The organism is Pseudomonas sp. GB2N2, from assembly GCF_054897705.1.
In genome coordinates this window covers 1,949,753-2,005,861 of the sequence record NZ_CM142701.1, presented here as the reverse complement: position 1 = coordinate 2,005,861, position 56,109 = coordinate 1,949,753, and the positions used below count along the sequence as shown (strand labels likewise).

Annotated in this window: 52 protein-coding genes and 2 pseudogenes (2 of these 54 only partly in view); 26 read left to right on the top strand and 28 right to left on the bottom strand. The window is 60.5% G+C overall.

The genetic code is table 11. The annotated features are described in order from the left end of the window. Positions 1-349, top strand: partial view of a GNAT family N-acetyltransferase gene (locus ACYZT4_RS09075; protein ID WP_461987088.1) — the 3' portion only. Its footprint begins 332 nt before the window's first position; only the last 349 of its 681 coding nucleotides appear in the window; the start codon falls outside the window, past its left edge; the stop codon is at positions 347-349. 34 nt (positions 350-383) lie between these two features. On the opposite strand, the gene ACYZT4_RS09070 is transcribed toward ACYZT4_RS09075, so the two are convergent. Both ACYZT4_RS09070 and ACYZT4_RS09065 read right to left on the bottom strand, forming a co-directional pair. After that, positions 384-1,505, bottom strand: coding sequence for a DmpA family aminopeptidase (locus ACYZT4_RS09070; protein WP_461987086.1), 1,122 nt, complete (start codon positions 1,503-1,505; stop codon positions 384-386). A 163-nt stretch (positions 1,506-1,668) separates the two neighbouring features. Then, complete coding sequence (locus ACYZT4_RS09065; protein ID WP_461987085.1) at positions 1,669-2,772, bottom strand: polyamine ABC transporter substrate-binding protein; 1,104 nt, start codon at positions 2,770-2,772, stop codon at positions 1,669-1,671. Between the two features lie 111 nt (positions 2,773-2,883). Between ACYZT4_RS09065 and ACYZT4_RS09060 the strand changes: the two genes are divergently transcribed. Further along, positions 2,884-3,657 carry a helix-turn-helix transcriptional regulator gene (locus ACYZT4_RS09060; protein WP_461987083.1) on the top strand — a complete coding sequence of 258 codons (774 nt, stop codon included), beginning with the start codon at positions 2,884-2,886 and terminating at the stop codon, positions 3,655-3,657. A 25-nt stretch (positions 3,658-3,682) separates the two neighbouring features. On the opposite strand, the gene ACYZT4_RS09055 is transcribed toward ACYZT4_RS09060, so the two are convergent. Next, positions 3,683-4,618, bottom strand: a complete 936-nt coding sequence (locus tag ACYZT4_RS09055) for a class I SAM-dependent methyltransferase (protein WP_461988613.1) — start codon at positions 4,616-4,618, stop codon at positions 3,683-3,685. Positions 4,619-5,642: 1,024 nt separating this feature from the next. Between ACYZT4_RS09055 and ACYZT4_RS09050 the strand changes: the two genes are divergently transcribed. The 7 genes and pseudogenes from ACYZT4_RS09050 to ACYZT4_RS09020 all read left to right on the top strand — a co-directional run. Next, positions 5,643-6,263 carry a cytochrome b/b6 domain-containing protein gene (locus ACYZT4_RS09050; RefSeq protein ID WP_461987081.1) on the top strand — a complete coding sequence of 207 codons (621 nt, stop codon included), beginning with the start codon at positions 5,643-5,645 and terminating at the stop codon, positions 6,261-6,263. Further along, positions 6,260-7,039 carry a molybdopterin-dependent oxidoreductase gene (locus tag ACYZT4_RS09045; RefSeq protein ID WP_461987080.1) on the top strand — a complete coding sequence of 260 codons (780 nt, stop codon included), beginning with the start codon at positions 6,260-6,262 and terminating at the stop codon, positions 7,037-7,039. The genes ACYZT4_RS09050 and ACYZT4_RS09045 overlap by 4 nt, the downstream gene beginning before the upstream one ends. 71 nt (positions 7,040-7,110) lie before the next feature. Beyond that, on the top strand, positions 7,111-7,392 hold the full coding sequence (locus ACYZT4_RS09040) for a pentapeptide MXKDX repeat protein (RefSeq protein ID WP_461987078.1): 282 nt from the start codon (positions 7,111-7,113) through the stop codon (positions 7,390-7,392). Between the two features lie 252 nt (positions 7,393-7,644). Beyond that, positions 7,645-8,157 (top strand): formaldehyde-activating enzyme, encoded by a 513-nt coding sequence (gene fae / locus ACYZT4_RS09035; protein ID WP_008043405.1) that lies wholly within the window; start codon positions 7,645-7,647, stop codon positions 8,155-8,157. Positions 8,158-8,167: 10 nt separating this feature from the next. Next, positions 8,168-9,202, top strand: coding sequence for an aldo/keto reductase (locus ACYZT4_RS09030; RefSeq protein ID WP_461987076.1), 1,035 nt, complete (start codon positions 8,168-8,170; stop codon positions 9,200-9,202). Then, positions 9,199-10,632 (top strand): NAD-dependent succinate-semialdehyde dehydrogenase, encoded by a 1,434-nt coding sequence (locus tag ACYZT4_RS09025; RefSeq protein WP_461987074.1) that lies wholly within the window; start codon positions 9,199-9,201, stop codon positions 10,630-10,632. The genes ACYZT4_RS09030 and ACYZT4_RS09025 overlap by 4 nt, the downstream gene beginning before the upstream one ends. A gap of 92 nt (positions 10,633-10,724) precedes the next feature. Beyond that, positions 10,725-11,514, top strand: a pseudogene (locus tag ACYZT4_RS09020) (MFS transporter); the annotation flags it as partial. Positions 11,515-11,630: 116 nt separating this feature from the next. Here ACYZT4_RS09020 and ACYZT4_RS09015 read toward each other — a convergent pair. From ACYZT4_RS09015 to ACYZT4_RS08980, 8 genes are all read right to left on the bottom strand, one after another. Next, the gene (locus tag ACYZT4_RS09015) at positions 11,631-12,506 is read right to left on the bottom strand and encodes a LysR substrate-binding domain-containing protein (protein WP_461987073.1); all 876 of its coding nucleotides are present in this window, start codon (positions 12,504-12,506) and stop codon (positions 11,631-11,633) included. Positions 12,507-12,678: 172 nt separating this feature from the next. Further along, the gene (locus ACYZT4_RS09010) at positions 12,679-13,785 is read right to left on the bottom strand and encodes a hypothetical protein (RefSeq protein ID WP_461988611.1); all 1,107 of its coding nucleotides are present in this window, start codon (positions 13,783-13,785) and stop codon (positions 12,679-12,681) included. A gap of 163 nt (positions 13,786-13,948) precedes the next feature. Further along, positions 13,949-15,595, bottom strand: a complete 1,647-nt coding sequence (locus tag ACYZT4_RS09005) for a dipeptide ABC transporter ATP-binding protein (protein ID WP_461987071.1) — start codon at positions 15,593-15,595, stop codon at positions 13,949-13,951. A 2-nt stretch (positions 15,596-15,597) separates the two neighbouring features. Further along, positions 15,598-16,434: an ABC transporter permease gene (locus ACYZT4_RS09000; protein ID WP_461987069.1), complete on the bottom strand. Its 837-nt coding sequence runs from the start codon at positions 16,432-16,434 to the stop codon at positions 15,598-15,600. Continuing rightward, complete coding sequence (locus tag ACYZT4_RS08995; protein WP_461987067.1) at positions 16,431-17,384, bottom strand: ABC transporter permease; 954 nt, start codon at positions 17,382-17,384, stop codon at positions 16,431-16,433. The genes ACYZT4_RS09000 and ACYZT4_RS08995 overlap by 4 nt, the downstream gene beginning before the upstream one ends. A 75-nt stretch (positions 17,385-17,459) precedes the next feature. Then, positions 17,460-19,094 (bottom strand): ABC transporter substrate-binding protein, encoded by a 1,635-nt coding sequence (locus ACYZT4_RS08990; protein ID WP_461987066.1) that lies wholly within the window; start codon positions 19,092-19,094, stop codon positions 17,460-17,462. A gap of 464 nt (positions 19,095-19,558) precedes the next feature. After that, a complete protein-coding gene (locus ACYZT4_RS08985; RefSeq protein ID WP_461987064.1) occupies positions 19,559-20,788 on the bottom strand; it encodes a M24 family metallopeptidase in 1,230 nt (409 codons plus the stop codon). Between the two features lie 56 nt (positions 20,789-20,844). After that, positions 20,845-21,726: a HalD/BesD family halogenase gene (locus tag ACYZT4_RS08980; protein ID WP_461987062.1), complete on the bottom strand. Its 882-nt coding sequence runs from the start codon at positions 21,724-21,726 to the stop codon at positions 20,845-20,847. A gap of 116 nt (positions 21,727-21,842) precedes the next feature. Here ACYZT4_RS08980 and ACYZT4_RS08975 point away from each other — a divergent pair, with 116 nt between their 5' ends. Next, entirely contained in the window at positions 21,843-22,745 is a 903-nt protein-coding gene (locus tag ACYZT4_RS08975; RefSeq protein WP_461987061.1) for a LysR family transcriptional regulator, read from the top strand. Here ACYZT4_RS08975 and ACYZT4_RS08970 read toward each other — a convergent pair. Beyond that, complete coding sequence (locus ACYZT4_RS08970; protein ID WP_461987059.1) at positions 22,695-23,930, bottom strand: MFS transporter; 1,236 nt, start codon at positions 23,928-23,930, stop codon at positions 22,695-22,697. The two genes, ACYZT4_RS08975 and ACYZT4_RS08970, sit on opposite strands and share 51 nt — an antisense overlap. A 1,201-nt stretch (positions 23,931-25,131) precedes the next feature. Between ACYZT4_RS08970 and ACYZT4_RS08965 the strand changes: the two genes are divergently transcribed. The 7 genes from ACYZT4_RS08965 to ACYZT4_RS08935 all read left to right on the top strand — a co-directional run bounded on the left by ACYZT4_RS08965 (position 25,132) and on the right by ACYZT4_RS08935 (position 33,413). Further along, positions 25,132-26,064: a LysR substrate-binding domain-containing protein gene (locus tag ACYZT4_RS08965; RefSeq protein ID WP_461987057.1), complete on the top strand. Its 933-nt coding sequence runs from the start codon at positions 25,132-25,134 to the stop codon at positions 26,062-26,064. 232 nt (positions 26,065-26,296) lie between these two features. Then, the gene (aldA, locus tag ACYZT4_RS08960; RefSeq protein WP_461987055.1) at positions 26,297-27,721 is read left to right on the top strand and encodes an aldehyde dehydrogenase; all 1,425 of its coding nucleotides are present in this window, start codon (positions 26,297-26,299) and stop codon (positions 27,719-27,721) included. A gap of 249 nt (positions 27,722-27,970) precedes the next feature. Next, positions 27,971-29,299, top strand: a complete 1,329-nt coding sequence (locus ACYZT4_RS08955) for an MFS transporter (protein WP_461987053.1) — start codon at positions 27,971-27,973, stop codon at positions 29,297-29,299. Position 29,300: 1 nt separating this feature from the next. Continuing rightward, positions 29,301-30,518: a mandelate racemase/muconate lactonizing enzyme family protein gene (locus ACYZT4_RS08950; RefSeq protein WP_461987051.1), complete on the top strand. Its 1,218-nt coding sequence runs from the start codon at positions 29,301-29,303 to the stop codon at positions 30,516-30,518. Positions 30,519-30,558: 40 nt separating this feature from the next. Next, positions 30,559-32,166: a GMC family oxidoreductase gene (locus tag ACYZT4_RS08945; RefSeq protein WP_461987050.1), complete on the top strand. Its 1,608-nt coding sequence runs from the start codon at positions 30,559-30,561 to the stop codon at positions 32,164-32,166. Positions 32,167-32,278: 112 nt separating this feature from the next. Then, positions 32,279-32,686 carry a response regulator gene (locus ACYZT4_RS08940; protein ID WP_461987048.1) on the top strand — a complete coding sequence of 136 codons (408 nt, stop codon included), beginning with the start codon at positions 32,279-32,281 and terminating at the stop codon, positions 32,684-32,686. A gap of 58 nt (positions 32,687-32,744) precedes the next feature. Beyond that, on the top strand, positions 32,745-33,413 hold the full coding sequence (locus ACYZT4_RS08935; RefSeq protein ID WP_461987046.1) for an HAD-IA family hydrolase: 669 nt from the start codon (positions 32,745-32,747) through the stop codon (positions 33,411-33,413). Between the two features lie 66 nt (positions 33,414-33,479). On the opposite strand, the pseudogene ACYZT4_RS08930 reads toward ACYZT4_RS08935, so the two are convergent. Next, positions 33,480-33,740, bottom strand: a pseudogene (locus tag ACYZT4_RS08930) (methyltransferase family protein); the annotation flags it as partial. A 173-nt stretch (positions 33,741-33,913) separates the two neighbouring features. Between ACYZT4_RS08930 and ACYZT4_RS08925 the strand changes: the two are divergent. Continuing rightward, positions 33,914-34,828, top strand: coding sequence for a pyridoxal-phosphate dependent enzyme (locus ACYZT4_RS08925; RefSeq protein WP_461987044.1), 915 nt, complete (start codon positions 33,914-33,916; stop codon positions 34,826-34,828). Between the two features lie 85 nt (positions 34,829-34,913). Here the strand turns inward: ACYZT4_RS08925 and ACYZT4_RS08920 are convergent, their stop codons facing one another. Continuing rightward, entirely contained in the window at positions 34,914-35,231 is a 318-nt protein-coding gene (locus ACYZT4_RS08920; protein WP_461987042.1) for a DUF2388 domain-containing protein, read from the bottom strand. A gap of 228 nt (positions 35,232-35,459) precedes the next feature. Between ACYZT4_RS08920 and ACYZT4_RS08915 the strand changes: the two genes are divergently transcribed. Continuing rightward, entirely contained in the window at positions 35,460-36,053 is a 594-nt protein-coding gene (locus ACYZT4_RS08915) for a DinB family protein (RefSeq protein WP_461987040.1), read from the top strand. Positions 36,054-36,087: 34 nt separating this feature from the next. On the opposite strand, the gene ACYZT4_RS08910 is transcribed toward ACYZT4_RS08915, so the two are convergent. After that, positions 36,088-36,981, bottom strand: a complete 894-nt coding sequence (locus tag ACYZT4_RS08910; protein ID WP_461987038.1) for a LysR substrate-binding domain-containing protein — start codon at positions 36,979-36,981, stop codon at positions 36,088-36,090. A gap of 210 nt (positions 36,982-37,191) precedes the next feature. On the opposite strand from ACYZT4_RS08910, the gene ACYZT4_RS08905 reads away from it, so the two are divergent. The 3 genes from ACYZT4_RS08905 to ACYZT4_RS08895 are packed head-to-tail and all read left to right on the top strand — an operon-like array spanning position 37,192 to position 39,445. Next, entirely contained in the window at positions 37,192-38,208 is a 1,017-nt protein-coding gene (locus ACYZT4_RS08905; RefSeq protein ID WP_461987036.1) for an aldo/keto reductase, read from the top strand. 2 nt (positions 38,209-38,210) lie between these two features. Beyond that, on the top strand, positions 38,211-39,008 hold the full coding sequence (locus ACYZT4_RS08900; protein WP_461987034.1) for an SDR family NAD(P)-dependent oxidoreductase: 798 nt from the start codon (positions 38,211-38,213) through the stop codon (positions 39,006-39,008). A 26-nt stretch (positions 39,009-39,034) separates the two neighbouring features. Beyond that, positions 39,035-39,445, top strand: coding sequence for an SRPBCC family protein (locus tag ACYZT4_RS08895; RefSeq protein ID WP_461987032.1), 411 nt, complete (start codon positions 39,035-39,037; stop codon positions 39,443-39,445). 66 nt (positions 39,446-39,511) lie between these two features. On the opposite strand, the gene ACYZT4_RS08890 is transcribed toward ACYZT4_RS08895, so the two are convergent. Both ACYZT4_RS08890 and ACYZT4_RS08885 read right to left on the bottom strand, forming a co-directional pair. After that, positions 39,512-40,906 carry a sensor histidine kinase gene (locus ACYZT4_RS08890; protein ID WP_461987030.1) on the bottom strand — a complete coding sequence of 465 codons (1,395 nt, stop codon included), beginning with the start codon at positions 40,904-40,906 and terminating at the stop codon, positions 39,512-39,514. Continuing rightward, a complete protein-coding gene (locus ACYZT4_RS08885; protein WP_020796732.1) occupies positions 40,884-41,567 on the bottom strand; it encodes a response regulator transcription factor in 684 nt (227 codons plus the stop codon). Before ACYZT4_RS08885 ends, ACYZT4_RS08890 begins: the two co-directional genes overlap by 23 nt. Before the next feature lie 436 nt (positions 41,568-42,003). On the opposite strand from ACYZT4_RS08885, the gene ACYZT4_RS08880 reads away from it, so the two are divergent. Further along, the gene (locus ACYZT4_RS08880; protein WP_461987027.1) at positions 42,004-42,333 is read left to right on the top strand and encodes a hypothetical protein; all 330 of its coding nucleotides are present in this window, start codon (positions 42,004-42,006) and stop codon (positions 42,331-42,333) included. A 3-nt stretch (positions 42,334-42,336) separates the two neighbouring features. On the opposite strand, the gene ACYZT4_RS08875 is transcribed toward ACYZT4_RS08880, so the two are convergent. After that, the gene (locus ACYZT4_RS08875; protein WP_461987025.1) at positions 42,337-43,125 is read right to left on the bottom strand and encodes an alpha/beta hydrolase; all 789 of its coding nucleotides are present in this window, start codon (positions 43,123-43,125) and stop codon (positions 42,337-42,339) included. 100 nt (positions 43,126-43,225) lie between these two features. On the opposite strand from ACYZT4_RS08875, the gene ACYZT4_RS08870 reads away from it, so the two are divergent. Then, the gene (locus ACYZT4_RS08870) at positions 43,226-44,170 is read left to right on the top strand and encodes an aldo/keto reductase (protein ID WP_461987023.1); all 945 of its coding nucleotides are present in this window, start codon (positions 43,226-43,228) and stop codon (positions 44,168-44,170) included. A 214-nt stretch (positions 44,171-44,384) separates the two neighbouring features. On the opposite strand, the gene ACYZT4_RS08865 is transcribed toward ACYZT4_RS08870, so the two are convergent. The 7 genes from ACYZT4_RS08865 to ACYZT4_RS08835 all read right to left on the bottom strand — a co-directional run bounded on the left by ACYZT4_RS08865 (position 44,385) and on the right by ACYZT4_RS08835 (position 52,256). Next, entirely contained in the window at positions 44,385-45,188 is an 804-nt protein-coding gene (locus ACYZT4_RS08865) for a 2OG-Fe(II) oxygenase (protein WP_461987022.1), read from the bottom strand. Between the two features lie 47 nt (positions 45,189-45,235). Continuing rightward, entirely contained in the window at positions 45,236-46,063 is an 828-nt protein-coding gene (locus ACYZT4_RS08860) for a glycosyltransferase (protein WP_461987021.1), read from the bottom strand. A gap of 155 nt (positions 46,064-46,218) precedes the next feature. Next, positions 46,219-46,620: a heme-binding protein gene (locus ACYZT4_RS08855; protein ID WP_461987019.1), complete on the bottom strand. Its 402-nt coding sequence runs from the start codon at positions 46,618-46,620 to the stop codon at positions 46,219-46,221. Then, a complete protein-coding gene (gene glcF, locus ACYZT4_RS08850; RefSeq protein ID WP_461987017.1) occupies positions 46,617-47,858 on the bottom strand; it encodes a glycolate oxidase subunit GlcF in 1,242 nt (413 codons plus the stop codon). Before glcF ends, ACYZT4_RS08855 begins: the two co-directional genes overlap by 4 nt. A 4-nt stretch (positions 47,859-47,862) precedes the next feature. Next, entirely contained in the window at positions 47,863-48,927 is a 1,065-nt protein-coding gene (gene glcE / locus ACYZT4_RS08845; protein ID WP_461987015.1) for a glycolate oxidase subunit GlcE, read from the bottom strand. Then, entirely contained in the window at positions 48,927-50,426 is a 1,500-nt protein-coding gene (glcD, locus tag ACYZT4_RS08840; protein WP_461987013.1) for a glycolate oxidase subunit GlcD, read from the bottom strand. Before glcD ends, glcE begins: the two co-directional genes overlap by 1 nt. Before the next feature lie 66 nt (positions 50,427-50,492). After that, positions 50,493-52,256, bottom strand: a complete 1,764-nt coding sequence (locus ACYZT4_RS08835; protein ID WP_461987012.1) for an L-lactate permease — start codon at positions 52,254-52,256, stop codon at positions 50,493-50,495. A gap of 176 nt (positions 52,257-52,432) precedes the next feature. Between ACYZT4_RS08835 and ACYZT4_RS08830 the strand changes: the two genes are divergently transcribed. Next, complete coding sequence (locus ACYZT4_RS08830; RefSeq protein WP_461987011.1) at positions 52,433-52,669, top strand: hypothetical protein; 237 nt, start codon at positions 52,433-52,435, stop codon at positions 52,667-52,669. A 154-nt stretch (positions 52,670-52,823) separates the two neighbouring features. Here the strand turns inward: ACYZT4_RS08830 and ACYZT4_RS08825 are convergent, their stop codons facing one another. After that, a complete protein-coding gene (locus ACYZT4_RS08825) occupies positions 52,824-53,255 on the bottom strand; it encodes a nuclear transport factor 2 family protein (protein ID WP_461987009.1) in 432 nt (143 codons plus the stop codon). Positions 53,256-53,325: 70 nt separating this feature from the next. Then, positions 53,326-53,757, bottom strand: coding sequence for a mismatch-specific DNA-glycosylase (locus ACYZT4_RS08820; RefSeq protein ID WP_461987007.1), 432 nt, complete (start codon positions 53,755-53,757; stop codon positions 53,326-53,328). 811 nt (positions 53,758-54,568) lie between these two features. On the opposite strand from ACYZT4_RS08820, the gene ACYZT4_RS08815 reads away from it, so the two are divergent. Next, positions 54,569-55,669 (top strand): polyamine ABC transporter substrate-binding protein, encoded by a 1,101-nt coding sequence (locus tag ACYZT4_RS08815; RefSeq protein WP_461987005.1) that lies wholly within the window; start codon positions 54,569-54,571, stop codon positions 55,667-55,669. Between the two features lie 154 nt (positions 55,670-55,823). Here ACYZT4_RS08815 and ACYZT4_RS08810 read toward each other — a convergent pair whose 3' ends face one another. Next, positions 55,824-56,109, bottom strand: partial view of a cystathionine gamma-synthase gene (locus ACYZT4_RS08810; protein ID WP_461987003.1) — the final stretch only. It continues 893 nt past the right edge of the window; the window shows 286 of its 1,179 coding nt (coding positions 894-1,179); its start codon lies beyond the right edge, outside the window — the gene reads right to left on this strand; its stop codon occupies positions 55,824-55,826.

The window sequence follows — 56,109 nt, the reverse complement described above, 5'->3', positions numbered from 1 at the left end:
TCAGGGCGTGGCGCGCAAAATGCTGCGGGAAATGACCGCACGCTACCCCCACGCCGAGCTGACCTGCGGCGTTGGCAAGGTCTCATGGTTCGAGTCGATGGGCTTTCAGGTAGTGGGCGCGCGCGGTACGCAAGTGTTGATGAACACCCGCGATCACCGCTCCGAAGGCTTGATGGGGCTCCTGGACGTGTCCGCGATCTACAGCTCGCTGGAGGTGCGACAGATTCATACGTACCTGCTGCAAAAACACGGCAAGCGCGCGATGCTCGATGCGGAGAAACAGCGGGACCGGCACCTGGATCAGCTGACGTACAAGGTCAATGAATTCGTCCGCGAGCGCTTGGGCTAAGGTCTGCAACCCGATCAATTGTGGGAGCGTCAACTCAGTAAACCTGTTCCCCCGGCCAACCCGCCCGACGCAACGCTTTGAGCAGCGTTTCAGCGTCCAGCCCAGGCACCGCATGACCATTACCCTCGGCGCTGTCGGAGGCCAGCAAGGCGTTGATGATCGCTTCTTCCACCGCTTCGGTGGCAGCGAGGAACAACTCGCTGATGTGATCGTTGTTGACCATGCTCAGGTTGTCGGTGGTCGGCGCTTTCTTGCTTTCGTAAGCGGCCGGAGGCACCTCGTTGCCGGTTGCGAATGCAATGAAAATGTCGCCGCTGTGATCTTCGTTGCCGCCGCCAGTGCGCGCTAGGCCGAGGCTGGCGCGCTGGGCGAGGCGGGTGCATTGATGCGGCAGCAGCGGCGCATCGGTGGCCAGGCAAACCACAATCGAACCCATGCCCGGATACGGCAACGACGCCTTGAGAAACGGCGAGTCGGCCTTTTCCATGTAGCGCCCGACCGGGTAGCCATCGACGCGTAGTTCGTTGCGGATGCCATGGTTAGCCTGGACGATGGCGCCTACTGTCCAGCCACCCTGAGCGGCGTTCAAACGTCGCGACGCGGTGCCGATGCCGCCCTTGAATTCATGACAGATCATCCCGCTGCCGCCACCGACCGCCCCTTCGGTCACCGGCCCACCGGATGCCGTGCGCAATGCATCGGCCACGTGCTCGACATTGACGTGGAAGCCGTTGATGTCGTTTAGCAGGCCGTCGAAGGTTTCCAGCACCACCGGCATGTTCCAGTAAAGTCGGCCGTCGTCGGGTTGCTGTTCGCGGTCAAGCACAATCAAGGCATCGCGCACCACGCCCAGGCTGTGGGTGTTGGTGAAGGCGATCGGGCTGGTTAACAGGCCGGCCTCGCGGACCCATTCGAGGCCGGTGGCATCGCCGTTACCGTTGAGCACATGCACACCGGCGAAGCACGGGTGCTGACTGGTGGAACCGAGGCGCGGTTCGATCACGGTGACGCCGGTCAGGATGTCGCGACCGGTTGCGGAGCGGCCTCGCACATTGCTGTGGCCGACCCGGACGCCGGGCACGTCGGTGATGGCATTGAGCGGGCCGGGTTGCAGTTGGCCGAACTGCAGGTTCAAGTCGCGGGCACGTGGTTTCATCGTTTATCTCGTCTTCAATTCGTGGCAGAAAAAAGTGGGCAGGCTGAACACAAATCCATGTGGGAGTGAGCCTGCTCGCGATGACCGAGTGTCAGTCACATCAAAAGTTGGATGTAACGGCCTCATCGCGAGCAGGCTCGCTCCCACAGGGTTTTGCGTAGGTTTACTGCCCGTTCTTGACCTTGCTCCAGATCCGCGTCCGTACACGTTCGGTAGCCGGCGGCAGTGGCTGGAGGGTGAACAGCGTCGCCAGGGCCTCGGCCGACGGATATACCGCCGGGTTGTTGCGGGTCGCTTCCGCCACCAGCGGCGTGGCGCTGCGATTGCCGTTGGGATACGACAGGTGATCGCTGACCGGGGCGATGACTTCGGGTCGCATCAGGTAATCGATGAACGCCAGCCCTTGCTCCGGATGCGGCGCGTTCCTGAGCAACACGAGGGTGTCGAACCACACCGGCGCGCCTTCTTTCGGCAGGCTGTAGGCGATTTTCACGCCGTTGTTGGCTTGCTCGGCATTGGTCTTGGCTTCCAGCATCGCCCCGGACCAGCCCACTGCAACGCAAATATTGCCGTTGGCCAGGTCGCTGATGAATTTCGACGAGTTGAAGTAGGCGATGTGCGGACGCAGTTTGAGCAACAGCGCTTCGGCCTTCTTGTAATCCTCGGGATCGGTGCTGTTGGGCGGCAGACCGAGGTAGTGCAGGGCGACCGGCAGCATCTCGGACGGCGAGTCGAGCATTGCCACCCCGCACTGGCCGAGTTTGGCCAGGTTGGCTTCGTTGAACACCAGCTCCCAGGAACCCACCGGCGCCTTGTCACCCAGCGCGGCACGCACCTTGTCGACGTTGTAACCGATGCCGTTGGTGCCCCACAGGTAAGGCACGGCGTACTGGTTGCCCGGATCGTTATTGGCCAGTTTCGCCAGCAGATCCGCGTCCATGTTTTTGAAATCGGGCATCTTCGCGTGGGGCAGCGGCGCCAGTGCACCAGCCTTGATCAGGGTCGGCAGGCTGAAGTTGCTCGCCACCACCACGTCATAGCCGCTGCGGCTGGTCAGCAGTTTGCCTTCCAGCACTTCGGCGCTGTCGAAGGTGTCGTAAACCGGCTCGATCCCGGTGTCGCGCTTGAAGTCGTGCAGGGTAGTGGGACCGATATAGTCGTACCAGTTGTAGACGTGCACGGTCGGCCCCTCGGCGGCCATCGCCGACAGCGAAACGCACAAACACGCGCTGAGCCCGAGATTGATCTGTTGGCGACGACGACTCATGATGCGGCACTCCTGGCCTGCTGCAGGCCGTTGATGAACAGGTGCTTGCAGCGTATCGGCAGGCCGGTAACTCACCCATTCCCATCATGGGTTACTCGAAAGGGGTAGTGCGTGGACGCGTTGCTGAAAGAACTGCCGGTGCATCAGGGGCTGGCGCGGGTGTTTGGCGCGCTGGGCCGCGACGTTTTCTGGCGCGCGCTGGTCGATACGCTGCGGTTGCTGGTGCCGCTGGACAACGCGCTGGTTGCGGTGATGCGCCCAGGGCGGGTGCCGCGCCTGCTGATCGATTTCGACGGCAAGGGCAGTGGCGACGAGCCTGAGGAACTGGCCGACTACAGCGCTGGCATGTACCTGCTCGATCCGTTTTATCAGGCAGCCTGCGCCGGCATCGCCGACGGTCTGCACAGCCTCGATTCGCTGGCGCCCGACCAGTTCCAGCAGAGCGAGTACTACCTGAGCTACTTTCGCTCGGTGGTGGGTGCTGACGAGTTGCAGTTCATGATCAACCTCGACGGTGCTGTACTCGGTTTGTCACTCGGCCGTTCGACGCGCTTTACCCTCGAAGAGCAGGGCCGGCTGCTCTGCGTGCGTGACTGGGTGCTGGCCGCGATGCGTCACCACCTGCAACTGACCCTGCCCGAAGGCCCGGTCGCCGAAGCCGTGGCCGGGGATCTCGCGACGCTGCTGGATCGTTTCGACGCACGCCTGACAGTGCGAGAGATCGAAACGGCGCGGCTGATTCTTCAGGGGTTTTCGAGCAAGGCGATTGCCCAGCAATTGGGGATTTCACCGGAAACGGTGAAAGTGCATCGGCGCAACGTCTATCACAAGCTCAATGTGAACGGGCATGGGGAGTTGTTTGCGCTGGTGTTGCAGCCGCGATAGTTGCGTTGAATGTTTCATCGCGGTGTTACCGACGAAACACCAACGCCTTCAACCCACACTCGGCATCCGCATCCGGAAACTCCGGCGGGTTCTCTAGCCGCTGCTCAAACCGCAGGCCCGGCGCCTCACGCATGACGCCTTCGATCAAGAAGTCCGCACCCAGCGCCGGATCGTTCATGCAGGCCAATACCGTGCCTTGCGGGGTCAGCAATTCCGGCAAGCGGCGCAGCACGCGCTGGTAGTCCTTGGTCAGCAGGAAACTGCCTTTCTGAAACGACGGCGGGTCGATGATCACCAGATCGTACGGTCCTTTGCCAATCACCTTGCCCCAGGATTTGAACAGGTCGTGGCCGAGGAAGGTCACCTTGCTCATGTCGTGGCCGTTGAGCCGGTGGTTATCGCGGCCCCGGTTCAAGGCCGCGCTGGACATGTCCAGGTTGACCACGTGTTCGGCGCCGCCCTCGATGGCCGCCACGGAAAAACCGCAGGTGTAGGCGAACAGGTTCAACACGCGTTTGCCCTCGGCGCTGGCGCGGACCCAGTCGCGGCCGTAACGCATGTCGAGGAACAGCCCGGTGTTCTGTTTGCGACCGAGGTCCACGCGGTAGCGCAGGCCGGCTTCGGTAATGGTCATGTCCTCGATCACTTCCCCGACCAGCCATTCGGTGGTGCTTTGGAGCAGGTACCGATGTTGCAGCGCCAGGGTGTGCGAGCCGGATTGCGTCCACTCGGCTGATTGGGTGATTTCCATCAGCCGCTGTTTCAGCTCGTCGAGCTGCGCCGCTTCGGGTTCCTTGAACAGTGACACGAGCACTACACCCTGCAGCCAGTCGACGGTCAATTGCTCCAGCCCCGGCCAGCAGCGCCCGCGACCGTGAAACAGCCGGCGGGTTTCGGCGGGGGCCGTTGCCAGCGCGGTCAGCAGGTGGGCGTGGAGGGTGGTGAGCGCTTCGGAATTCATCGGGTCGGGTCGGGCCATTTGAGGGGGCGGCATTTTAACCCTATTTGCGTGTATTGGGCTGACAACTCCGACCACTGTGGGAGTGAGCCTGCTTGCGAGGGGCATATCCGTTTTATGTGTGATGGCGGGGATTGGTTTCGCCCTTACGGCGAGTCACTTTTGATAGAGCGCAAAAGTAACCCAAACGCTCTTGCCCCACCACTTGGCACCTCGCTAAGGCTCGGTGTGCCCTCACTCCGGCATTGCTCCGCGGGTCGCCGCGATGGGCCATCCATGGCCCAGCGCGGCTAAACCGGCATCCTTGCCGGTTTACCCGCTACGCAATGCCTGCGTTCGGCCGGCGTGGTTAACGGGGCGCCTGCGATCAAAATCAAAATCAAAAACGCGGCGGCCTCTGGGCCGACCGGGGCGTCAAGCGGGCGCGCTGCGCTTGTTTGGTCGTGCACAACCTCCGGGCTGACGCCGATCCCCTGTGGGAGTGAGCCTGCTCGCGATGGACGTCAACGATAACGCGTACTGCCTGAATGAACGTGTCGTCTGGGCATTTTTCGCGAGCAGGCTCGCTCCCACTGGGGGAATGCGCACGACAAAGAGCCAGGTCGGCTATCAGGCCGCCTCGGCGTAGATTTTGATTGCAGGCGCCCCATTAACCACGCTGGCCGAACGCAGGCATTGCGTAGCGGGTAAACCGGCAAGGATGCCGGTTTAGCCGCGCTGGGCCACGGATGGCCCATCGCGGCGACCCGCGGAGCAATGCCGGAGTGAGGGCACACCGAGCCTAAGCGAGGTGCCAAGTGGTGGGGCAAAGAGCGCTTGGTTACTTGCCGCTTTTGCAAGTGACTCGCCGTAAAGGCGAAACCAATATCAGTCGTTACCCCAGAAACGGATATGTACTCAACCCAAAACCCACAACCTGGGGCCGTCGCGAGTTATCACATTTAATTTAACTTTACGTGAGGATTTGGCGACCTGTCGGCTTCCATACTCGGCTCCAACGAATAACAACAATCGCCGGGAGCCCATCATGTCGCAGTTACCTGCTTCGCCCACGGTCAGCACCCACCCACGCTGGCTACGGCTGACCCATTGGCTCAATGCCCTCGCGGTGCTGGTCATGGTCACCAGCGGTTGGCGCATCTACAACGCCTCGCCGCTCTACGATTTCAGTTTCCCCAAAGGCATCACCCTCGGCGGCTGGCTCGGTGGCGCGTTGCAATGGCACTTCGCGGCGATGTGGTTCCTCGCCGTCAACGGCCTCATCTACCTGATCATCAACCTCGCCAGCGGCCGTCTCTATCGCCGCTTTTTCCCGGTCTCCCCGAAAGGCGTGCTCCACGATCTGTGGGCCGCGTTGCGCGGTCGGCTGGGACATGCCGATTTGAGTCATTACAACCAAGTGCAACGGGTCGCGTACCTGTTCGTGATGGTCGACATCACGCTGCTGGTGATCTCCGGCCTGGTGATCTGGAAGTCCGTGCAGTTCCCGCTGCTGCGTGAATTGCTCGGCGGTTACGACACCGCGCGGCATGTGCATTTCATTGCGATGGCGCTGTTGATGGCCTTCGTCGCAGTGCACCTGGTGATGGTTGCGCTGGTGCCTAAAACGCTATTGGCCATGATTGCTGGTCGCAAGGAGCCCGTATGAAAAAGCGCATCGAAGGCCTGGACGAGTCCTCGATACTGAGCGACGCCCGCAAGATCATTGCCCCGCAGATCGAAGACCGCTCGCGCCGCTCGTTCCTGATGCGCAGCCTGACCCTCGGCGGCGTGGCCATGTTGTCCGGCTGCAACATCACCGACAACGACAGCGTCGACACCGCGTTGTCCTCGATGTCGCGGTTCAACGATCGGGTGCAGGGTTGGCTGTTCAATCCCAATGCACTCGCACCGACGTACCCGGCGTCGATGATCACCCGGCCATTTCCGTTCAATGCCTTTTACGGCATCGATGACGCGCCGACCGTCGAGGAAGAAAGCTATCGGCTGGAAGTCACCGGTCTGGTCGCCGACAAGCGCAGCTGGCGCCTCGAAGAGTTGCGCGCCATGGCGCAGAACGAGCAGATCACCCGACACATTTGCGTCGAAGGCTGGAGCGCGATCGGGCGTTGGGGCGGCGTACGTTTCAGCGACTTTTTGAAACGGGTCGGCGCCGACACCAATGCCAAATACGTCGGTTTCAAATGCGCCGACGATTACTTCACCAGCATCGATATGGCCACCGCGCTGCACTCGCAAACCCTGCTGGCGCTGACTTACGACGGTGCGGTGCTACCACGTGAATACGGCTTCCCGATGAAGCTGCGCATGCCGACCAAGCTCGGCTACAAGAATCCCAAACACATCCAGGCGATTTTCGTCAGCAACACCTACACCGGCGGCTACTGGGAAGACCAGGGCTACAACTGGTTCGGTGGCAGCTGACGGCGCCCGACACCTTCACCGCGCAGCTCACGCTGCGTTCATTCGCAACCTGCGCTTCAAGGAGTTTCATCATGAAAACATTAACCACCGTCGTATTGTCCATGTGCCTCGCTGTAGGCGCCGCCAGTGTGTTTGCCGCTGAGGCGACCACCACCAACGGCATGAGCCAGGACAGCATGAGCAAGGACTCGATGTCCAAGGACGCCATGAAAAAAGACACGATGAAAAAAGATGGCATGAGCAAGGACACAATGAAAAAAGACACGATGTCCAAGGATTCGATGAAGAAAGATGAAATGAAAAAAGACACCATGTCCAAGGACACCATGAAGAAGGACGACATGTCGCAATAATCCAGTTGACGCAGGGGGATTGAGGGTATGACTTCAGGTCATACCCTCATGACTTTTAATGGTTACAGCCCCGCCAACCCCCAGTGTTAAAAAATCGCAAACACAGCTCATCAACAACAAAAAAGAGCGTTTGCACCCATGACTAATCCTGTCCGCCACATCCCGCGCTCTTCAACCCCCGACATTTGCCACGCGATCTCCACGGTCCGCGTGCACATCTGATCACCCAAAATCCCTGAAGAGTAACGACTCATGAAAGAACTCGACCTGTACATCGGTGAAGGCTTCGAAGGCCCAGGCGTGAACGCCGCGCACATCAACATTTTGATCGGCCCACGCAACGGCCCGGCCGGGCAGGCGTTTGCCAACAGCCTGGCATCGCCGAGCCAGGGCCATTGCCCGTTCATGGTGATCGCCCAGCCGAACATCCCGGTCAAACCGATGACCCTCTACGTCAACAAAGCCGCGATCAGCAGCGACCTGCACGGCAACGCCACCTGGGGCGCATCCCAGGCCGGCATTGCAAAAGCGGTGCTCGAAGCCTTGCTCGACGGCACCCTGCCGCCAGAAGCCGAAGACGAGTGGGCGATCGTCACCGCCAACTGGGTCAACCCGGCGTGCGACGACCTCGACGCGGTGTACCTGAACAACTACAACGCCTGCCGCACGGCGATCCGTGCCGCGCTGACCGGCAAGCCGGAAACTGCGCAACTGGCGGATGTGGTCAACCACATCAGCAACCCTTTCTACACGCCGAAAGCCTGAGGTCCGCGCCATGCAATACATTCGTTTGGGCAACTCCGGCCTTGAAGTGTCGCGCCTGTGCCTCGGCACCATGAACATGGGCACCCCGGACTGGAAACCGTGGATTTTCGATGAGAAGAAAAGCGAACCGATCGTCGCGCACGCGCTCGACAACGGCGTCAACTTCATCGACCTCGCGGACTTCTATTCCGCCGGTGTCGGCGAGGAAGTGGTGGGGCGCATCGTCAAGCGCCTGGCCCGTCGCGAAGACCTGGTGATCACCACAAAAGTCGGCTACGGCACCCGCACAGGGATCAACGCCAGCGGCCATTCGCGCAAGCACATCATGGACAGCATCGACGCCTCGCTGAAGCGTCTGAACATGGATTACGTCGATGTGTTCATGCTGCATTACTTCGACGTGAACACCCCGGTCGAAGAAACCATGAGCGCGATGAACGACATCGTGCGTTCCGGCAAGGCGCGGTACATCGGCGTGTCGACCATGCTCACCGGGCAACTGGCGAAAATCCTCATGGTTTGCGAGCGCAACGGCTGGGTAAAACCGATCAACATGCAACTGCAACTGAACTGCGCCTACCGCGAAGAAGAACGCGAGATGATTCCGTTCTGCCGCGACCAGGGTCTCGGCGTGTCGGTGTTCAGCCCGCTGGCCCGTGGCTTGCTGACCGGTGACGTGCAGTCGACCCGCAACCAGACTGACTTCTTCACCCAGCAGATGTACAGCGACGAAGCCTCGTTCGAGATCGCCCATTCGGTACAACGTGTGGCCCGGGCGCGCGGCGTGTCCAATGCGCAGATCGCCCAGGCGTGGGTCGCCAACCATCCAGGCGTGGACTGCATGCTCGTCGGTGCTGACACTACCCAGCAATTCGACAGTGCCCTGGCGGCACTGGAAACCAGACTCGATGCCGATGAACTGCATGAGCTGGAACGCAATTACACCCCGTGCGACGTGATTAACGATTATACCGCTGGCAAACGTATCTTGCGTTCGGCCCGTCCGGGGCTTGAGCGCTTTAATCTGACCGAGGCTGTGGCATGAGCGCGCTGATCCGTAACGGCAATTTCATCGACGGCCAATGGTCCAGCGGTGGCTCGACTTATCCGGTATTCAACCCGGCCAACGGTGAGCTGATCGCCGATGTGCAAAAGGCCGGCGCCGAACACACCAACCGGGCCATCGACGCCGCCAACCGCGCGTTGCCGGCCTGGCGCAAATTGACCGCCAAGGAACGCAGCCAGAAGCTCAAGCGCTGGAGCGAGCTGATGCTGAGCAACCAGAAGGATCTGGCGACGCTGCTCAGCCGCGAACAAGGCAAACCGCTGGCCGAAGCCATGGGCGAAGTGGTGTACGCCGCAAGCTTTCTGGAGTGGTTCGCCGAAGAGGCCAAGCGCGCTTACGGCGACGTGATTCCGAGCCACAAGGCGGATGCGCGGATCATCGTGGTCAAGGAAGCCATCGGCGTGGTCGCCGCGATCACACCGTGGAATTTCCCGCTGGCGATGGTCACCCGCAAGGTCGGCCCGGCACTGGCGGCCGGTTGCACGATGATTCTCAAACCCTCGGAAGAGACGCCGTTGTCGGCGTTCGCACTGGCGGTGCTGGCTGAACAGGCCGGCATTCCGGCCGGTGTGTTCAACATCGTTTCCGGCGATGCCGTGGCGATTGGCGGCGCGCTGCAAGCCTCCAGCGTCGTGCGCAAACTGTCATTCACCGGTTCCACCCGCACGGGCAAATTGCTGATGCGCCAGGCCGCCGAGACCCTGAAAAAAGTCTCGCTGGAACTGGGCGGCAACGCGCCGTTCATTGTCTTCGACGATGCCGATCTGGACGCTGCGGTGAAAGGCGCGATGGCCTCGAAATTCCGCAACACCGGGCAAACCTGCGTCTGCGTGAACCGCTTCTTCATTCAGGACGGCGTTTACGAGGCCTTTACCGGCAAGCTCGCCGAAGCCGTGGCGGCAATGCGCGTGGGCAGTGCACTGGACGGCGAAACCGAACAGGGTCCGCTGATCAACGCGGCGGCGCTGGCCAAGGTTGAACTGCACGTCGGCGATGCGCTGGAGAAGGGCGCCAAACTGATGTGCGGAGGCCGGCGCCATGCGCTCGGCGGTACATTCTACGAGCCGACCATCCTCGCCGAAGCCAACAGCGAGATGCTGATTGCCCAGGACGAGACCTTCGGCCCGGTCGCCGCGTGCTTCCGTTTCAAGGACGAGGCCGAAGTGCTGCAAAAAGCCAACGACACACCGTACGGTTTGTCCGCTTATTTCTACAGCCGCGACATCGGCCGCGTCTGGCGCATGGCCGAAGGCCTGGAAGCGGGCATGGTCGGAATCAACGAAGGGATCATTTCCACGGAAGTGGCGCCGTTCGGCGGCATCAAGGAATCGGGCCTGGGCCGCGAAGGCTCGAAGTACGGGCTGGATGACTACCTGGAAATCAAATACCTGTTGATGGGCGGCCTCTAAAAGCATCAGCCAACCCCTGTGGGAGCGGGCTTGCCCGCGATAAGGGCCATACATTCAGCAATGATGTTGGCTGACACTTTGCTATCGCGGGCAAGAAACATCGTGGTGTGCTGCTCGGTTCGTTCAGCGTGATTTGGACCTTCGGCTACGTCGCCGCCACCTTCGCCGGCACCGCCATGCTCAGCCTCGGTGACGATGCCTGGCGCTGGATGCTGGCGTCGTCGGCCATTCCGGCGGCAATCATCCTGATTGCCCGCATCGGCACCCCGGAATCGCCACGCTGGTTGGTCAATCAGGGCCGCATCGCCGAGGCACGTGCGATCGTCAAGAAACACTTGGGTGACAACGTCGAACTCGACGAAACCCAATCCACCGAAACCCGCTCCGGCTACGCGGTCTTGTTCAGCCGCGAATACCGCACACGCACCGCGTTCAATTGCCTGTTCTTCGTCTGCATCGTGATGCCGTACTTCGCGATCTACACCTTCCTGCCGTCGATTTTGCAGAAGATGGGCCTGGCCGAGGGGTTTGGCACTGAGTTGATGCTGAACATGCTGCTGATTCTCGGCGTTGAGCAACCTGGTCGGCGTATTCCCGGCCGAGAGCTTCCCGACCGAAGTGCGCGCCAGCGGGATTGGCCTGGCGACGGCGGTGAGTCGTTTGGGCTCGGCAGTGAGTACGTTCCTGATGCCGGTGAGTGTGGCGGGGATCGGCTTGAGTCCGACCATGGGCATACTGGCGGCGATTCTGGCGTTGGGCGCGTTGTTGTCCTGGGCCTGGGCGCCGGAGACCAAATCGCTGACACTGAGCCAGGCGTGCAAGGCGCAGAGTCCAGTGGAAGGCAGTGCGCCGGTGGCCGCAAAAGTCGTAGCCCCGATCTAAGTAACTACATCAATCAACTGTAGGAGCGAACCTGCTCGCAATGGTGTGTCAGTCGACATCAAGGTGGCTGACACACCATCGCGAGCAGGCTCACTCCTACAAGGGGCATCGTTGATTCAGGGATTGCTGACCAGCCCGAGCCAATCGGTGAACAACCGCACTTTCGACAAACCCTGCTTGTCGTTCGCCACATCCAGCCAATAGCCATACGGCCCGATCACTTCCACGGGTGTGATCGGCAACAGGCTGCCATTCTCCAGTTCCTTTTCGATCATCTGCCGGTCAATCACGGCCAGGCCGCCGCCCGCCAGCGCGGTGTGGATCACTTGATCCAGGGTGCTGAATTCCAGCCCTTGCCCCGCATCGACATCGGTGCGACCCATTGCCTCCAGCCAGTTCTCCCAGACCTTCAAGCGCTTGCCGTCGTGCAGGATGTGCAGCAACGGAAATTGCCGCAGGTCCGGCGGCTGGCCGTTGACGAACAATTCCGGGCTGGCCACTGCCATGTGCCGTTCCATCACCAGCAACTGGCTGTTGCAATGGGGCGCGGCGTCGAGGCCGAAGCGGATGTGGCAGTCGATTTCCGCAAGACTGTCGTGGCCGCTGTGGTGGGTCACGCTGAGGCTGATGTCCGGGTAGCGCTGGCAAAACGCGCGCAGGTGCGCCGACAACCAGCGCGTGGCCCAGGTCGGTGGCGCGACGATGCGCAGACGCTGGCGCAAGTTGGGTACGCGCACCGCTTGCAAGGCGCGTTCGACGTGGTCGAAGGCGTCACTCAGTTGCGGGGAGAGGGCAATCCCGGTTTCAGTCAGCGACAGGCCTTGCGGCGTGCGGATGAACAGGGCGACACCGAGGTAGTCTTCGAGGTGCTTGATCTGGCGGCTGACCGCGCCCTGGGTGACATTTAGCCCCAGGGCCGCCTGACTGAAACTGCGATGCCGCGCGACCTCTTCGAAGACACGCAGCATGTTGAGCGAGGGCAGTTGACGCATGAAAAGGTGGCTCCGGACCTGACGCCGAGGTGGGGCAGGTTTATTGTTTTTGATGAATATTCTGTAGGGCGTATCTGACTCCTCCGTGATGGGCTGATGCAAGTGTTGTTTGGGCGGACGTCATCGCTGGCTTGCCAGCGAAGGCGTCCTCATGGACGCCAAAAAGCCTGGGTCAGAAGTAATACCCAATGTTCATGTACAACTGACTCTCCCAATGATCGGTCCCGCCGGCCCCCAAGCTCTGGGTGTAGCTGCTGCCGCCGATATACGGATCATTCTTGCCATACAACCATTCGGTCGCGATCCACAATTTACTGAAGGAAAACGACGTACCGAGGATCAACCGCTCCGAGGTCTTGAACTCGCTGGCGGATTTATCGAAGGCGCTGTAGTTGGCGTACAGCTTCACGCCGCTGATCTGGTCGAACAGGTATTTGCCGCTGACGTCATAACTCAGGTCCGCGACGTACAAATTGCCGCGACTGGCGACGTTGTAGGTGCCGTCGTAACCGCCCAGCGTCACCACTTCATCGGTGCCGGCGTTGCGCGGTGACATTTGTTGCCGCGCCGCTTGCAGTTGCACGCCCCACGGACCGTTCTTGCCCAGGTAATGCACGGCCACGGCGTTGCGGCGGCCGTCGTTGTCGGTGTCTTTGTTTTCCAGGGTCGAGGTCAGGCCGGAGAGCCCCACTTCGGATTTCCACGGTCCCAGGTCCATGGCCTTCGCTACCCGCAGGACCACGGTGTTGCGTTCCTGGTTGTCGCTGCCATCGCCCACGTAACTGTCGGCCCCGGAGACCACGCTGGAGTAGGTCACGCCTTTGCTGGTGCCTTTGCCTTGCCACGCAGGGCGCAGGTAGTAACCGGCCTGGACGTTCCAGTCGCCGCTTTGCTGGATGTACTTGGCGCCGACCTGTTGCACGTCTTCAAGGCCGATGACGTTGCCCAGGGTTTCGTAGAAGGTGCTGCCGAAGTACGGCTGCAAACCGAACGGCACGGTGTTCAAACCCACCTGCACCTGCTGATCGGGGTTGAACTTGTAGCCGGCCCACGCGAACTTGGCGAACTGTATGTCACCGTAGTTTTTGGTGTACTGGTAAGGGTACGAGCGACCGTAGAAACGGTACTGAGCCTCGCCGATCCAGGTGTCGGAATGGTACTTGGCGCTGAGGAACACCGTGTCCAGGCCGAACTTCTGAATGTCGCGGTCCGGGTCGTAATCCCAGCGTGCGCGAACGGCGCCGCCGAGGTCGAGGTTGTCGGTCACCTGCACCGCCATGGCCGGGGCCGCGAAGGCGCCGAGCAGCGGAATCAGGGCGATGGAACGGACCGCGAGAGGGGTGGTTGTGCGCACAGTAATACTCCTGACTTTTTTAGTTATGGTTGGCAACAGCAACCCATGCCGCAGCGAACGCTGCGACCTGGGGAAAGGGTTGAAAGGGTTAGCTGGCTTGAGGTCGAATCAGCCTCAGCGTGGGTGCAATGACAGGCAATACCGGTATCGCCGAAGCACCGGGGGCCGCCGCGAGCAAGGTCTGGGTGTAGGTGTTTTGCGGCCGCAACAGCACCTGTTCGGCCGTGCCGTATTCCACCACTTCGCCCTGGCGCATCACCGCGATGTAATCGCTGATCTGCGCCGCCACGCGCAGGTCATGGGTGATGAACAAAATGCTCAGGTTGAGGCGCTGCTGCAGTTCGGCGAGCAGCTCTAGCACTTGCTTTTGCACCGAGACATCCAGCGCCGAGACGCTCTCATCGGCGATCAATACTTCCGGGCGCATCGCCAGGGCGCGGGCGATGCCGATGCGCTGGCGCTGGCCGCCGGAGAATTGCCGAGGCTTGCGTTTGAGGGCGTCGCGCTTGAGCCCGACCTGTTCGAGCAAATCACCGGCCTCGGTCCACGCATCCTTGGCCGACAAACCCCGCAGTTGCGCGGCGCGAGCGATGATGTCGCCGACGCGATGGCGCGGATTCAGCGAGCCGTAAGGGTCCTGGAAAATCATCTGGATCCGCCGCCGATTGGCCGCCAATGCCGAACCGCGCAAGGCGAGGAAATCCGTATCGCCGACCCAGACATGGCCGCTGTCGCTGTCCACCAGCCGGATCGCGGCTTTCACCAGCGTGCTTTTGCCGGAGCCGGACTCGCCGACAATCGCCAGCGTCTTGCCCCGTGGCAGTTGCAGCGAGACATCCTTGAGCGCCGGCACCCGACGGCCACCGACGTTGTAGGTTTTGGTCAGGTGCTCAATGCGCAAGGCCAATTCGCCGTCGGCGCAGGGGGCGTGCAATTCGGGGTGCAGCGCCGGCACGGCGGCGATCAATTTGCGGGTGTACGGGTGGTTCGGCGCGTTGAGCACTTGATCGCGCTCACCGATTTCCACCAACACGCCACCCTCCATGACGGCGATGCGGTCGGCGATTTCCGCGACCACGCCGAAGTCGTGGGTGATGAACAGAATGCCGTGTTGGCCACGACCGCGCAGGTCTCGCACCAGTTTCAGCACCTGGGCTTGCGTGGTCACGTCCAGCGCCGTGGTCGGTTCGTCGGCGATCAGCAAGTCCGGGTTCATCGCCAGCGCCATGGCAATCACCACCCGTTGGCATTGGCCGCCGGAGAGCTGATGGGGAAAGCTGTTGGCGATGCGTGGCGGGTCGGGCAGCTGGGTGGAATCGAGCAGGGCGAGCATGCGTTCGCGGCGTTCGGTGGCGGGCATGTTGGGTGCGTGAATGTCGAAGATTTCTTCGACCTGCTGACCAATGCGAATCGCCGGGTTCAGCGCCGCCATTGGCTCCTGGAAAATCATCGCGATACGGTTGCCGCGCAACCGGCGTAATGCCTGTTCGTCCATGCGGCAGATGTCGTCGCCGAGGAAGTCGATCACCCCTTCGCTGTGCCGCAGGCCTTTGGCGTAGTCGCCCATGATTGCCGCCGACAGCACCGATTTGCCGGAGCCGGATTCGCCGATCACGCAAAGGATTTCACCCTTGCGTACATCGAGGCTGATGCCTTTGACGGCGTGGCTACGGTCCGCGCCGGCGGGCAGTTCGATGGAGAGGTTTTCGACTCGAAGCACTTGTTGTGGGTTCATGCTCAACTCCTTGCGCCTTGCTGGGCGTGTTCGTCCAGGCCGTCCGCCAACAGGCTGAGGCCGAGCATCAGGGTGGAGATGGCAATGCACGGGAAAATCACCAGGTGCGGGAAGGCAATGGCCATGCTCCGGCCTTCGTTGATCATGCCGCCCCAGTCCGGGGTCGGCGGTGGCAGGCCGAGGCCGAGGAAACCGAGGGCGCCGATCATGATCGCGGTGTAGCCGATGCGCAGGCAGAAATCGACGATCAGTGGGCCGCCGCAGTTCGGCAGGATTTCCACCAGCATGATCCGCAGCGAACCTTCGCCTTGAGTGATGGCGCTGAGCACGTAGTCCCGCGAGCGAATGTCGATGGTCAGCGCGCGCATGATCCGGAAGATCGCCGGGGCGCTGGTGAAGGTCACCGCAATCAGGATATTCAGCGCAGAAGCGCCGAGGGCGATGATGATCACGATGTACAGCACCAGCACCGGGAACGACAGCACGGTGTCCGCGACATAGGACAGCAATGCATCGACCCAGCCATTGAAGTAACCGGCGCACAGGCCCATGGCGATGCCGACGGCGAACGCTGTCAGCGTCGCCAGGATTGACCAGAACAACACGGTGCGCGTGCCCCAGATCAGCCGCGATAGAATGTCTCGGCCGATCATGTCCGTGCCCAGCAGGAAGCTCATCCCGCTGTCATCCGCGGTCATCGGGGTCAGGAGCGGCGTAAAGCTTTCCAGTGGATCGTGGGGCGCCAGCCACGGCGCGAACAGCGCCATGACCACCCAGCCGCCGACCAGCAGCAAACCGAGCAACGCCAAGGGATGTTTGAACGAATTGAGGAAGTTCATTGGCCGCCTCCGCCAAGACTGCGCAGGGTAATGCGCGGGTTGAGCCAGGTGTAGGCCAGGTCCGAGAAGATTTTGGTCGCACCGACCACGATGCCGCTGATCATCGCGCAGGCTTCGATCAGGTAAACGTCATGGTTCAGCGACGCGGTGTAGAGCAGCGACCCGAAGCCTTTGTAGGCGAAGAACACCTCGACCACGATCACGTTCGACAGCAGCCACGGGATGTACAACATGATCACGGTGATCGGTGCGATCAGCACGTTGCGCAGCGCGTGGCGCAGCACGATCCTTGAGGTCGACGCGCCTTTGAGGCGGGCGGTGCGGATATACGGCGCCTGCATCACCTCGACCATTGAGGCGCGGGTGATCCGTGCCAGATAACCGATGCCGAACAGGCACAACACCATCAGCGGCAGCGCCAGCTCCACGGGATTGAAGCCGTCGCTCATGCTACTCACGCCCGGCAACCAGTTGAGCCAGAACACGAAGATCGCCGAGACGAACACCGCACTGGCGAAGTCCGGAATCGAAGTGGTGACGATCGACAGAAACGACACCAGCCGATCCACCGCCGAGCCTTGGCGAATGCCCGCCAGAATGCCCAGCGTCAGTGCCACCGGCACCATCACCGCCAAGGCCAGGCCCGCGAGAATCAGGGTTTGCCCGAGGTTGGGCAGCAGCAGGTCGATCACCGGTTCACGAAAATGCACCGAGGTGCCCCAGTCGCCCTGGACAAAATCCTTCAGCCACACCAGGTAGCGCCAGACGAAGGGTTGGTTGTAGCCATGTTCCACCAGCCACGCGGCGCGTTGGTCGGCGGCGGAGTAGGGGCCGAGGACGTTGATGGCAACGTCTTCGATGTTCAGTTCCAGGGCCAGGAACACGATTACCGACACTGACAGCAGGGTTGCCGCCAGCGCCAGTAACTTGCGCAATAGAAATTCAGCCATGCTCGCACGCTCCGGCTAATCAAGGGATGGCGGCCCGCCGCACCGAAGTGGGCGAGCGCATTCGAGGCGCTTGAATCAGGCGCTCAACCAGACTTCATCCATTGGGTAGAAGTCCGAGGGGTGAACCTTGAAGCCCTGGACCTTCTTGCTGGCGGCGGTGAATTTGTCGCCCCAGAACGGCTGCACCATGACGCAGGCGTCTTGCAGGATTTGCTCGACGCTTTGCATGGCCAGCGCCCGTTGTTTCGGGTCGATGATGCCCATGGCCGTGTCCAGCGCAGCGTCGAAGGCCGGGTCGCTGTAGTGGCTTTCGTTCCACGCCGCGCCGCTGCGGTAGGCCAGTTCCAGCGACATCACGCCCAACGGGCGATGCGCCCAGTAAGTAAGGCTGAACGCGGCTTTGTCCCAGATCGGCCAGTACTGAGTCGCCGGGATGACTTTGAGGTTGATGCGAATGCCGGCCTCGGCGCAGTTCTGCTGCAGGATCTGCGCGCAGTCCTGTTCGTAGCGGCCCTGGGTGTTGCCGACAATCAGGTCAATGTCGATGCCGTTCGGATGCCCGGCGTCGGCGAGGAGTTTTTTCGCCCCGGCGACGTCTCGGGCACGCTTGGGTAGCGGGAAGTATTCCGGGTGGGACGGGGCGACGTGGTGGTCTTCGCCTAAAGTGCCCATGCCGCGGTAGGCGATTTTGAGCATTTGCGCGTTGTCGGCGCAGAGCACCACGGCTTTACGAATCCGCAGGTCATCGAACGGTTTCTGGTCGCAGGCCATGCGCATGACGATGGTCTGCGCCGATTTGCAGGTCAGCAACTGCGCGCCCGGCAAGCGTTTGGCCAGGTCGAGTTCGGCGACCGTCACGCGGTACAACACGTCTACCTGCCCGGCCTGCAACGCGGCGAGGTGGGTGGAGATGTCGGTGCCCATGTCGACGTAGCGCAACTCGTCGAGGTTGGCCGGTTTGCGCCAGTAATCGGCGCGCTTGGCGAAAGTCGCCTGTTTGTTGACCGCGAACGACACCAGCTTGAACGGCCCGGTGCCGAGCGGGTTTTTCGCCCAGTCGTCACCGGCCTTGAAGCTGCGGTGGACGATGGCGCAGGTGAAGGCGTTGAGCATTTCCGGAATCGCCAGTATCGGCCGCTTGAGCACCAGGCGGAACTGAAAGTCACCGACTTTTTCGAAGGCCGTGATGTCCTGGAACGCGGTGCGGTTGACCGACTTCGAATCAGCTGCGATCCAGCGCTCGATGTTGTGCTGCACGTCCTCGACGTTGAAGGTGTCGCCGTTGCTCCACTTCACGTCCTGGCGCAGGTTGAAGGTCCAGATCTTCAGGTCGTCCGACGGGCTCCAGCTTTCGGCCAGGTACGGGTGAGTGATGTTGTCGGCGTCGACCCAGGTCAGAAACTCCAGGGAGTTGCGCAGCAGGTTCGAGGCTTCGATCCAGGTGATCAGCATCGGGTCCTGGATTTCCTGGATGGCGCAGGCAAAGCGCAGGCTGCCGCCCTGACGTGGCGTGACAGCATCGGCAGCCCGAGCGGCATTACCCAGCAGCGCGGAGCCGAGGAAGGTGCTGGCGCTGGCCGCAGTAATGCCCAGCAACGCCGCAGTGCGCAGGAATTGCCGGCGATTGATCTCGCCACTTTTGACGTGGGTGCACAGGTCGTTTACCGCTGGATGCGGCAGGGCGCCGTCCAGTGTCATTAACTCTTTCATATGCCTCTCCGATAACGTGCAAAAAATGCGTTTTTCGACTGGCCGCGAGATGAGAGCGTGCGGCAGACGCGGTCGGTTTTCGATGAACCGAAACTGTCAGTGGCAGGCACCGCGAAGGCGCAGGCAAGACAGGCGTGAAGCCGGCAGCAGAACAGGGCGCAACGAGATCAGGAGGACGGAGGCGGGACAGGACATAGGGCAGCTCTCATGTTGTTTTTATTTGAGATGCCCGCAGTTTTGTCATCTGGGCAAAGATCGACAAACGATAAATTCAACGCTGAAACGTTCGATAAATGCATGTTACTGACCGTGAGGAAGGCTGCCGCTTGCGCTAGACAGGCCGGACGGAAGAAAACGCGGGCACGAAACAGTGCGCGGTGGCCGCAAACGCCCCTCGTTCCATGGCGGAACAAGGGTCAAAACGGACAGCGTCGAAGGAGGTGACGGCGCTGTCCAGGGACAACTCAACGCGGCATCAGGCGCGGATCGAACGGGTAGTCGGAGAGCAATTCGATACCGTTTTCGTGGATGTAGATCTGCTCTTCGAGCTTGACCCCTTCGCCGCCTTCGTCGTGGCCGATGTAGCTTTCCACGCAGATGGTCATGCCCGCTTCGAACACGCCGTCGTACCCCAGTGCATCGATGTCTTCGCGGTGCACCACGTACGGGTATTCACCGGTCATGCCGACGCCATGCGCAAGGGCGAAGTAGCGGTTGGCCTTGTAGTTGTCGGGGATCTTCCACGCCAATTCGGCGTATTCCTTGAAGCTGCGGCCGGCCTTGAGCATTTCCATGTTGGTCTGCACTTGCTCGTAGGCCAGTTTGTACAGCTCCTGTTGCTTGGCGGTCGCGGCTTGGTCGCCGCAGAGGAAGGTGCGCGAGAAATCCGCGTAATAGCCGAAACGCCCGACCACGTCGGTGTCCAGCGCCACCAGGTCACCGGCCTCGATAGGCCGGGTGCTGCACTCCTGGAACCAGGGATTGGTGCGCGGGCCTGAGGACAGCAGGCGGGTTTCGACGTAGTCGCCATCGGTGGCAATAACGTGTTGGTGAAGGTGCGACCAGAGTTCGTTTTCAGTGATGCCCGGCACCAGTTTGCTTTCCATCAAGTGCACGCCGGCCTCGGTGGCGCGCAGGCTGGCGCGGATCATCTTCAGCTCGTTCGGCACCTTGATGCAGCGCGCCCGTTCCAGCGGTTCCTGGGCGTCGAAAATCTGATAGCCGAGCTTCTGCAGTTCAAAGGCGGCTGCCGAGGTTGCACTCTCGATGGCGATGCGCTTATTGCCGCCACCGTGCTTGCGCACCAATTCATCGATTTCGGCGGCCCATTCGGCGGTAACGTTGTTCAGGAAGCTGTCGCAGAAATAATAGGAGATGGCTTTGGCCGGGCGTACTTCGTCGACGGTGTTGAGCTTCTCCGCCAAGTGCAGGCAACCGCCGAATTCAAAGATCACCACCGGGCCTTCCGCCGGAATAAACGCATAACGCGCCGGGTTGCGCGCCGAGTACACCTGCATATTGCGTGAGCCAGTGGCGTAGCGCATGTGGGTCGGGTCGAACAGCACGCAGGCGGCGTAGTCGCGTTTTTTCAGTTCGTTGCGCACCCGTTGCAAACGGTCGAGCTGGATTTGCTGGATCTCGTCGTAGGTCGGTTCGCAGTCGGCGGGGTTGCGGTTAGGGCCGGACAGACTCATGGGGTGTTCCTCGCAGGGCAAATACGGTTGGTTTTTTCAGAATTTTTTTAGGTGAATCAGTCGAGCAACTGGTCGCTGCGCACCAGGTTGCGTTCGGCTTGCAGATGGGCTTCGGACAGGCGTCCGTAAAGCTGTTTGGTGCGCTGGGCACGGCCGATGATTCCGGGCTTTTCCGAGTAGGCGAAGATCGCCGTGTTGCGTTCGGTCGCACCTTCGACGCGGGTCACACGGTGCACCGAGAAGCGACCCTTGAAGATCTGCAAGTCGCCGGGGTTGAGTTCCAGTTCCTGCACGCGGCTACGATCTTCGCCACGCACTACTTGGCCGACGGCGCCGAGGTTTTCCTGGGTGCGGGAGCGGATCATGGGCGCGTACTCGAACAGACCGCCGGCCTCAGGCTTGCGGGTCATCATGCTGACGATAAATTCGTTGGTGTCGAAATGCCAAGGCTGCTCGGTACCTTCGGGCATGACGTTGATCACCAGGCCGGCGAACGGGTCGGCATATTCGAAAATCTCCGGTTCGTTGAGGCAGGCACCGATAAAGCGCTTCATCATCGGCGAGACGTACAGGCGATGAATGATCGCGTCCGGGGCAATCATGTCGCGGGTGACGAAGCCGCTGGTGCGCTCCATGAATGTGCGGCGCGGATCATCCTGGGGCAGGGTGGGGTCGTCTTCGGTGAAATAGGCGTTGACCTTGCGCACCGAGTAAAACGTCTTGCCCGACAGTGCTTCACCTTCGGCACGAGCCTGTTCCAGCGCTTCAGGCCGCAGGAAATTCTTCAGCAGGCAGCAACCGTCCTCGGCGAGTTCGGCGCGGGCGTGTTCGATCAGTGCCTGCAACTGGACATGGCCCGAATCATGTATGGGGTACAACTCGGTATTAATGATGTCGCTGATATCGCCCACTTCGGCGTCGGCAAGTTGAAGGCTCATGCAAGTCTCCTGAAACTATCAATTAACAGTGTTTGGCGTTGAATCGATAGTTGCTTAAAGAGGTGCGAAGTGGAAATTACAAGTTGTGATCGAATCCATCGGCAGAGGCGATAGAGATGTCAGGCGAACTGGATGGGACATTGCTTAAAGTCTTTGTCGCGATTATCGAGTGCCACGGGTTTTCCGCAGCCGCCGAGCGCCTGCACAAAACCCAATCGACGATCAGTCAGAGTCTGCAACGGCTGGAAGAGATCGTCGGCACGCCGCTGGTGCAGCGCAACAGTCGCTCGGTGAGCCTGACGCCCGGGGGTAAAACCTTTCTGATTTACGCGCGGCAGATCCTCAAGCTGCACGCGGATGCGATCAACGCCATGCAGTTGCCCGACGAGGAGGTGTGCATTCACGTCGGCATGCCCGAGGACTATGCGCAGTTCTGCCTGGCCGGGGTGCTGCGCGATTTTCAAGCGCAGTTTCCCCACGTGCGGCCGGACATTTGTTGCGAGATGTCCACGGCGCTGGTCAGCCGTTTACAGCGTGGCGAACTGGATCTGGTGCTGGGCGTGCAACACGACAATCTGCCGACGGGCGAATACCTGTGTGACGAGCCGCTGGTGTGGGTGGCGGCTGAAGGTTGGCGCGCCAGCGAAGACGCGTCGGTGCCGCTGTCGGTGTACGCCGAGGGCTGTGCCTTTCGCGCCAACGCCGTGCGCGCGCTGGCAGAAGCCGGGCGGCCGTGGCACGTGGTCTACACCAGCCAGAGCCCGCGAGGCATCGGGATTGCCGTCGAGCAGGGGCAATCGGTGGGCGTCACCGCGCGGCGCCTGGTGCCGGCGGGTTGGCAGGTGCTCGATGAGGCGCAGGGTTTTCCGTCAATAGAACCGGCGCGCTTGATGTTCTGGCGCTCTACTGAATGTCAGGCGCCGCCGGTGGAAGTGTTGGTGGATATTCTCTCGCGCCGGTTGAGCGGTTCAGAAAGGCTGACCCAGCGCGGCCTCACGACGTTGACTGCGGGCCATTAATCCCAGCAATAACAGGCTGGCCGCCACCCAGCAGACGATCCAGCCGTGCACCAGCGCAAACTGACCGGTGGCTTGCAGCAGCCAGCCACACAGCCAATTCGCGGTGGCGCTGCCCAGCCCATAACCGACCATGCTCAGGCTCACCACTTGCAGGCTTTGCACCGGGTTCAGGCGTGCGCTAAGGTACGCGGCCATCAAGCCCCAGACCGGGAAATAGAACAACGCGAACAGCCCGGCCGCCAGCCAGGTCAGGCCCAGGCTCGGTTGCCACAAGAGCGCCAGCATCGTCATGCCGAATGCGCTGATGCTCCACGCCATGACCCTGAGTGCGCCCCAGCGATCCGCCAGCGAACCCAACAGCAAACCGCCGGCGACTCCGCCGATGCCGATCAGCGTCCACAGCAGCCCGGTGATCTGCGCGCTGGCGCCCAGCCGTTCGCTGGCAAACGCTGAAAGAAAGTTGAAGAACGGTCCGCTGATCCCGCCGATAAAACCACTGAGCAGCAAAATGTGCATCGCCACCGGATGCTCCAGGCACAGGTGCAGCCACTGCCGCAGTACCCGGCGCAGCGACGGTGAACCGGTGGGTTTGGTGCGCGGATCGGCTTTGAGAGGGGCCAGCGCCCAGAACGTCAGCAGGGTGACGATCAGCGTCAGGCCGGCGCAGATCAGCCAGAAACGGGTCAGGGAGATGCCGTGCAACAAGGCGATCAGCACGCCGTTGAGGCAGATCGCGAACGCCGCCCCCGAAGACGCCAGCCCCAGGACGCGACTGCGATGAGAGGCGGGGATCACTTCAGCGGCCAGCGCGGCGATGGCGTTCCAGTTCGACACTGCACAGGCCGACACCATCGCCAGGCACAGCACAAACGGCAGCACCCACGGCGTGGCGACCGCCAGCGCCAACAGCGCCGGACTCAGGGCCATTGTCAGGCGCACCATGTTGCGCGGGCTGATCCACGCCGCCGCGATGCCGCTGGCAATCGATGCGCCCATGTAGAACAGTTGCAGCAGCGCCGCAATGAACGCGGCCTGGCTATAGCTCAGTTCGAACACTTGGCGAATCTCGGGTAGTAACGCGGAGTAGAGGAAAATACTGAAACCGTGGGTGCTGGCATTGCAGGCGGTGAAGATAAGAGCCAATACGCCGATACGTCTGGTGGGTGAACTTGTAGTGCTTGGCATAGTTTGGCCCGGCTGGATGATTTGCAACAGGATGGGGCGAAGTTGGTTGTGTCGCCCTATGGAAGTGCGTTGCTTTAATGAAGTGTTTAATTAAAGTCAGACTAGCGTTTATATAAAGAGCCCGGCCAGTGCTTAATAGTCATGAGTGTGCTGCGAAATAGTCTTGCCATTTATTCGTCAGCGACAGGCTTCGGGTTGAAAACGACGGTCTTTGATCATGCTCGGATCAAGTTTGGGGATTCTATGTTTCACGGTTGTGCACATATCCATTCCTGCGGTTACGGCGGCTGTTGGTTTTCGCCCTTACGGCGAGTCACTTGGAAAAGCCCCAAGTAACCAAGGGCTCTTGCCCCACCACTCGGCACCTCGCCAGGGCTCGGTGTGCCCTCACTCCGGCATTGCTCCGCGGGTCGCCGCGATGGGCCATCCATGGCCCAGCGCGGCTAAACCGGCATCCTTGCCGGTTTCCCCGCTACACAATGCCTGCGTTCGGCCAGCGTGGTTAATGGGGCGCCTGCGATCAAAATCTACGCCGAGGCGGCCTGATAGCCGACCTGGCTCTCCGGTCGTACGCATTCCCCCTGTGGGAGCGAGCCTGCTCCGGGCGGCGTTCCGACGAAAAACGTCCAGACAACGCGTTTATTAAGACTGCCGGCGTTATCGTTGACGTCCATCGCTGGCAAGCCAGCTCCCACAGGGAACAGGCGTCAGCCCGGAGGTTGTGCACGATCAAACAAGCGCAGCGCGCCCGCTTGATGCCCCGGTCGGCCCAGAGGCCGCCGCGGTTTTGATTTTGATTTTGATTTTGATTTTGATCTGAGGCGCCCCGTTAACCACGCCGGCCGAACGCAGGTATTGCGTAGCGGGTAAACCGGCAAGGATGCCGGTTTAGCCGCGCTGGGCCATGGATGGCCCATCGCGGCGACCCGCGGAGCAATGCCGGAGTGAGGGCACACCGAGCCTTAGCGAGGTGCCAAGTGGCGGGGCAAGAGCCTTTGGTTACTTTGGGCTTTTCAAAGTGACTCGCCGTAAGGGCGAAACCAATAGAAGCCATCCCCCGAATAACGGATATGCCCCCCAAACCAAATAGTATCGGGCCACCCAACTCACCCGGGACAACACAAAAATGCATGTTACTCGGGAAATTTCCTACAAGCCGTGGGATGCTTGGCGTTCGTCAGCCCTTGCGCGAGTACTCTTCATGAAACGCAAAATGCCCGCGCTCAATGCGCTCAAAGCCTTTGAAGTAGCCGGCAGCACCGGCAGCTTCACCCGGGCGGCGGAGTTGCTCAATGTCACCCAGAGTGCAGTCAGTCGCCAGGTGCGCCAGCTCGAAGAACAGCTCGGTGAACACCTGCTGGAACGCCGGCATCATCACCTCGAACTGACCAGCGCCGGCCGGGTATTGCTGCGGGCACTGCATCAATCCTTCGACAAAATCGAGCTGACGGTGCGCAGCATCCAGCAGAAATCCCACGCCAATCGCCTGCACATCAATGCGCCGCCTACCTTCACCAATCGCTGGCTGATGCCGCGCTTGGGGCGGCTGCGCGAGAAACATCCGGAGCTGGAGTTAAGCATCACCACACGCCTGCAGGACAGCCTGGCGGAAACCAGCACACTGGACTGCGCGATCCGCTTTGGCGACGGCGAATGGGATGGGCTCGACAGCTCGCTACTGATCCAGGAACGGCACATCGCGGTGTGCGCGCCCACGTTGTATGCGCGGGAGTGGAGCGAGCAGGGCATAGACCTCAACCGCCTGACGCTGTTGCATGTGCTGGCCCGGGAAGACCAGCGCTACCTGACCTGGAAACATTGGCTGGACGCGGCGAAAATCAGCGGCGTCGATACCCAGGGCGGTTATGAATTCGACCTGCTGGACCTGGCGATCCGCGCAGCCACCGATGGCCTGGGGATCACCATTGCCGACTGGCACATGGTCGCCCCGGAACTGGCCAGCGGGCAGTTGACCCAGGTGCTGAACGTGCACGTGGAAGGGCATCAATCCTACTGGCTGGTCACCCGGCCGGAGCAGACGCTGATGCCGCAATTGCAGGTGTTCAGTCAGTGGCTGCAAGAGGAAATCTGGCTGGCGCAACGCCAGCTCGAGCCCTCTACCGCAGTCATCTAAACGCAGGAATTCCCTGTGGGAGCGGGCTTGCCCGCGATGGCGGTGGGTCTGGCAACATTTTAGCGACTGACCCTACGCCATCGCGGGCAAGCCCGCTCCCACAGGGAATTGCATCGTTTGCAGGGGTAATGTGCTTTTTTAGAATGTTACCTCGCTCAATAAATCGTTTGTTCAACTCGATCCAGATGCCAAGACTGCAATCACTGGATAAAAACAACGATGGGCGATGCACATGCGAGTTGAGCGAAATTTTGTAAACGGTCACTTCATTGAACCTGCCAGCGAAGCGCTGATCGCGGTGTTCAACCCCGCGACCGAAACCCTGGTGGGCCACGTATCGGCCGCCACGGCCGATGAAGCCACCGCCGCCGTCGATGCGGCCGCCGCCGCCCAAAAAGTTTGGGGCAAACTCACCAGCATCGAACGCGCCGAACATCTGCGTGCCTTTGCCGATGCCCTCGATGCCTGCGCCGAAAACATCGGCGCCGCCCTCGCCGCCGAATCCGGCAAAAGTGTCGCCGACGCCAGCAACGAAGCCCGTTACGCCGCGCAGATCACCCGTTATCACGCTGAATGGGCGCGCCGCATCGAAGGCGAGATCATTCCCAGCGATACCCCTGACGAAAACCTGTTTCTGCACCGCGAGCCGATCGGCGTGGTCGCGTGCCTGATTCCGTTCAATTACCCGGTCTACACTTTGCTGCGCAAAATCGCTCCGGCGCTGATTGCCGGCAACACCGTGGTGGTGCGTCCGAGCAACAACACCCCGACGTCGGCGTTCGAGATTGCCAAGGCTGTGCAGCAATCCGGTTTACCGGCCGGCGTGGTCAATATACTGACCATGGATCACGCGACCGCTGCTGCTGTTTGCACGCACAAGGCTGTCGGCTTGATCACTCTGACCGGCAGCGTCAACGCCGGGCGTATCGTGCTCGATTACTGCAAGGCCAACATCGCCAAACCGTCGCTGGAACTGGGCGGCAAGACGCCGGCGATTATCGAGGCTGACGCGGATCTTGAAAAAGCCGCGAGCGACATCGTTGCATCGAAGACTACTCACTGCGGCCAGTTGTGCACGGCGGTGGAGCGGGTCTACGTGCAGGAAAGCGTCTACGACGAATTCCTCGCCCTTCTTAAAAGCAAGATCAGCGCGGTGAAATTCGGCGACCGTACCACTGACGCCAGCCTGATGGGCCCGTTGGTCAACGCCAGCTCGCAGCAGAATATTCACGCCATGGTCGAGCGCGCCGTCGCTGACGGTGCTGTACTGGAAACCGGCGGTTTCATCCCGCAAGGCAGCGGTCACTTTTACCCGCCGACCCTGCTCAGCGGCTGCCGCCAGGACATGGAAATTATCCAGGAAGAAATCTTCGGCCCGGTGCTGCCGGTCCTCAAGTACCGCGACATCGACGAAGCACTGGCCATGGCCAACGACCATCAGTTCGGCCTGTCGTCGGTGCTGTACACCGAGAACTACCGCACCACGATGAAAGTCGCCAATGCCATCGAGGCCGGCGAGTTGTACATCAATCGCACCCCGGCCGACCCGTATCAGGGTTTCCATGCCGGCTGGAAACGCTCAGGCCTGGGCGGTGATGACGGCAAGCACGGCATGCTCGAATTCACCCAGACTCGGCTTGTGGTTATGAAGTTTTAAGACGGCAGCTATTAGCTTCAAGCTTCAAGCTTCAAGCTTCAAGCTTCAAGCTTCAAGCTTCAAGCTTCAAGCTTCAAGCTTCAAGCTTCAAGCTTCAAGCTACAAGTTAAAAGCGAACAGTGGCTGGCTCGGGCTTGTAGCTTGTAGCTTGTAGCTTGTAGCTTGCCGCTTGCCGCTTGCCACTGCCCCTCTCCAATAAAAACAATTGTCAGGGGCGCCCGGACCACCGGGCAGCCCGAGGTCTCACAGATGTCCAAGCCTGCATCCACTCCGTCCATTGCTACCGCTGTTCAGGGTTTGAACGCGGATTCAAAAAGCCACAGTGACAAGGGAAGTCGCTACGTCCAACTGATGCTTCTGGTACTGGCGGCCGGTGCGATCTACCCGATCCTGTACCTGCGCCAGGTCTACCAGACCACCATGCTCGACGTGTTCCAGATCAACCACAGCGAGCTGGGTTATCTGTACTCGATGCTCGGCACGATTTTCCTCCTGAGTTATTTGCCCAGCGGCTGGCTGGCTGATCGCATCGCCCCGCGTTTCCTGATTTTCTTTTCGCTGGTCGCCACCGGTGCGCTGGGCCTCTGGTATTCCACCGCGCCGTCGCTGACCGGGCTGATGATCATCTTCGGTTGCTGGGGCCTGACCACCGGCCTGACGTTCTGGGCCTCGGTGCTCAAACGCGTGAAGATGATCGCCCATCACACTGAACAGGGCCGCTTCTTCGGCATCCTCGATGGCGGTCGAGGCCTGGTCGAAGCCTTGCTGGCGACCGTTGCGCTGGGGTTGTTTGCCTATGCCACCGAAAATCGTGGCGAGTCGGCGGCCGAAGGTTTCAAGCACGTGGTTTACCTGTACGCCTTCACCTGTATCGCCATCGGCTGCGTGCTGGTGTTGATCAAGGACCCGAAGTCGATGCAAGACACGGCGTCGGTGGAGAAGGGCAAATACAACCTGCTCAGCGACCTGACCACCCTGGTCAAAATCCCCGAGCTGTGGCTGGTGACGGCCATCGTGTTCTGCGGGTATCACATCTTCTGGGCCACCTACAGCTTCTCCGATTATTTGCAGGGCGGCGGCATGACGGCGGTCATGGCTGGCACCATCACCACCATCAAGTTGTGGATGCGCCCTATCGGCGGGATCGGCGGTGGCTGGCTGGGTGACAAGTTCTCGAATATCTCGGTGTTGATCGTCGCATTTTTTCTGGCAACCCTGGCGATGGTCGGTCTGATCGTGTTCCCGGCACTCAACAGCATGGGTTTGCTGATCGGCACGGTGATCTTCATCGGCCTGATGACCTACGCCATTCGCGGCTTGTACTGGGCGATCCTCGACACCTGCGCCATTCCATTGCGCATCACCGGCCTGGCGATTGGCATTGTCTCGGTGGTCGGTTATCTGCCCGATGCTTTTATTCCCTTGATCAACGGCTACCTGACCGAGCACTTCCCCGGTGCCCCTGGTTACAAGCTGTATTTCGGCTACATCGCCTTCGTCGGACTGCTCGGGACCTTGGCGGCCCTGACGCTGCGCGCTCGGATCAATCGTAAATCTTTAATTAAGACAGGTGCCTGAGATGAAAATCGTCGCCCTTGAAACCCATATCGTCGCCGTACCGCCGCCGCACATCGGCGGCATGTATTGGCTGTTCGTCAAGCTCAAGACCGATTGCGGCATCGAAGGCGTGGGCGAAATCTACGCCGCGACGTTCGGCCCCAAGGCCATGCTGCCGATCATCGAAGACGTGTTCGAACGCTACCTGCTCAACCACGACCCGCACCACATCGAACGCTTCTTCCGCCAGGCCTATTCGAGCGGTTTCACCCAGCGCCCGGACCTGACCATGATGGGCGTGGTCAGCGGCCTGGAGATGGCCTGCTGGGACATCATCGGCAAAGCGGCGAACAAGCCGGTTTACGAATTGTTGGGCGGCAAGGTCAACGAGCGCCTGCGCTCCTACACCTATCTGTACCCGGTCAACAGCAAGGGCGAGTACGACTACGACGACCCGGACCTGGCCGCGGAATGCGCCATCGAAAACATGAACAAAGGCTTCACCGCCGTGAAATTCGACCCGGCCGGGCCGTACACCGCGTACTCGGGTCACCAGATTTCCCTGGAAGTGCTGGAACGCTGCGAAACCTTCTGCCGCAAGATCCGCGAAGCGGTGGGTGACAAGTGCGATTTGCTGTTTGGCACCCACGGGCAAATGGTGCCGTCCTCGGCGATCCGCCTGGCCAAGCGTCTGGAAAAATACGATCCGTTGTGGTTCGAAGAGCCTGTGCCGCCGGGTCAGGAAGAAGCCATGGCGCAAGTCGCGGCCAAGACCAGCATCCCGATTGCCACTGGCGAGCGGCTGACCACCAAGTACGAGTTTTTCAAGCTGCTGCAGGCCGGCGGTGCGTCGATTCTGCAGATGAACGTCGCGCGTTGCGGTGGCCTGCTCGAAGCGAAAAAAATCGCCAGCATGGCCGAGGCGTATTACGCGCAGATCGCTCCGCACCTGTACAACGGGCCGATTGGCGCGGCGGCAAGTTTCCAGTTGGCCACCTGCACGCCGAATTTCCTGATCCAGGAAAGCATCATGACCTGGGGCGGGTTCCATGCCGAAGTCCTCACCAAGCCACTGCAATGGGAGGACGGCTACATCATTCCGTCCACCGAGCCGGGCCTGGGCGTGGAGCTGAACATGGACGTGGTGCGCAAGCATTCGCCGTACACCGGTGAGCGCCTGCACCTGCAAATGGCGCCGGCCCCGGCTGACGTCAAAGACGTATCGCCAGCCCGAGGCTGACGGTGGTTTTTTTGTACAACGACTTACGCGGTAATCGTGCATGACTTACGACTACATCATCGCTGGCGCTGGCGCCGCAGGTTGCATCCTCGCCAATCGACTCTCGGCTTCGGGCAAGCATTCGGTGCTGCTGCTGGAGGCGGGCGGCAAGGACAGTTCTTTGTGGTTCAAGATTCCGGTCGGCTTCGCCAAAATGTATTACAACCCGACCTTCAACTGGATGTACTACAGCCAGCCGCAAAAGCAACTGAACAACCGCGAAATCTATGCCCCGCGCGGCAAGGTTCAGGGCGGTTCGGGTTCGATCAACGCGATGGTCTACGTGCGTGGCCAGGCCCATGACTTTGACGACTGGGCGGCCAACGGCAATGAAGGCTGGGGGTTCAAGGACGTGTTGCCGTACTTCCGCAAGCTGGAAAACCATCCGCTGGGCGACAGCGAGTACCACGGCGGCAGCGGGCCGATCAGCATCACGCCGATGAAGGGCCACACCCATCCGATCTGCGATGTGTTCCTCAAGGGCTGCGATGAACTCGGCTACCCGCACAGTGACGATTTCAACGGTCCGAAATTCGAAGGTTCGGGCATCTACGACGTCAACACCAAAAACGGCCAGCGCTGCTCCAGCAGCTTCGCGCATCTGCACCCGGCATTGAGCCGCCCGAACCTGACGGTCGAGCATTACGCCCTGGTGGATCGGGTGTTGTTCGATAACGGGCGTGCGACCGGTCTCTGCATCACTCAGCACGGAGTGGTCCGGACCTTCAGCGCGAACAAGGAAGTGATCCTGTGTGCCGGTGCCGTGGACACGCCGAAGATTTTGCAATTATCCGGTGTCGCCGATCAGGCGCTGCTGGCCCGGCACAATATCCCGCTGGTCAAACACCTGCCGGCGGTGGGGCAGAATCTCCAGGACCACCTGTGCGCCAGCTATTACTACAAAGCCAATATCCCGACCCTCAACGATCAACTGAGTTCGTTGTTCGGTCAGTTCAAACTCGGCCTCAAATACGTGTTCACCCGCAAGGGTGCGCTGGCGATGAGCGTCAATCAGGCCGGTGGTTTCTTCCGCGGCAACGAACACCAGGCCAACCCGAATTTGCAGCTGTACTTCAACCCGCTGTCGTACCAGATTCCGAAGAACAACAAGGCCAGTCTCAAGCCTGAGCCGTATTCCGGTTTCCTGCTGTGCTTCAACCCGTGCCGACCCACCAGTCGCGGGCACATCGAAATCGCTTCGAAGAATCCCCGTGACGCGGCACTGATCGACCCCAATTACCTGAGCACGCAAAAGGACATCGACGAGGTGATCCAGGGCAGCCGCCTGATGCGCAAGATCATGCAGGCGCCGGCACTCAAAGGCATCACGGTCGAAGAAGTGTTGCCGGGCCCGGTGGTCGATACCGACGAACAGATGCTGGAGTATTTCCGTGAGAACAGCGGTTCGATCTATCACCTGTGCGGCTCTTGCGCGATGGGCGCAGACGAGCAGCGTTCCGTCGTGGACAAGCGTTTGAAAGTGCACGGTCTGGATGGCTTGCGGATCGTCGATGCGTCGATTTTCCCTAACGTCACCTCGGGCAATACTCACGCCGCGGTGTTGATGGTGGCGGAGAAGGGCGCCGATCTGATTTTGCAGGACGCCTGATTTTTGCACTTGCCTGTATCAAAAATGAATTTCCGCGAAGTCCGCTGCTCATACCTGTAAGCAGCGGAGTTGAGCCCGCGAAATCATTAGGCAATCAGGGAGTGGCAAAGTCATGTGTCCAGTATCGACGGCGAGCGAGCATCTTCCTGGCGGGTTGATTCTTGTGGTTGAAGATGACCCGCTGATTCTGGAATTTCTGTGCGAAATTCTTCAGGAGGAAGGTTTTACAGTCGAGCCTAAATCCAGCGCCGATGCGGCCGCGGGTTATCTAGAATCGCATGCTGACAAAGTGGCGATGTTGCTGACAGACATCACCATGCCAGGCGCACTCAACGGTGCTGACTTGGCCAATCGGTTCGGTGACCGCTGGCCCGACAAGCCGATCATGATCATGTCCGGCTTCGAGACGCCGGAATCTTCCGGGGTGAGGCATGAGGTGTCGTTCATCAAGAAACCATGGGCGCTGGGGCAGTTGCTGGATTGTGTGGAAGCAGCGTTGAAATCACATCGCGTCGCGTAGGTGCTGGTGTACATTGCTCGGCAACACTCTCGGCTCTTGAAAAAAAGGACGCTCATCCTTGTCTGCCAAACCCTTGGTTTTCAATAAACCCTATCGCGCCTTTCTGTTCGATATGGACGGCACCGTGCTCAATTCGATTGCCGCCGCCGAACGTATCTGGACCCGATGGGCCTTGCGCCACGGCGTGGACGTTGAGGCGTTCCTGCCGACCATCCACGGTGCCCGGGCCATCGACACCGTCAATCGCCAGGGCTTGCCGGGTGTCGATGCCGAGGCGGAGGCGAAGTGGGTGACCCAGGCGGAAATCGAGGACGTCGAGGGGATTGTCGAGGTTGCCGGTGCGGCGAAATTCCTGAAATCCTTGCCGGCCAATCAGTGGGCCATCGTCACGTCCGCGCCCAGGGCGTTGGCGCTGCGAAGGATGGCGGCGGCGGGCATTCCCGAGCCTGCGGTGATGGTCACGGCAGAAGAGGTGAGCGCTGGCAAACCGGACCCCGCGGGTTATCTGCTCGCGGCCAAGCGGTTAGGCGTCGAGGTGACGGAATGCCTGATTTTCGAAGATGCGAAGGTGGGTATTCTTGCAGCGCAAGCGGCGGGGGCGGATCTGTTGATCATCACGTTGACCCATGAGCATCCCCTCGAAACGGCGCATGCGACGATGGCTACTTATGAGTCTGTCGCTGTCCAGGTCGACGCCGACAACCAGGTCCGCCTGCTTACCTCATAACACCGCAGTTCCCTGTAGGAGCCAGCAGGCTGGCTCCTACAAGAGACGGCGGTGTCTAGTAAATGCCGAGTGAATCCGGGCAATCAGCGGAATCACCGTCAACGCTGCCAGCACCAATCCCACCCCCGAACGAAACGCCAGCGCCCATCCCAGGGCAATCACCAAGATCCCCAGATAACTGGGATTGCGCAGCGAACGGTAAATCCCTTCAGTCACCAGGGTATGTCCCGGTTGAATCGCCACCAGTCCGCTAAAACGCTTGCCCAGCACAAACACCGGCCACAGGCGTAGCGCGCCGCCGACGATAAACAGCAACGCCCCAAGTTCTTTCAGTGTAGACGCGGCGAAAGAGCGGGCATTGCGCCGAATCACCTGTGGCGCCTGCCCGACCGCTCTGAAAAACAGACGCAGCGCCGGGTGAACTAAGCTTGGATAGGGAGCGCTCAGCGCCGGCCTGTCGACTTCTTGACGCGCCGGGTCGCGCTTCAAGGGAGTCCGCCATGCTGCACATTCGCACCCCGTTGATATTGCATTCAGGCCTGTCGACACCGACCCGACGCATCTGGCTCAAACTGGAAAACCTGCAACCCAGCGGCTCGTTCAAACTGCGCGGCATGGGGCTGTTGTGCAGCCAGGCAAAGGCTCGGGGCATCCGCAAAGTGGTGTGTCCTTCGGGTGGTAACGCCGGTTTCGCCACGGCGGTCGCGGCGGCCAGTCTGGGATTGCAAGCCTGTATCGTGGTGCCGCACACCACGCCTGAGACTACTCGCGCGAGAATCCGCAAAGCCGGCGCCGAAGTGATTGTTCATGGCCAGGTCTGGGACGAGGCCAATCAGCGAGCGCAAGCGCTTTCACAAGATGCAGATACTGAATACGTACCGGCTTTCGATCATCCGGTGTTGTGGGAAGGGCACAGCACGATGATCGATGAAATCCTCGAGGACTGCCCTCAGGTTGATGCACTCGTGACATCGGTCGGCGGTGGGGGATTGCTGGCGGGGTTACTCACAGGGCTGATTCGGCATGGGCGCATGGATTGCCGTATTGTTGCCTGTGAAACCTCGGGCGCAGCGTCTTTTTCGGCTGCGATGAAGGCCGGGCATCCCGTCAGGCTGTCGCGCATCGACAGCGTGGCGACGTCGCTCGGCGCCGCTCAAGTGGCGGCGTGGCCGGTGCAACACATCGTCGATTTCCCATACGAATGCGTGGTGCTCAGTGATGACGCGGCGATCATGGGCGTGGTGCGTTACGCCAACGATTTTCGTCAGCTGGTCGAACCGGCGTGCGGTGTTTCACTGGCGATCGGATACCTGGATCATCCGGCCATTGCCGGTGCCCATGACGTGGTGATCGTAGTGTGCGGGGGCGTCAGCATCAGCGCGCAATTAGTCGCCGGATGGGCGCGCATCTCCTAGGGACAAAAGCCGCCGGGACAGCAGCGAAGTAGGGCCGCAAACACCTGTCCAGGTGTCGCAAGCCCCACCGCGACTGTTACAGCTTTCATTGCCCGGCAGCAGCGCCGTCCTGAATCAGGATGGCTCTGGCCAGGTCTTCATCGCTGGCGTTGAGCCCGGGATTGTCCTGGCGAATCCGCTGCATGACCGACTCCAGATACACCCCACGAATCGCACCGCCACTGGCCACGAAGCTGGAGGCGTCATCCCGGGCGGGAATCATGAGTTTATGGTCCTTGAACGTCGAATACAGCGAAGCGGAAACCCCGGCCGAGGTGGCGACATCGCCCGCATCCACTTTCGCGAAAGCCGAGCCAAAGGGTAAACACAACACAAGGGAAGAGAGAATGATCAGACGGCGCATGACGGTGTCCTCCGAAAGCGTGAAGCGTAAGGGAAGTACCACATAGCTTAGGATGCACGGCGGTGGTCAGGAGTTCCTTGACTCGCTGACAATCACTTCAACATCAAAAGATCGCAGGCTTTGCCAGCTCCTACGGATGTCGGTGACCAACCGATGATCAGCCCCCGCGCTCCCGGGGGCCATCAGTACTATGCTTTCCAGTGCGCCCATCACAATGGGAGACCTCCAATGATCAACGTACGCACTGCCCGCCTGCTGGCCGATTACAAACGCTGGGCCGATCAGCGCCTCTTCGAGAGCCTGGCTGATTTGCCCCCCGGCGAGGTCAACAAAGCGCGGGTTTCGGTGTTCAAGAGCATGATCGGTACCCTGAACCATATGTACGTGGTGGACTGCATCTGGCAGGCCCACCTCGAAGGCCGGGGGCATGGCTTCAAGACTTCGCACGATCTGCTGCATCCCGACCTCGCCGACCTTTGGCTGGCGCAAAAGGACATCGATCGCTGGTACTGCAAGTGGAGTGAGCGGCAGACCGAGGCGTCGCTGGATAGACCCGTCAAGTTCAGGTTTGTCTCGGGCGAAAGCGGCTCGATGAGCGCCGGGGCGATGCTGATGCACGTCGTCAACCACGCCAGCTATCACCGTGGCTGGGTCATCCAGATGTATTTCGACATCCCGGCCATGCCGCCGATGACGGACCTGCCGATCTACCTGCGCGAAACCGCTCCTGCCTTTGATGCCCATAGAGCACCGGCAGCGGCGCCGACCTGTGTCGGGTTGTTCGCGAGCGCAACCAACGTGCTGCCGAATCGTTATCGTTGACGCCATGATCGTTCCCACGCGCTGCGTGGATCGATCATGTGGAGGGCTCCGTCAGCACTTTCCTGAACGTCTCCACCAATGGCCGCAGATTCACTCGGTGCCACGCCGCCCACAAAGGTCTGGTGAAGGAAATGAACGGCACTTCCCGCAGCACCACGCCTGGCGGTGCATTGCGGCTCAGGCCTTTCTGGATCATGGCGATGCCCAGCTCAGACGCCACCAGGGCCATTGCCGTGAATGGCCCGGTCGCTTCCATGCGGATGTCCGGGGTGAAGCCGGCGCGGATGCAGGCGCTGACGAAGTCCTGACGGCTGTTGACGTTCTGGTGGTGTTGCACGCCGATCCACTCCTGATGGGCGAGGTCGGCCGGGGTCAATATTTTCTGGTTTGCCAGTGGATGATGCTCGGGCACTGCCAGCAGCATCGGGTCGTCCAGTACCTGGAAACCCAGAAGGTCCGGGTCGTCATCGGTCGGCGGTTCACTGACAAGGGCAATATCCAGACTACGCTGACGCAGGCCTTCGAGTTGTTCGGCGGAACGGAGGTTGTACAGCGCGACGTGCACGCTCGGCCGTTCGACCCGCAACACGCGCAGGGCATTGGGCAATACGCCGGCGTGCATGGCGTTTTCGATGTAGCCGATGCACAAGCCGCCTTCTTCACCGCGACCCAGGCGTTTGCCGAGGGATTCCAGGCGACTGGCGTGGGTCAGCAGGGCGCGGGTTTCGGCGAGAAAGGTCTGGCCGTCGCGGGTCAGGCGGATGCGTTGCTGGCTGCGCTCGAACAGGGTCAGGCCCAGGCGTTCTTCGAGCTGGGAAATCTGCCGGCTGAGGGGGGATTGGGAAATGTGCAGGCGTTCGGCGGCGCGACCGACGTGTTCTTCTTCGGCGACGGCGACGAAGTAGCGCAATTGACGGATATCGATCATGTAAGACCTATAGGGACTCAAGTGCTGCACATTATGTCTTGGACGGTCCGAACGCTGCAATCTAGGATGGGCTCATCGGTAAACAAATACCGCTCTTTGCAGGAGCCTGCTTGCTGGCGATGGCGGTGTATCAGTCAGCGTCGCCTGATACCGCGCCATCGCAGGCAAGCCGGCTCCTACAAATTTCTGAGCATTCAAGAGGATCTATTCATGAGCTTGAAAGACAAACTGCCTGGCGCGCTGGGCTTCGGTACGGCCCCCTTGGGCAACATGTTCCGCGCCATTCCGGAAGAACAGGCGCTGGCCACCGTGCGCGCAGCGTGGGATGCCGGCGTGCGTTACTTCGACACCGCACCGTTTTACGGCTCGGGTCTGGCGGAAATCCGGTTGGGCGCTGCACTGGCGCAATACAAGCGCGACGACTACGTGTTGAGCAGCAAGGTCGGCCGGGTGATTCTCGACGAAGTCGAAGACGCCGCCGCCCGTGATCTCGGCGAGAAGAGTGGGGTATTCGAACACGGCCGCCCGAACAAGATCGTCAATGACTACAGCGCCGACGCGACGCTTCGTTCGATTGAAGACAGCCTCAAACGCCTGCAAACCGATCGCCTGGACATCGTCTGGGTGCACGACATCGCTCAGGATTTCTACGGTGATCAATGGCTGGAGTATTTCAATCAGGCCCGTACCGGTGCGTTCAAAGTGCTGACCCGTTTGCGCGAAGAGGGCGTGATCAAGGGCTGGGGCCTGGGCGTGAACAAGGTCGAGCCGTGCGAGTTGACGCTCGATCTGACTGAAGCGCAGCCGGACGGCTTCCTGCTGGCGGGGCGTTACACGCTGCTCGACCATGACCGCGCCTTGCAACGTTTGATGGATGCCGCGCTGGCGCAGAACGTCGAGATCGTGGTCGGCGGGCCTTACAGCTCGGGCATCCTCGCGGGCGGCGCGCACTTCGAGTACCAGAAGGCGAGCCCGGCGATCATCGAAAAGGTCGAGCAGATCAAACGCATCGCTGCCGCTCACGGCGTCGACATCAAGGCTGCGGCGTTGCAGTTCTCCCTGGCCAACCCGGCAGTGGCCGCGGTGATTCCAGGTTCCAGCCGTCCGGAGCGAATTGCCGAAGACGTGGCGGCGTTGTCAGCTGTTATCCCGGCCGCTTTCTGGCAAGCGATGTGCGAAGCCAGACTGGTGTCCGACCGCGCTCCATTACCCCACACAGGAGTTTGAAGATGAAGATCGATTTGACTGGAAAACTCGCCATCGTCACCGGCAGCACCGCCGGCATTGGCCTGGGCATCAGCAAGGCGTTGGCCGAGTCCGGGGCGACGGTGGTGGTGATCGGCCGCGAGTCGGCGAAGGTCGAGCAAGCGCTGGCGAGCATTCGCCAGAGCGTGCCGGGCGCACAGCTGCGTGGTTTGACCGCGGACCTGGGCACTGCCGAAGGCGCCGAGCAGTTGTTCGTCGCCGAACCACGGGCGGACATCCTGGTGAACAACCTCGGGATCTTCAACGATGTGGATTTTTTCGACACGCCGGACAGTGAATGGACGCGGTTCTACGAGGTCAACGTGATCTCCGGCGTGCGCCTGTCACGGCATTACGTGCAAGACATGGTCAAGCAGGGTTGGGGCCGGGTGATCTTCCTGTCCTCGGAGTCCGGGATCGCGATTCCGGCCGACATGCTTAACTATGGCGTGACCAAAAGCGCTAACCTCGCGGTGTCCCACGGTTTGGCCAAACGATTGGCGGGCACCGGCGTGACGGTCAATGCGGTCCTGCCGGGCCCGACCTTGACCGATGGCCTGGAGCAGATGCTCAAGGACGCTACAGCCCAATCCGGGCGCAGCGTGCAGGAAGAAGCTGACGCCTTCGTGCTCAAGGCCCGGCCGACGTCAATCATCCAGCGCGTGGCGCATGTCGATGAAGTCGCCAACCTGGTGGCTTACATCGCGTCGCCCCTGTCGTCGGCCACCACCGGCGCGGCATTGCGGGTTGACGGCGGTGTTGTCGACAGTATGTCGATCTGAATTTTTTGATTGAGAGAGAAGAAGACATGGCAACGGCATCAGCATCGATCGACATCCCGGCCTCGGCCGAGCAGGTTTGGCAATTGATCGGCGGCTTCCAGTCGCTGCCGGACTGGCTGCCCTTCATCATCAGCAGCGAAGCTAGCGAAGGCGGGCGTGTGCGCAAGTTGCAAACGGTGGACGGCGCCGTCGTGGTGGAACGGCTTGAGGTGTTTGATAACGCCGGCAAGACCTACAGCTACTCGATTTTGCAGTCACCGTTTCCGGCGACCGAATACGTGGCGAACGTCCGTGTTGAAGCGCAAGGCGAGGGAACTCGAGTGACGTGGTCGGGGCGGTTTGAGCCAGTCGGCGTGACCGATGAAGAAGTCACGGCGCTGTTCGCCGGAATTTACCAAGGTGGCCTCGAATCCCTGCGGGCCAATTACCCCGTGTAAATCCGATCCTTGTAGGAGCCGGCAAGCCGGCTGCTGCAGGGTTTGTGCCGGACCGAGAGATTTGTGTCAGTTCCGAGCAATCGGATTCTGCTGACAATCCAGTACCAACCGCGCGCCACCCAATTCGCTGTCTCCCACTTCCAATGCAAATCCATGCAGGCTGACAATCGCCGCGACGATCGACAGCCCCAACCCGAACCCGCTTTGCTGATTGTCACCCTCGGCGCGATAGAAACGCTGGAACACCGCTTTGCGTTCCGCCATAGGAATGCCGGGGCCAGAATCGAGCACTTCGATGCGCGTATGCCGCCCTTCATTGCTGCCACGCAGAATCACTTCGCCACCCGGCGGAGTGAATTTGATCGAGTTACTCAGCAGGTTCGCCACCGCCTCGAACAGCAACGCCCGGTCGCCGGTCAGCGGCGGTAAAGATTCAGGCAATTGCAGCGTGAACGTCAGCTCGCCTTCCTCGGCCAGCGGCAGGTAAAAGTCATGCAGTTCCTGCAGCAACGGCACCGGGTCGAGCTGGACAAAACCGGAACGGCGCTGTCGGTCTTCCAGTTCTGAGATCCGCAACAGCCCGCGAAAGCGCGCCATCAGCGTGTCGGCTTCACCCAATACGGATTCCAGTTGCGTCGCTACCGGGGAGCCTTCGTCCGCTTGCTGCTGCATGCGATACAACTGCGCCCGCAAGCGGGTCAGCGGCGTGCGCAGATCATGGGCGATGTTGTCGCAGACGCCCTTGACCTCGTTCATCAAGCGCTCGATGCGTTCGAGCATGGCGTTGACGATGGCGGCGAGCATGTCCAGTTCATCGCGGCGATTGGACAACGGCAGTCGTTTGGTCAGGTCGCCAGCGACGATGGCCTCGGCACTGGCCTGAATCCCGCGAATCCGTCGCAGCGGTCGGCGGCGCAGCAAATGCCAACCGGCGATGCCTGGCAAAATGGTCAGGGTCACGCCCCAGAACAGCGCGTGCAAGATGATCCGGGTCACGGCGAACAGCGAGCCGTTGTCTCGCACTAACACCAGCCAGCCGCCGTCGCGGGTCTGGGTGGCAACCGCATCGCAACTGTCGCTGGGCAGGGTCGGGTCGTCGGAGTCGGTGCAGTCGCTGAGCATGTGGATCTTGCCGTCCAGCGGCAAGCCTTCGGGGATGTGGCGCAGGGCGCCGCTGAGGTAGCGATGCCGGGCATCGAACAAACCGTAGGCATCGATGCCGCGAATGTCGAAAGTCATGCTGACGGCGAGGGCGTCCACCAGTTGCTCGCCGGAAAACCGCGAGAACAGGTGCTGACGTTGCATCAGCGAGTGTTTGGCCAGGTTATCGAGATACGCCGAGACCTCGTAATACATGACCCCCATGAGAATCGCGCTCCAGAGTACGAACAGCGAACTGTAGAGCGCCAGCAAGCGGCTGCTGGAGGAACGCCAGCCTTTAGACGGGTTCGGCAATGACATAACCCGAGCCTCGCACGGTCCGAATCAGTGGGACATTGCCAGGTGGGTCGATTTTCTTGCGCAGGCGGCCGATGTGCACGTCGATCAGGTTGGTGCCGGGGTCGAAGTGATAGCCCCAGACCTCCTCGAAAATCATCATCCGCGACAGAATCTGCCCGGTGTTGCGCATCAGGAATTCGAGCAATTTGTACTCGGTGGGCAACAGCGTCAGCAACTGGCCGTCGCGGCTGGCTTCGTGGCTGATCAGGTTCAGTTCCAGGTCCGCCACCCGTAACGTGGTGGCCTGGGCGGTCACGGTGTTCTGTCGGCGCAACAGCACTTCGACCCGGGCAGCCATTTCATCAGTGGCAAAGGGTTTGGTCAGGTAGTCGTCACCGCCGGCGCGCAAACCGCGCACGCGTTCGTCGACATCGGAAAGGGCGCTGATCATCAGGATCGGCGTCGCCACGCCCATGGTCCGCAGCGTGGTGACGATCGCCAAGCCATCGAGCTCCGGCAGCATGCGGTCGAGGGTGATCAAGTCATAGTTGCCACTGACCGCGCGCTCCAGGCCTTCACGGCCGTTGTCGACCCAATCGACGTCGAGTCCGTGGCTGCTCAGTTCGGCAACGATTTCCCGGGCGGTCACGGCGTCGTCTTCGATGGTCAAGATGCGGGTCATAGGCTGGCCTGATAGAAAGTTCACAACGGTGTGCGGCAGTTTGCCAACAAATGACCGCAGGCTTTCTAAATAAAACTTCATCTAAAGTTAAAGCACTGCCGCTGGATTTCAAACCGCCGGCCCGATCCATTTGTTGACGCCGGGGGCTTGCCACTGCTCAAGCGCATCAATCAGTGCCGCCGGGTCAGTGTTGAAAAATCTGCATCTCATTGTGTTCGGTTTTCACGGTATCGGCCATCACCCCCATCAGCGATGTGGAGACGAGGTAGACAGGTCCATGAGTTGGCCGTTGGATTGGGTCATGACTGTGGCGTTATCGGACTCCAACTGGTCTCGGGCAACTGAGCCGGTTCGAAATAAGGCATTTTACTGGCCCCGAAGCCCGTAAGTTACAGACAGAATCACTTCAATTTCAGGTGGTTAGGGCTGGCTTTAAATGCGTAATGTATGGATTACCCTGATTTCATTGGGCCTGGTCGGCATCGCCGCCTCGGCTCAGGCCAAAGAACTTCAAAGCAATGACCGCTACATGTGCAGTTGGGGCGCAGGCACTGCCGCCAAGGCACAGGAACTCAAACTGGCGGGCGTTTCGCTGTATGCCGCCCGGCAGAAACTGCAAACTTACAAGTTCACCAAACCTTGGATGCGCATGACGGCGATGGGCATTACCGAGCAAACCTACGACAGCCCGTCGCGGATCAAACCGGCGGCGTTGCGCCATAGTTTTTACGAAGATTGCGTGCGGTTCAAGTTGGCGCGCAAATAACGCCTAGATCCCGTCCTCCAGCAGTTTCAGGTATAGGGGACTGTCGGAGATCGAGTTGTGGCCCACGTCCGGAACCACCTTCAGAGTCGCCACACCTTTGGCGAAATGTCTGTAGAGTTTTTCCGTGCTCGAACGCGGGATGATCTCGTCCTGCCCGGCGGCCAGGAGCAGCGTCGGGATCGAGATGTGTTCGGCGTATTTCCACGATTCGAACTTGTCTTGCAGTAACCACTTCACCGGAACAATCGGGTATTGGCGCACGGCAATGTCTTCAAGGCTGTTGTACGGTGTGATCAGGATCAGTCGCGCCGCCGGTCGCTGGCTGGCGAGGCGCACGGCGACCCCCGAGCCGAGGCTACGGCCCATCACCGCGATGTGGGAATGCGTGTCGTAGACCTTGTCAAACAGGGTCATGGCATCGCTTGCGATCGCTTCTTCGGACGGTGAACCGCTGCTACCGCCGAAATCGCGGTAGTGCAGCAGGTACAGCGCGTGGTCGGGGAATGCTCGGGAAAACTCGGGCAGATTGCGTGATACGTCTTCAGCATTGCCACCGAAATAGATCAATGCGTTTGGGCCGTCGTGGGGTCTGACCGTCACCTGCACCTGTGCGTCGGCCACCGCTAGCGTGAGCATGGTGTCCGGTGATTCGAGCGCGGCGGGTTGCGGGAAGTAGATCAAGGCGCGTTGAAACGCGAACAGCGCGATGCAGAGCAACAGATACAACGTAGCGACGATGAGGACGAGGTACGTCAGGGTGCGTGATATTCGACTAACGTTACTGCGTGGCATTGAACGCTCTGGGGCTGGAGACCGCGACGGTTCGATCACTGTCGCAGTGTAGTTGACCGGCGGCGACGCGCGCAGATCCTGAACGTGCAAGGACAAACCCATGGGCCAAAGCGATGGCTACACCCGTCGACACCTACTCAAGCTGGCTGCCGGTGCGTCGGCGCTGCTCACTTTTGATCCGGCCTTGGCAGCCACCGCGCCGTCGCAGGAAACAGGAGGCAAGAACATGCTGACCCGCGCCATTCCTTCCAGCAACGAGCCATTGCCGATGGTCGGCCTGGGCACCTATCGCGGTTTTGATGTCGCGCCTGCCGATCCGGCCTACAAGAATTTGCCCGCCGTCCTCAATGCGTTGTTCGAAAAAGGCGGCACGGTGATCGACAGTTCACCCATGTACGGCCGCGCCGAACAAAGCACCGGCGAATTGCTGTCGATCCACCAGCCGCGTTCGCCTGCGTTCCTCGCCACCAAGGTCTGGACCCGCGGCCGCGAGGAAGGCATCGCGCAGATGGAGCAGTCCTTCAAGCTGCTGCAAACCGACCGCATCGACCTGATGCAGATTCACAACCTGCTGGACTGGCAAACCCACTTGCCGACCCTGCGTCAATGGAAGGAAGAAGGGCGTATCCGCTACATTGGCATCACCCATTACACCGCGTCGGCGTATGACGAAGTAGAAGCGGTGCTGAAAGCCGAACCGCTGGATTTTTTGCAGATCAACTATGCGCTGGATGATCGCGGCGTCGAAAAACGCATCCTGCCCTTGTGCCGTGAACGCGGCGTGGCGGTGATCTGCAACCGGCCGTTTGGCGGCGGTGACTTGCTCGCTCGATTGAAGGGCAAACCGCTGCCGGGCTGGGCCGCGCAGGTGGGCGTTACCAGTTGGCCGCAACTGGCGCTGAAGTATTTGCTGGCGCATTCGGCGGTGACTTGCGTCATCCCCGGCACCGGCAACCCGCGCTACATGACGGACAATGCTGGCGCCGGTTTTGGTCCGATGCTGACCGGGGCCCAGCGCGAGCAGTTGATTGACGTGGTGGGGTAGGTGGCGTTTCTCCTAGCCCAGGTGCGCTTCCTGCTTCTAGCTTGCCCGTGAAATCGCTATCGCCGGCAAGCCGGGCTCCTGCAGATTTTGCGTGGACCCACAATCCCGACCACCCCCGAGATCTGTAGGAGCCAGGCTTGCCGGCGAAGGCGTCCGTGAGACCTCCGCTCCGTCGCCAGCAGATGATCGCTAGTCGGGGGCCGTAGCGCCGCGATCAGTTCTTCTTCTTGATCAATTTGTTGAGGTAATACTTGAAGCTCAGGCGATCTTTTGGCCGTGGCTTGTAATGGGTTTTGTTTCTTTGCGTCGGATCGGCCGCCACGGTGGCTGCAGTGTAGTAGTAAAGCGCGATGGACCGCCGGGTGATGTGTTCCGGCGTGGTCAGAGGTTCCGGGTGGCCATGGTTACTGTCTTTGTCGGTGTTGAAAATGACGCAGCGGTTATAAATCGGCAGGACTTTTTTCAGGCAGGTTTTCATCTCGACGTCCCACAGTTCGAGGTTGCCGCCATAGGCTTCTTGCCAGTCTGGATTCAAATAGATAATGGCGTTGAGCCTGCGTTCGATATTCAGCTTTTTGTTGAGCCTGAAATCCGAATGCACCCCCAGAAAACCTCCTCTTTTGGTTTCGTGCAGTCCGCCGCCGGTAAAGTAGGGGTCGGGAATCAAACCTTCGATACCGGTCAGCTTTTCGAGGTATTGCAGCATGGGCGCCGAGTTGAGAGCGTTGAACACAGCCCTCAAATACGCATCGCACTCGTTGGGGCTGATCTGCCGTTTGTGCTGCCCTTTGTAACCGCGTTCGTAGTGCATTTCGTTGTGGATGGGCTCCACGGGAAATCGCGCACAGATTGTCTCGATCAAATCTTGCGGCAGAAAATCGTCGATGACGATATGGGGGAAGGGTGTGGCCTGCCTGTAGTTGCTGGCTAGCAGTTGCCCCAGCGCACCAGCGGCGTGCTGGTCGAAATCGAGTTCCTGGGTAATGTCGATTGGCAGTGTTTGCTTGACGGGTGTCATTACCGCTCCAAAAAACTGTTTATAACGATTGCTCTAAATAGCGTCGGTTACTTGTTACGCGGCGACGAAGCCTGATCCAAGTTGCTGTTCATGCGATCAAGGATGGTGTTGTACATCTTTGTTCTTCTATGGGTGGTTCCATAGCCGCCAGCCGCTGAGACCGTACCAGACTGAATATGGTCGAGGTAGCTGAAAATCTTGCGCGGCGACAACAGCTCAACTTCATAGCCCATTTCGGTCATTCGGTCTTGAAGGGCATACCCCGGCACTTGTTCGTCCATCTGAAAATGCAGGTTGTGCTGTTTGATCAGCTTGGAGTTCCATAGCGTACAAAAGCTTTTCAGATGGGCTTCCTTGTACGGTCTTGGCTCTTTGGAGGGTAGACCAAGAGACAGCTTCAGGCGCCTGGCGTGGTGTTTTACCCATCGCGAGCTGAAGCGCCAAAGGGTTCTGGTCGTGCCACGGTTCAGTTGTTCGACGCAACCTACGGCGACGACCTTGGGATTTATCTGGCACTTTTTCAACATTATCGAAAATACGTTCTTATCGAAAATGAACGTATCGGTGTGCAGCAGGAACAGGTAATCGGTTTCAACGCGTTCAAGCGCCATATCCAACGCTTTCCCGTGCGCGATATGGCCTGACTCCGGTTCCGCAGAGGTGCGCTCGATCAGATTGATCCAGTCAAGTGTGCGCAGATAGTCGAGACTTTCATCGTTGGAGTAGTTGTCGACCACCCAGACCGGAATGCCGCTGTCCCCCAGGTGTTGACGCAACAGGTCGAGGCAGATACGGGTGATATCAAGGGTTTTGTAATTGACCAAAACCAGGCTGTAGAGTGGTTTTTTCTCTGGCTGAAACTGAAGAGTGCTCATGGGAAATGACACCGACTCATGGTTGCGCGTTCTTTGAAAGCGGTCGGCTTTTGTCAGCCAGACCCAAGGGCACCCACTATCAGTTTTAACCTCGCGCAAAAAAAGAGGCCGGTGCCAGCTTTGTGTTTCATACCATTACAGAGTGTAGCGGATGCTCAGCCCAAGCACTGCGCCCCGGCCCTCGCCACTTGCGCATCATGCTCGGCTTTGACCCCAGACACCCCGACCGCGCCGATCACCTGGCCGTCGACGATAATTGGCACGCCGCCTTCCAGCGACGTGAGCAAGGGTGCGGACAAAAACGCAAAACGTCCACCATTGACCATTTCTTCATAACTTTTCGATTCACGCCGGCCCAACGCTGAGGTGCGGGCCTTTTCGGTGGCGATGTAGGCGCTGCTGGGCGCGCAGCCGTCGAGGCGTTCGAGGGCGAGGGGATGGCCGCCGTCGTCGACGACCACGATGGTCACCGCCCAGCTGTTGTTCTGGGCTTCGCTGCGTGCGGCGGCGAGGATCTGGCTGACTTCGGTCTGGCTCAGGACGGCTTTGCTTTTCATCGGGATTCTCCGGTAATCGGTGGGGGCAGTGCGGCGTCAACCAGTTCGATCCAGTGTCGGACCGGAGTTCGATTCGCACCGTCGAGGTGGGACTGACAGCCGATATTGGCCGTGACAATGACTTCAGGATGTCCGCTTTCCAGCGCGTTCAGTTTGTTGTCGCGCAATTGCCGCGACAGTATCGGCTGGGTGATCGAGTAAGTGCCTGCCGAACCGCAGCATAAATGGCCGTCGGGCACGGCCGTGAGGTTGAAACCGAGGCGAATCAGCATTGCCTCCACCGCGCCGCCAAGCTTTTGCGCGTGCTGCAAGGTGCAGGGGCAATGAAAGGCCAGTCGCTGGTCGCTATGGACGCCGAGGGTTTCCAGCGGTTCGTCGCGCAACACTTCCACCAGGTCTTTGGCCAGCGCACTGACCTTCCGCGCCTTGTTCGCATACGCCGGGTCGCGTTCGAGTAAATGGCCGTAGTCCTTGACGAACGCGCCGCAGCCGCTGGCGGTTTGCACGATGGCTTCGGCGCCATTCTCGATACTCGGCCACCACGCATCGATGTTGCGTCGGGCGCGGTCGAGCCCGGCGGCTTGCGCGTCTAGATGATAGTCCACGGCACCGCAGCAGCCGGCGTGAGCGGATGGCGTGACGCTGATGCCGAGGCGATCCAGCACCCGCGCCGCCGCCACATTGGTGTTCGGCGACAGGCTCGGTTGCACGCAGCCTTCGAGCATCAGTACCTTACGGTCATGGCGGGCGCTGGGGCCGGGTTTGGCCGCTGGAGCGCTGCGGGGCAATTTCGCCTGCAGGGTGTCGGGCAGCCAGGCACGGAACACCTGGCCGCTGCTGACCAGACCTTTGAACAGACGCGGATTGGGCACGACGTTGCGCAAGCCCTCGCGTAACAAGCGCTGGCCCAGGGAGCGCGGTACGGCGGCATCGACCACCGCGCGGCCGATGTCGAGCAAGTTGTGATAGTCGACGCCCGAGGGGCAAGTGGTTTCGCAGTTGCGGCAGGACAGGCAGCGGTCCAGATGCTCTTGGGTTTTCTGCGTGACCAGATTGCCTTCAAGCACCTGTTTGATCAGGTAGATGCGGCCCCGTGGCCCGTCCAGTTCATCGCCGAGCAGTTGATACGTCGGGCAGGTGGCGTTGCAGAAACCGCAGTGCACACAGGATCGCAGGATGCTTTCGGCTTCTTCGGCGCGCGGCAGCTGGCGCGCGGTTTCGCTCAGGGTCGTCTGCATGAATTCACAGCTCCGCGTAGAGGCGTGCGGGGTTGAAAATGCCCCGTGGGTCGAGTTGTTGCTTGAGATTGCGGTGGTAGCGCATCAACGCGGCCGGCAACGGCTGGAACGGGCTGTCGATCAGGCCATGGCTGTAGCAGGTCACGTGGCCGCCGACCTCTGCGACGACTTTGCGAATGAACGCCGCTTCGGCGTCAGACTTGAGCCAGCGCTGGGCGCCGCCCCAGTCGAGCAGTTGCCGACCGGGCAGGGACAGCCGGGGCGTGTTGTTCGGCACCGACACGCGCCAAAGCGGTTGGTCCTCGTCAAAGAAACTCAGATGATGTTCGTTGAGGTCCGCCCAGTAAGCCGGGTCCAGGTGTTCGCCACCCAAACGGTCGTGGGCCGCCGCCACCGAGCCTTCGCCACCTTCAAGGCGCAGATGCAACCGTTGGCCGTCGTGGCATGCGGCGCTGATCGGCAGCGGTTGCTGGCCCCATTCCGCGAGGCGCAGCAAGGCGCGGTCGCTGTCCATTTCCAGGCTGATGCTCAAGGCTTGTCGGGGTTTGGGCAGGACCTTGAGCGAGACTTCGGTGATCACGCCAAGGCAACCGAAGCTGCCGGCCATCAGTCGCGAAAGGTCATAGCCGGCAACGTTTTTCATCACCTCGCCACCGAAGCGCAAATGCTTGCCGTGACCGGTAATAACCCGCGTGCCGAGGACGAAGTCGCGCACCGAGCCGGACCAGGGGCGCCGTGGCCCCGAGAGCCCGGAGGCGATCATTCCGCCGACCGTGGCGTCGTCAGCGAAGGAGGGCGGTTCACAGGGCAGCATCTGCTGAGCTTCGTCCAGAATTTGCGCCAGCTCGGCCAGTGGCGTGCCGCATCGGACGGTGATCACCAGTTCGGTCGGGTCATAGCTGACGATGCCACGGTGGCTGCGGGTGTCGAGCACTTCCCCGGCAACAATGCGCCCCAGGAAGGCCTTGCTGTTGGCGCCCTGAATGCGCAGCGGCGTGGTGCTCTCCAGCGCCTGGTTGACCTGCGCCAGCAGCGCGCCGCTGTCATCGACATCCCGTTCACTGCGCATCAGAAACGCTCCAGGTCAGGGAAGGGCAACTGGCCCATGTGTACGTGCAACGCACCAAACTCGGCGCAGCGGTGGAGGGTCGGAATGTTCTTGCCGGGGTTGAGCAGGCCGCTCGGATCGAAGGCGGCTTTCACCGCATGAAACAGCGTCAGCTCATCGCTATTGAACTGCGCGCACATCTGATTGATTTTCTCGCGACCCACGCCGTGCTCACCGGTGATGCTGCCGCCGACTTTCACGCACAATTCGAGGATCCTGCCGCCCAGGGCTTCGGCGCGGTCGAGCTCGCCCGGTTGATTGGCGTCGAACAGAATCAGAGGGTGCATATTGCCGTCGCCGGCGTGAAAAACATTGGCCACGCGCAGGTCGTATTCGGCGGACAGTGCGGCGATGGCGCGCAACACCCCGGGCAATTCGCGACGCGGGATGGTGCCGTCCATGCAGTAATAATCCGGCGACAGGCGCCCCACCGCCGGGAAGGCATTCTTGCGCCCGGCCCAGAAACGCACGCGTTCCGCTTCGTCCCGGGCCTGGCGCACTTCGGTGGCACCGGCCTGTTGCAGCACCTGGCGCACGCGGTCGCAGTCGTCGTGGACATCGGCTTCGACGCCGTCGAGCTCACACAGCAGGATGGCGTCGGCGTCCACCGGATAACCGGCGTGGATGAAATCTTCGGCGGCGCGAATTGCCAGGTTGTCCATCATTTCCAGACCGCCAGGAATAATGCCGGCGGCGATGATGTCGCCGACGGCGCGACCGGCCTTTTCAACGGAGTCGAACGCCGCCAGCAGCACTTTGGCGGTTTGCGGTTTGGGCAGGAGTTTGACCGTGACCTCGGTGATCACCCCGAGCATGCCTTCGGAACCGGTGAACAGCGCCAGCAAGTCGAAACCGGGCGAGTCGAGGGCGTCGGAGCCGAGGGTCAGGTGTTCGCCGTCGACGGTCAGGATGTCGATCCTGAGCAGATTGTGCACGGTCAGGCCGTATTTCAGGCAATGCACGCCGCCGGCATTTTCGGCGACATTACCGCCGATGGAGCAGGCGATTTGCGAAGAAGGGTCAGGCGCGTAGTACAAGCCAAAAGGCGCCGCTGCCTGGGAAATTGCCAGATTACGCACGCCGGGCTGGACCCGAGCGGTACGGGCGGCGGGGTCGATGTGCAGGATGTTGTTGAAGCGCGCCATGACCAGCAACACGCCTTTTTCCAGTGGCAATGCACCGCCCGACAAACCGGTCCCAGCCCCCCGGGCGACCACTGGAACGCGCATTTCATGACAGAGCTTGAGCACGCCCTGAACTTCGTCGAGATGACGCGGCAGCACCACCAGCAGGGGGGTGGTGCGATAGGCCGAAAGGCCGTCGCATTCGTAGGGCTTGAGTTCTTCCTGTTGATGCAGCACTTGCAGCGCCGGCAGACGGGTTTGCAGGGCTTGCAACAGAGCGGCCTTGTCGACGTCGGGCAGCACACCGTCGACGCGTTCATCGTAGAGGATGTTCATGGTCGGTTTACGATACTCCGTAAGTGTATGCCCAGACAGCGCGTCCCCCAGAAGATTGACGGCGACTTAATGACCTCCAACCACCATATGACTAAACGGCGCCACATACGCCTGCAGCGTCACCAACCCGCCGACCAGAATCGCCAGAATGATCGAGTGAAAGAACACGTAACGCAGGATTTCCCCTTCATGCCCATACCAGCGCGTCGCGGTCGAGGCCACGACGATCGACTGCGCATCGACCATCTTGCCCATGACCCCACCGGAACTGTTGGCCGCGGCCATCAACACCGGGCTCAGGCCCAGTTGCTCGGCGGTCACGCGTTGCAGGCCGCCGAACAGCACGTTGGACGCCGTGTCCGAGCCGGTCAGTGCCACGCCAAGCCAGCCGAGCAAGGTGCCGAACATCGGGTAGAAAATCCCCGTCGCGGCGAAGGCCAGGCCCATGGTCGCATCCAGACCCGAGTAGCGCGTGAGGTAGCCCAAGGCAAGCATCGCCGCGATGGTGATCAGCGAGTAGCGCACCACCCACAGCGTTCGCAGGTACTGGCGCGCCAGTTGCGGGATCGAGTAGCCCATCAGCAGGCCGCCGAGAATGGCTGACAACAGAATTCCGCTGCCGGTGGCGGTGAACCAGGTGAACTTGTAGATCGCATCCTCGGTTTTCGGCGCCGGCACTACGGGCGGCACCTTCTCGACCTGCTGGTGCAGGGTGGTGAAGGTCAGGGCCGGCGAGAAAATCGGATTGGCTTCGCGCAGCGGTTTGCCTTGCGGGTCGAGTTTGGCGGAGTGGGTGACCGGATCAATCGCCGGGCGAGTATCGAACATGTTCTTGAAGCCTTGGGTGCCCCAGGCGAACACGAACACGGTGAGGATGATCCATGGCATCCACGCGCGCATCACCGCAGGCTTCGCATCACTGGCAAAGGACGCGCTGGGCTCGGATTTTTCTTCGTGTTCGGCGTCGATTTTGGAGTTGTCGACACGCCCGGACAGCGCTGCGGAAGTGTGCACGGTCGCCGGTTTCCACACCTTGAGGAACAGGGTCAGGCACGCCATGGAGATCAACGCGGCGATCACGTCCACCAGCATTGGCCCGTGATAGTTGGAAACGATGAACTGCGGCACGGCGAAGCTGACGCCGGCGACCAAAATGGCCGGCCAGATTTCCAGCATCTTGCGCCAGCCGGCGAACGCCCAGATCAGCCAGAACGGCACCAACACGGAAAAGAACGGCAATTGCCGGCCGACCATCATCGACAATTCCATTTCATCCAGGCCAGTGACCTTGGCCAAGGTAATGATCGGCGTACCCAGGGCGCCAAACGCCACAGGCGCGGTGTTGGCGATCAACGCCAGACCCGACGCGGCCAGCGGCGAGAAGCCCAGCCCGATCAGAATCGCCCCGGTCACCGCCACCGGTGTGCCGAACCCGGCCGCCCCTTCGAAAAAGGCGCCGAAGCAGAAGGCGATCAACAACAATTGCAGGCGACGGTCGTCGGTGATCCGTGCCAGTGAGTCTTGCAGCACTTTGAACGAGCCGTTCTCGGTGGTCAGTCGGTGCAGGAAAATGATGTTGAGCACAATCCAGCCAATCGGCAGCAAACCGTTGGCAGCGCCGTATAGCGCGGCCGAGCCCGCCATGTTCGCCGGCATGCCGAAGGCGAAAATCGCGATGACCAGCGCCGAGGCGAGGGCGAGTAATGCCGCCAGGTGGGCTTTAATGTGGAAAAACGCCAGGGCGGCCAGCATGACCACGACCGGCACTGCGGCCATGATGGTTGAAATGACCGGGTTGCCGAACGGATCGTAGATTTGCTGCCAGACCATATTCCACCTCTGCTTTTTATTGTTGAAAGTGCAGACCCCAAGGGGGGCGGTGGCTTGTAGTATAGGTGGCATTGCGCCGCTGTCTTGTACGCTGTGAATCGCGGGTTTCAGCGTATTTTTTGAGTTGAAAACAGGGACGCGCGTTGACCGACTTCAACACCCGGAGGAACGCAATAATGACCGAGCGCCATTTGGTTCATACGGAAACACTTTCAAACGGATGCAGCATCAGGGTGAAAGCCGAGATCCTGCGGGACGGTTCATTGGGCATGTTTATCGGGGTCTATCGACCTGATGACACGGCCATTGAGGAGAACGACCACCCGGCGCTGCATTTTCTCGACATGGAGGCGGCCATGGAGTGGGGGGTCGAGCAAGCCAAGGCGATCGGTAATGGGCAGCGGACGTTGTAGGCCTTGAAATCGAGTTGACACCATCGCCGGCAAGCCTGGCTCCTGCGGTTCGCGGGGATCTCGGGGTTTTGGGTTCGCACAAAACCTGTGGGAGCCCGGCTTGCCGGCGATGGCCATCTTGCGGACGCCATCGCCAGCAAGCAGGCTCCTGCGGTTAGCACGCCTTGCTTGCCGCCAGATAAGCACCCAACCTGTGCCCCATTTCCTCGCCCAGCGCCTGCAAGCCACTCAACGGCCGCACCATCACCTCGAACTCGACGATCTTGCCCTGCTCGTCAAACCGGATCATGTCGATGCCCTTGAGCTCTTTCCCCTTCACCTTGGCGCTGAATTCGAGGACGACATTCAGCCCGTCCGCCGTCGCCAACTCCCGGTGATAGGTAAAGTCTTCAAATACGTTGAACACCGTGCTCAGAATCATCGTGACCACTTTCGCACCGGGGTACGGCGTGTGCGCCATCGGCGAGCGGAACACCGCTTGGGGGTCCAGCAAGGCGGGCAGGGCTTGCAGGTCGCCCTGGCGGATCATGTCGTGCCATTGGCTCAGGGACGCTGCGGCGTTGGGGTGCAGTTTCAGTTCCGACATGTACAACTCCTGTTTTTGTTGTTCTGAAAGCGTAGCCAACGACTGTATCGCAATGGGTCCGACGGGCTGCTTATGCCGGTGCATTCAGGTGATCGATGGCGGCCAGCCTCAGTTCGCGATAGGCGACGACCAGTTGATCCGGCGAGAACGCGAGATTTCGTCCGCTGGGATTGGGCAGGACCCAGACGGTTGCATGGCCGAACGTCTTCGGCTGAAGCCCCCACGCGACATCTCGCTGCCCGGAAAACGCGCAATACGCCGCTTTGCCTAGAAACGCCACAAAACGCGGCATATGGCGGGCGATTTTCTGTTCAAACGTTGTAGCGGCGGCCGCGAATTCATCGGCCGAGAGCTGATCCGCTCGCGCCGTGGGCCGATCCACCACGGCGGTCAAACCACATTGATAGTGCAAAAGCGTCCGGTCGTTTTCCGGGCGAACCTGCTCCGGAGTAAAACCGGCGAGGTGCAGCGTGCGCCAGAAGCGATTGCCCTGGCGTTTCAACCGGGATCTGAGTGGCCGAGGTGTTGGTCGAACTTTCAGCCGAAAATACCTGGGCGGCTGCACCGGCAAGCGCAAAAAACAGGGCGATTTTTAATGTTTTCATGAGGTTCACCTTTGCATTGAGTTTTGGGGGTACCTCGCGAGTTAGTTGCTGCTTACTGGGTTTGCTCGCTGGGTGAAATCAATGCTAGGGGTTTGTGACTTGCGCAAATAGCCGGGTGCCGGACATACACTGTTGCCAGATTGCGCAGGTATGCGGCGCAGCGGTTAGGTTGTTTGCTTTTTGCCGGGCGTGGCGGAGGACGAAATCGATCTAAAAACCCCCAGCCGTGTCGAGGACGGTGGACTACGCTTGAATGTGTAGGTGAAGACGCAGACTGATGCGCAAGCGGATGGCAAGGACACGTGGGGCGCGTTCCGAAGGGTACACGGTTAGAAAGATCTCCGCGCTGAGATCCAGCCCTTATGCCGTGTGAAGCAGAAGAGCACAAAACTGTTCTGTGAGAGTCCTGATAAACCTTGTAAGCCGGAGACCAGCACCGGCCACCTACTCAACTCCCACAAGCCCGCCCAGTGCGGGCTTTTTATTGCGGATGTTTTTATGGCGGGATGCAACCGGATCAACCGGGACACTGATATTGGCCATTTCAATCCCCTTTTGGCCGACCTCGCACTATGAACCCATCAGCCCCTCAGCAAGAATCGAAGGAACTCCACAACTAGAATCAAGCTTTCCTTGCCCTTGGCAAATTTCAAGACCTGCCGTGTACAGCACATAAAAACCAACGCGACACACTTGGGGAATTCATTCATGGTCACGATGAAACGCATACTGGGCGTCACCGTTTGTGGGCTGACGCTGCTGGCCAGCGCGGTACACGCCGAACAGCGCGAACTGCGCGTGTACAACTGGGCGGACTATATCCTGCCAGCCGTGCCCAAGGACTTCGCCGACAAGACCAAAATCAAAGTGACCTGGGACACCTTCGACACTAACGAATCCCTGGAAGCCAAGTTGCTGACCGGCAACTCGGGCTACGACCTGGTAGTGCCGTCGAACCAGTTCATCGAAACCCAGATCAAGGCCGGCGTGTTCCAGAAACTGGACAAATCCAAGCTGCCCAACTGGAAGCATCAGGACCCGGCGCTGCTCGCGTTGCTGGACAAGAACGATCCGGGTAACCAGTACGGCGTGCCTTACATGTATGGCACCGTGCTGATCGGCTTCAACCCGGCCAAGGTCAAGGCTGCGCTGGGCGAGAATGCGCCGGTGGACAGTTGGGACCTGGTGTTCAAACCGGAGAACATGGCAAAGCTCAAATCCTGTGGCGTCGCCATGCTCGACTCACCTTCGGAAATCCTTCCGCTGGCGCTGCACTATCTGGGCCTGGACCCGAACAGCCAGAAGCCGGAAGACTACGACAAAGCCAAGGCGTTGATGTTGAAGATTCGTCCTTACGTCACCTATTTCAACTCCGCCAAGTACATGACCGACATCGCCAACGGCGATATCTGCGTCGCTATCGGCTACTCCGGCAGCTTCTATCAGTTCGGCAATCGTGCCAAAGAGGCGGGCAACGGCGTGGTGGTTGACTGGCGTCTGCCGAAGGAAGGCGCACCGATCTGGTTTGATACCTTCGCCATCCCGAAAAGCGCGAAGAACGTCGAGGAAGCCCACGAATTTCTCAACACCTTGCTGGACCCGAAAGTCATTGCCCCGATCAGCGATTTCCTCGGTTATCCGAACGCCAACAAGGACTCGCTGGCGCTGATCAACAAAGACATCACCGGTAACCCGAACCTGACGCCAACCAGCGAAGCGTTGAAAACGCTGTATGTGGTACAGCCGCTTCCGCAAAAACTTGAGCGGGTGCGTACGCGCGTCTGGACCAGCATCAAGTCCGGCGAGTAAATCCCAGTACGAAACGCGTTCAACCTACCGACCGCGTACCCTGTGGGAGCTGGCTTGCCAGCGATGGCGGCGGATCAATCAGCATTGATGTTGGCTGACCCACCGCTATCGCCGGCAAGCCGGCTCCCACAGGTTTGGTGTCGTGGCTGCTTGCTCATATCCGCGCCAGCGCCTGCGCGAGGTCTGCGCGCAGATCCTCGACATCTTCAACCCCCACGGACAACCGTACCAAACCATCGCCAATCCCAAGCTGTGCCCGGGTGTCTGCGGGGATGGTCGCGTGGGTCATGATCGCCGGATGCTCGATCAGGCTTTCCACGCCGCCCAGACTTTCAGCGAGGGCGAAGATGCTGACGTTTTCGAGGAAGCGCGTGGCGCCCGCCAGGTCGGTCTTCAGATCGATTGAGATCATCCCGCCGAAACCGCGCATCTGCCGTTGC

What these genes read in the sequence shown, in the direction of transcription:
- ACYZT4_RS08890 (WP_461987030.1), bottom strand. Translation starts at nt 40,906, where the DNA reads ATGTCATTGCCGAACCCGTCTAAAGGCTGGCGTTCCTCCAGCAGCCGC.
- ACYZT4_RS09065 (WP_461987085.1), bottom strand. Translation starts at nt 2,772, where the DNA reads ATGAGTCGTCGTCGCCAACAGATCAATCTCGGGCTCAGCGCGTGTTTG.
- ACYZT4_RS08985 (WP_461987064.1), bottom strand. Translation starts at nt 20,788, where the DNA reads ATGAGTCTGTCCGGCCCTAACCGCAACCCCGCCGACTGCGAACCGACC.
- ACYZT4_RS08975 (WP_461987061.1), top strand. Translation starts at nt 21,843, where the DNA reads ATGTCAGGCGAACTGGATGGGACATTGCTTAAAGTCTTTGTCGCGATT.
- glcE (WP_461987015.1), bottom strand. Translation starts at nt 48,927, where the DNA reads ATGCGCAGTGAACGGGATGTCGATGACAGCGGCGCGCTGCTGGCGCAG.
- ACYZT4_RS08855 (WP_461987019.1), bottom strand. Translation starts at nt 46,620, where the DNA reads ATGAAAAGCAAAGCCGTCCTGAGCCAGACCGAAGTCAGCCAGATCCTC.
- ACYZT4_RS08940 (WP_461987048.1), top strand. Translation starts at nt 32,279, where the DNA reads ATGTGTCCAGTATCGACGGCGAGCGAGCATCTTCCTGGCGGGTTGATT.
- ACYZT4_RS09010 (WP_461988611.1), bottom strand. Translation starts at nt 13,785, where the DNA reads ATGGCGGTGCAGGTGACCGACAACCTCGACCTCGGCGGCGCCGTTCGC.
- ACYZT4_RS08885 (WP_020796732.1), bottom strand. Translation starts at nt 41,567, where the DNA reads ATGACCCGCATCTTGACCATCGAAGACGACGCCGTGACCGCCCGGGAA.
- ACYZT4_RS09025 (WP_461987074.1), top strand. Translation starts at nt 9,199, where the DNA reads ATGAGCGCGCTGATCCGTAACGGCAATTTCATCGACGGCCAATGGTCC.
- ACYZT4_RS09070 (WP_461987086.1), bottom strand. Translation starts at nt 1,505, where the DNA reads ATGAAACCACGTGCCCGCGACTTGAACCTGCAGTTCGGCCAACTGCAA.
- ACYZT4_RS08945 (WP_461987050.1), top strand. Translation starts at nt 30,559, where the DNA reads ATGACTTACGACTACATCATCGCTGGCGCTGGCGCCGCAGGTTGCATC.
- ACYZT4_RS08860 (WP_461987021.1), bottom strand. Translation starts at nt 46,063, where the DNA reads ATGAGCACTCTTCAGTTTCAGCCAGAGAAAAAACCACTCTACAGCCTG.
- ACYZT4_RS08895 (WP_461987032.1), top strand. Translation starts at nt 39,035, where the DNA reads ATGGCAACGGCATCAGCATCGATCGACATCCCGGCCTCGGCCGAGCAG.
- ACYZT4_RS08815 (WP_461987005.1), top strand. Translation starts at nt 54,569, where the DNA reads ATGGTCACGATGAAACGCATACTGGGCGTCACCGTTTGTGGGCTGACG.
- ACYZT4_RS08955 (WP_461987053.1), top strand. Translation starts at nt 27,971, where the DNA reads ATGTCCAAGCCTGCATCCACTCCGTCCATTGCTACCGCTGTTCAGGGT.
- aldA (WP_461987055.1), top strand. Translation starts at nt 26,297, where the DNA reads ATGCGAGTTGAGCGAAATTTTGTAAACGGTCACTTCATTGAACCTGCC.
- ACYZT4_RS08880 (WP_461987027.1), top strand. Translation starts at nt 42,004, where the DNA reads ATGCGTAATGTATGGATTACCCTGATTTCATTGGGCCTGGTCGGCATC.
- ACYZT4_RS08830 (WP_461987011.1), top strand. Translation starts at nt 52,433, where the DNA reads ATGACCGAGCGCCATTTGGTTCATACGGAAACACTTTCAAACGGATGC.
- ACYZT4_RS08900 (WP_461987034.1), top strand. Translation starts at nt 38,211, where the DNA reads ATGAAGATCGATTTGACTGGAAAACTCGCCATCGTCACCGGCAGCACC.
- ACYZT4_RS08875 (WP_461987025.1), bottom strand. Translation starts at nt 43,125, where the DNA reads ATGCCACGCAGTAACGTTAGTCGAATATCACGCACCCTGACGTACCTC.
- ACYZT4_RS08920 (WP_461987042.1), bottom strand. Translation starts at nt 35,231, where the DNA reads ATGCGCCGTCTGATCATTCTCTCTTCCCTTGTGTTGTGTTTACCCTTT.
- ACYZT4_RS09000 (WP_461987069.1), bottom strand. Translation starts at nt 16,434, where the DNA reads ATGAACTTCCTCAATTCGTTCAAACATCCCTTGGCGTTGCTCGGTTTG.
- ACYZT4_RS08925 (WP_461987044.1), top strand. Translation starts at nt 33,914, where the DNA reads ATGCTGCACATTCGCACCCCGTTGATATTGCATTCAGGCCTGTCGACA.
- ACYZT4_RS09015 (WP_461987073.1), bottom strand. Translation starts at nt 12,506, where the DNA reads ATGCGTCAACTGCCCTCGCTCAACATGCTGCGTGTCTTCGAAGAGGTC.
- ACYZT4_RS08835 (WP_461987012.1), bottom strand. Translation starts at nt 52,256, where the DNA reads ATGGTCTGGCAGCAAATCTACGATCCGTTCGGCAACCCGGTCATTTCA.
- ACYZT4_RS08965 (WP_461987057.1), top strand. Translation starts at nt 25,132, where the DNA reads ATGAAACGCAAAATGCCCGCGCTCAATGCGCTCAAAGCCTTTGAAGTA.
- ACYZT4_RS08995 (WP_461987067.1), bottom strand. Translation starts at nt 17,384, where the DNA reads ATGGCTGAATTTCTATTGCGCAAGTTACTGGCGCTGGCGGCAACCCTG.
- fae (WP_008043405.1), top strand. Translation starts at nt 7,645, where the DNA reads ATGAAAGAACTCGACCTGTACATCGGTGAAGGCTTCGAAGGCCCAGGC.
- ACYZT4_RS09050 (WP_461987081.1), top strand. Translation starts at nt 5,643, where the DNA reads ATGTCGCAGTTACCTGCTTCGCCCACGGTCAGCACCCACCCACGCTGG.
- ACYZT4_RS09045 (WP_461987080.1), top strand. Translation starts at nt 6,260, where the DNA reads ATGAAAAAGCGCATCGAAGGCCTGGACGAGTCCTCGATACTGAGCGAC.
- ACYZT4_RS09040 (WP_461987078.1), top strand. Translation starts at nt 7,111, where the DNA reads ATGAAAACATTAACCACCGTCGTATTGTCCATGTGCCTCGCTGTAGGC.
- glcD (WP_461987013.1), bottom strand. Translation starts at nt 50,426, where the DNA reads ATGAACATCCTCTACGATGAACGCGTCGACGGTGTGCTGCCCGACGTC.
- ACYZT4_RS08905 (WP_461987036.1), top strand. Translation starts at nt 37,192, where the DNA reads ATGAGCTTGAAAGACAAACTGCCTGGCGCGCTGGGCTTCGGTACGGCC.
- ACYZT4_RS09005 (WP_461987071.1), bottom strand. Translation starts at nt 15,595, where the DNA reads ATGAACCCACAACAAGTGCTTCGAGTCGAAAACCTCTCCATCGAACTG.
- ACYZT4_RS08865 (WP_461987022.1), bottom strand. Translation starts at nt 45,188, where the DNA reads ATGACACCCGTCAAGCAAACACTGCCAATCGACATTACCCAGGAACTC.
- glcF (WP_461987017.1), bottom strand. Translation starts at nt 47,858, where the DNA reads ATGCAGACGACCCTGAGCGAAACCGCGCGCCAGCTGCCGCGCGCCGAA.
- ACYZT4_RS08970 (WP_461987059.1), bottom strand. Translation starts at nt 23,930, where the DNA reads ATGCCAAGCACTACAAGTTCACCCACCAGACGTATCGGCGTATTGGCT.
- ACYZT4_RS08870 (WP_461987023.1), top strand. Translation starts at nt 43,226, where the DNA reads ATGGGCCAAAGCGATGGCTACACCCGTCGACACCTACTCAAGCTGGCT.
- ACYZT4_RS08990 (WP_461987066.1), bottom strand. Translation starts at nt 19,094, where the DNA reads ATGAAAGAGTTAATGACACTGGACGGCGCCCTGCCGCATCCAGCGGTA.
- ACYZT4_RS08910 (WP_461987038.1), bottom strand. Translation starts at nt 36,981, where the DNA reads ATGATCGATATCCGTCAATTGCGCTACTTCGTCGCCGTCGCCGAAGAA.
- ACYZT4_RS08950 (WP_461987051.1), top strand. Translation starts at nt 29,301, where the DNA reads ATGAAAATCGTCGCCCTTGAAACCCATATCGTCGCCGTACCGCCGCCG.
- ACYZT4_RS08980 (WP_461987062.1), bottom strand. Translation starts at nt 21,726, where the DNA reads ATGAGCCTTCAACTTGCCGACGCCGAAGTGGGCGATATCAGCGACATC.
- ACYZT4_RS08825 (WP_461987009.1), bottom strand. Translation starts at nt 53,255, where the DNA reads ATGTCGGAACTGAAACTGCACCCCAACGCCGCAGCGTCCCTGAGCCAA.
- ACYZT4_RS09055 (WP_461988613.1), bottom strand. Translation starts at nt 4,618, where the DNA reads ATGAATTCCGAAGCGCTCACCACCCTCCACGCCCACCTGCTGACCGCG.
- ACYZT4_RS09030 (WP_461987076.1), top strand. Translation starts at nt 8,168, where the DNA reads ATGCAATACATTCGTTTGGGCAACTCCGGCCTTGAAGTGTCGCGCCTG.
- ACYZT4_RS08915 (WP_461987040.1), top strand. Translation starts at nt 35,460, where the DNA reads ATGATCAACGTACGCACTGCCCGCCTGCTGGCCGATTACAAACGCTGG.